Source organism: Mesorhizobium sp. M0960, assembly GCF_040319055.1.
Lineage (GTDB): Bacteria > Pseudomonadota > Alphaproteobacteria > Rhizobiales > Rhizobiaceae > Mesorhizobium.
The window spans coordinates 111652-156641 of sequence record NZ_JAMYNN010000015.1; the positions used below are offsets into that span (position 1 = coordinate 111652).

The following is a 44990-nucleotide window of genomic DNA, read 5'->3' on the forward strand; positions in this document are numbered from 1 at the left end:
TTTCGCGCGCCTCGGCCTCGGTCGGCCTCTCTTACGGCGCCCATTCCAACCTGTGCGTCAATCAGATCAACCGCTGGGCGACGCAGGCACAGAAAGAAAAATATCTGCCTTCGCTCTGCAGCGGCGAAAAGGTCGGGGCACTGGCGATGTCGGAATCGGGTGCCGGCTCAGATGTCGTGTCGCTGCGCCTGCGCGCCGAAAAGCGCAATGATCGCTACGTGCTCAACGGCACCAAAATGTGGATCACCAACGGGCCGGATGCCGAGACGCTGGTCGTCTACGCCAAGACCGATCCGGAACTCCATTCGCGCGGCATCACCGCTTTCATCGTCGAAAAGGCTTTTGCCGGTTTTTCCGTTGCGCAAAAGCTCGACAAGCTCGGCATGCGCGGCTCGAACACCGGCGAGCTGGTGTTCGAGGATGTCGAAGTGCCGTTCGACAATGTGCTGCACGAGGAAGGGCGCGGCGTCGAGGTGCTGATGTCGGGCCTCGACTACGAACGCGCCGTGCTGGCCGGCGGCCCGATCGGGCTGATGGCTGCGTGCCTCGACGTGGCGATACCTTACGTGCACGAACGCAAGCAGTTCGGCCAGCCGATCGGCGAATTCCAGCTGGTGCAAGGCAAGCTCGCCGACATGTATGCGACGATGAATGCGGCGCGTGCTTACGTCTATGCCGTAGCCGCCGCCTGCGATCGCGGTGAGACGACGCGCAAGGACGCCGCCGGGTGCGTGCTGTTCGCCGCCGAAAAGGCGACGCTGATGGCGCTCGACGCCATCCAGCTTTTGGGCGGCAACGGCTACATCAACGATTACCCTACCGGCCGGCTGCTGCGCGACGCCAAGCTCTACGAGATCGGCGCCGGCACCAGCGAAATCCGTCGCTGGCTGATCGGGCGGGAAATCATGGCGGAGGGCGCCTAATGGCATTCTTTTGAGATTTGCCAGAAGCCGCACGATATGGCATACTTCTGGACATATGCCATAAATACAAGCGAGACGGACCATGGCGGGCAGAACGGGAAAGTCCGGATTTGATGAAGATCCGCAAGCACAGTTCGATGCTGGCGCTCGCAAAACGCGGCTTCGGGTTCCGGCGAAACGCGAGCGCGTCAAGCTTGGCGAGGGCGGGCGCTTCGTCATCCCTGCTGCGATGCGCGAGGAGATGGGCGTGAAGCCTGGCGAGGACATGATCCTTCATGTCGAAAACGGCGAGTTGCGGGTAAGATCGTGGCTGCAGAATCTGCGACGCGTTCAGGCCGAATTGTCGGCGCTGAAACAGCCCGGTGAAAGCGTCGTCGACGAATTTCTGAAGGAGCGGCGGGAAGAGCAGCGTCGAAGCGACAAGCGTCTCGACCGGCTTCACGCCGAAGGGACGACAGGAAAGCGGGTGAAATGAAGCCCTACGTCATGGACAGTTCGGCGGCGCTCGCAATCCTGCTCAACGAGCAAGGCACCGAGAATGCTTTGGGGTTCGCGCCGGATGCACAATGCAGTTCAGTCAATGCGGCCGAGATCATTGCCAAGCTGATCGACAAGGGACGCAGCTTGGAACAGGCTGCCGACGACCTCGGAAGTCTCGGCATGCCGATCGCCGTTTTCGACCAAGCGATGGGCATCGCCGCCGGCCAGCTTCGCCAACTGACGCGGCATCGCGGCTTGTCGCTGGGCGATCGGGCCTGCCTGGCGCTGGCGATTCGCGAGAACGCCATTGCCGTCACCGCCGATCGCGACTGGGGCGACCTGGATGTCGGCTGCAAGATCGAGCTGATCCGGTAGCGCCATGGCCCCCCTCACCTCGCAGATCTCGCCCGTCTCCGATATTTTCCGCGCCAATGCCGAGCGCATGCGGGCGCTGGTCGCCGATATTGCGGAAAAGGCTGCTACGGTCGAACACGGCGGCTCGGAGGAAGCGCGTGAGCGGCATGTTTCGCGCGGCAAGCTCCTGCCGCGGCAACGTCTTGCCCAATTGCTCGATACCGGCTCGCCCTTCCTCGAGATCGGCCAGTTCGCGGCGTGGTCGATGTATGGCGAGGACATCTCCTCGGCCGGCCTCATCGCCGGCGTCGGCCGCGTCGAAGGCACCGAAGTCATGGTCGTCGTCAATGACGCCACGGTGAAGGGCGGCACCTATTATCCACTGACGGTGAAGAAGCATCTGCGTGCACAGGAGATCGCATTGCAGAACAATCTGCCTTGCGTCTATCTGGTCGACAGCGGCGGCGCCAATCTGCCCAATCAGGACGAGGTGTTTCCCGACCGCGATCATTTCGGCCGCATCTTCTACAACCAGGCCAACATGTCGGCCGCCGGCATTCCGCAGATCGCCTGCGTCATGGGTTCATGCACGGCCGGCGGCGCCTATGTGCCTGCGATGTCGGACGAGACAATCATGGTGCGCAACCAGGCGACCATCTTTCTCGGCGGGCCGCCGCTGGTGAAAGCGGCCACCGGCGAGGACGTCACCGCCGAGGACCTCGGTGGTGCCGACGTGCACACAAGGCTTTCCGGCGTTGCCGATCACTATGCGCTCGACGACGAGCATGCGCTGGCAATATGCCGGCGTATCGTCAAAAACCTGAATCGGAACAAGACTGTAAGCCTGGCCCTGAAGAAATCGATCCCACCGCTTCACGATCCACATGAACTCTACGGCATCGTACCGACGGATCTGCGCCAGCCTTACGACGTGCGCGAGGTGATCGCCCGCATCGTCGACGGCTCCGAGTTCGATGAGTTCAAGCAGAATTACGGCACCACGCTGGTCACCGGTTTTGCCCATCTCAACGGCATGCCGGTCGGCATCGTCGCCAACAATGGCGTGCTGTTTTCGGAAAGCGCGCTGAAGGGCGCGCACTTCATCGAACTGTGCTGCCAGCGCAAGATCCCGCTGGTCTTCCTGCAAAACATCACCGGTTTCATGGTCGGGCGAAAATACGAGGCCGGCGGCATCGCCAAGGATGGCGCCAAGCTGGTCATGGCGGTCGCAACGGCCAAGGTGCCGAAGGTGACCGTGATCATCGGCGGCTCGTTCGGCGCCGGCAATTACGGTATGTGCGGACGCGCCTATTCGCCACGCTTCCTGTGGATGTGGCCGAATGCCCGCATCTCGGTGATGGGCGGCGAACAGGCAGCAACGGTGCTGGCCGTGGTCAAGCGCGAAGGCATCGAGCGCAAGGGTGGCGAGTGGAGCGCCGAAGAGGAAGCAAAATTCAAGAAGCCGATCCTGATGAAGTACGAGCATGAAGGTCACCCGCTCTATTCGTCGGCAAGGCTCTGGGACGACGGCATCATCGATCCGGCGAAGACCCGCGAGGTGCTGGCGCTAAGCCTGTCGGCCGCGCTGAACGCCGGGATCGAGGAGACCCGGTTCGGCGTGTTCAGGATGTGAGATGAGCGAAATCGACCAGAGGATTCGCGTTCACACCGGCGACATCACGAAGCTGGCGGTCGATGCAATCGTCAACGCCGCCAACACCTCGCTTCTCGGCGGCGGCGGCGTGGACGGCGCCATCCACCGGGCGGCCGGCCCCGAGCTTGAGTTCGAATGCCGGATGCTGAATGGCTGCAAGGTTGGCGAGGCAAAACTCACCAAGGGCTACAGGCTGCCGGCACACTACATCATCCACACGGTCGGACCGGTCTGGCAAGGCGGCAGCAAAGGAGAGGCCGAGCTGCTCGCCTCCTGCTATCGCCGGTCACTCGAAATCGCCGCCGCAAAGGACTGCCGGACGGTGGCGTTTCCAGCGATCTCGACCGGTGTCTACCGCTATCCTAAGGATCAGGCGACGCAAATTGCTGTCGGTGCCGTGAGTGCCTTCATCGGCCAGAACATCGTTCCGGAAACCGTCATTTTCTGCTGCTTCGACGAGCCGACGGCCGAACTGTATCAGCGGGTCGTTGCTGCACTCGGCAGGGTGTGACCCTGCGCGGGCGACGAACCCGTCCACACCTCCAGACCATTTTTTTGCTTCTTCATCTGGCCAGCCGAAAGAATTACGGCTATTGGTCATCGCAATACCAATGGGGATTGGGCGAAGATGAAACGGCGGCTTTTCAAGGAAACAACTGCGTCTATACTTGCGGGGTTGCTTATATTAGCGACGCCTGGCGTCAGTGCAGCGGCGTCGCTGGCTGGGAAAGTCGGCGACAAGCGTTCCTTCGTGTATCTCCCTCAGCAAGGCTCGGAAGGCAATTGCAGGCAGGCCTACAACGCCTATGTGGCTGCGGCCGGTCATTCCGCCTACGCATCGACCATCACCGGAGCAAGGGTCCTGTATTTCGTCTGCGGCGTGCACATTAACGCACCGTCCCAGAAGGCTGCCGAAGCGCTCGCGCTTAAGTCATGCGAATCCGGTCGCAAGAAGTTCAAAGTGGACATGGTCGGCGGCTGCGGCGTAGTCGCTTCCAAGTAGCTTTCGGCATCAAAGCGCCAGATAGCAATGGGGGATAGGGCGAAGATGAGACTTCAGCTTTTTCAGAAAACAACTGTATCCATATTTGCAGGGTTGCTCGTGTTGGGGGCGCCCGGTATCGGAGCAGCGGAGTCGCTGGCGGGAAGCAAGGGCGACAGCCGCTATCCCGTCTATTTCGCACCTGGCTCGACGGGAGGCTGTCAGAAGGCATACAGGGCCTATGTGGCGACCGGCAGCCATTCCGCTTATGCGTCGACTCCATTCAATTGGGCGACCGAGTTCATGATTTGCGCGCGTGCAAATGCAACGTCGCAAAAGGCTGCAGAGGCGCAGGCGCTGAAATCCTGCCAGTCAGCCAAGAGGAGCTACAAGGTCACAACCGCGGGAGCTTGCAGCATCGCTGCCTCCAAGTAGGAGATGCTGTTGGCGTTCGCTCTTCCAGGGGGAAAAATGACACCGAGACACGTCAAAAGTACAATCGCTTCGATACTTGCCGGCTTTCTTGTATTCACGGCACCTGGCATAGGAACGGCGGAATCGCTGGCGGGAAGCAAGGGCGAGACCCGTTTCTACCCCTATTTGCCGAAGAATCCGAAGGATCTATGCACCATGGCTTACAAGGCCTATGTAGCGGCCGGTGGCCATTCGGCCTATGCAAGCACTCCGTATTCCCGGGTGCGTTCGCTGTACATCATATGCGGCTCGCGCTTGAATGCACCATCACAGCAAGCTGCCGAAGAGTTGGCGTTAAAATCCTGTCAGGCCACCCGCAACAGTTATAAGGTTACGACAGGCGGAGGCTGCGAAATAGCCGCCTCCAAATAGCTGAATATCTACCAGTCTTGGGTTTTTCAAATGGGTTGGGCAATGAAATCTTTATCCATCAGGCGAGCAACCATATTGGTACTTGCACTGTTCGTGGCCTCTGCACCGAATATTGGCGCCGCCGAGTCGCTAGCTGGAAGCAAGGGCGACGTCCGTTTCTACCCGTATTTGCCGGCAACCGCGGATCGGCCGTGTACCAAGGCATATAAGGCGTATGTGGCGGCCAGCGGCCATTCAGCGTATGCGACCACTCCGTATTCCAGAGTGCGTTCGTTGTACATCATGTGCGGCTCGCGCTTGAATGCGCCCTCGCAAAAGGCTGCCGAGGATATGGCTATGAAATCCTGCCAGGCCACCCGCAGCCATTACAAGGTCACGACCGGTGGAGCTTGCGAAATCGCGGCCTCCAAGTAGGCAGGCCTCGCTTGCCTATCCTTTGACGGCCAGATTACAAAGCGGGGTATTGCCGCAGCTCGCGTGAAGAGAATTCGCGCCGTTGGCGGCGAGCTCTGCCTGTGGAGGCCCGATGTTCGCCAAGATCCTGATCGCCAACCGTGGCGAGATCGCCTGCCGGGTGATCCGCACGGCACGCAGGATGGGTGTGCGCAGCGTCGCCGTCTATTCTGACGCCGACGCTCGCGCCTTGCATGTCGAGACGGCGGACGAGGCGGTGCATATCGGTCCCTCGCCTGCCGGCGAAAGCTATCTGCGGGGTAACAAGATCATCGCGGCGGCCTTGGCCACGGGTGCCGAGGCCATTCATCCGGGCTACGGCTTTCTCTCGGAAAATCCCGACTTCGTCGACCAGGTGGTCGCGGCGGGGCTGATCTTCATCGGGCCGTCGGCGGCCTCGATCCGCGCCATGGGATTGAAGGACGCGGCTAAGCGGCTGATGGAAAAGGCCGGCGTGCCGGTGGTGCCGGGCTATCATGGCGAGGCGCAGGAGATCGTGTTGCTCGCCTCCAAGGCGCGCGAGATCGGCTACCCCGTATTGATCAAGGCGCGCGCCGGTGGCGGCGGCAAGGGCATGCGGCGCGTCGAGCATCCCGATGATTTTTCGGAAGCACTGTCTGGCGCGCGGCGCGAGGCGAAGGCCGCCTTCGGTGACGACCGCGTTTTGGTGGAAAAATATGTCGACAAGCCGCGCCACATCGAAGTGCAGATATTCGGCGACAGTTTCGGCAATGTCGTGCACCTCTACGAGCGCGACTGCTCGGCGCAACGCCGCCACCAGAAGGTGATCGAGGAGGCGCCTGCCCCCGGCATGACGCCGGCGTTGCGCAAGGCGATGACCGAGGCGGCGGTGAAGGCCGCCAAGGCAATCCACTATTCCGGCGCCGGCACCATCGAGTTCATCGTCGATGCCTCGCAAGGTCTGAAGGCCGACCGTTTCTGGTTCATGGAAATGAACACCCGCCTGCAGGTCGAGCACCCGGTCACCGAAATGGTCACCGGCATCGACCTGGTCGAGTGGCAGTTGCGGGTGGCCTCCGGCGAAAAACTGCCGAAGACGCAGAGCGAGGTCGCGCTCTCCGGCCACGCCTTCGAGGCGCGCATCTATGCCGAGGACGCAGCAAGAGGGTTTTTGCCGGCGACCGGCACCTTGCACCATTTAAAATTTCCGCAACCGGCGCCCGAAGGTGCGAGCATGCGCATCGAAACCGGTGTGCGCGCCGGCGATGCGATCTCGCCGTTTTACGATCCGATGATCGCCAAGCTGGTCATCCATGGCAAGGACAGGCGGACGGCGCTCACGGCACTCGGCGCGGCGCTGTCGCAGACCGAAATCGCCGGCTCGACGGTCAACACCGCCTTTCTTGCCGCGCTGGCCGCTGATGCGGATTTTGCGGCGGGCGATGTCGATACCGACCTGATCGCCAGGCATCAGCAGGCGCTGACGGCGGTTCCGCCGCCGAGCGGTGAGACGATTGCCGCTGCGGCACTTGCCGCGTCTGGTGCGGGCGACTTGCCGTCCTCCGACGATCCCTGGTCGTCACTGGCCGGCTATGCGCATTTCCACGCGGTGGCGCGGCGCACGCTGCTGAGATTTGGCGAGCAGGGGATCGTCGCGCGCGTATCGGTGCGGCCGGACGGGCGGTTCGAGGTGGCGCTGGATGCCCCCTATGACAGCGCCAATTCGCATGATCTCCGCGCCGCGCCTCGCCTCGCCCGCTGGCCGGGCCACGTCACGGTCTTCGAAGGCGCCATCGGCTACGGTTTTGCCGTGCCGGATCCGCTGGCGCGGGCCGACGAAGCCGCAGCCGCTTCCGGCAGCCTACGCGCGCCAATGCCGGGACTGGTCAAATTGGTTCGTGCTGGCAAAGGCGAGGCTGTGATCAAGGGGCAGCCGCTGCTGATCCTGGAGGCGATGAAGATGGAGCACACCATTGCCGCCCCCCATGACGGGGTAATCGCCGAGATCGCTGCCGAAGGCGCGCAGGTCACCGACGGAACCGTGCTGGTTCGCTTTGCCGAGGAACCACAGCTGACTGCTGTTTCCCTATCCACGAAGTGATCTCGAACGCGTCACAAAGGCATCGCCAAGAACAACATGGCCGGGTTTGACCCCGGCCATGTTCGATTACACCAGCGCAGCTTGCGGCGCCGCGGCCATTACGGCTGGATCGGGGCGTATTTGCCGTCGTGCCACTGGTTGATGTCGTAGCTGGCGTTCTTGAGGTCGCCTTTCTCGTCGAAGGTGACCGGACCGACAACCGTGCTGATCGGCTGGCCGTTCTTCAACGCTTCAGCGACCTTGGCCGGGTCGTCGCTGCCGGCGCGCTTGATGCCTTCGGCGAAGGCCTGGATCACCGCATAGGAAAACAGCGTGAAGCCCTCCGGCACGAAGCCGCCGGCCTTGATCTTGGCGATGGCTTCCTTGGCTTCGGGCTTCGCCTGCGGATCCGATGGGAAGACGAACATGGTGCCTTCACCGGCCGGACCGGCAACCTGCCAGAATTCCGGCGAAGCGATCGAGTCCGGCATGATCAGCTGGAACTTGAGGTTCTGCTCCGCCGACTGGCGCAGGATGAGGCCCGCTTCGGGATGATAGCCGCCGAAATAGACGACATCAGTTTTCAGCTCCTTGAGCTTGGTAACAAGCGCGGAGTAGTCCTTCTCGCCGGCGTTGATGCCCTCGTAGAGGATCTCCTTGAGACCGTTCTGGTTCATCGTTGCCTTGACGGCATCGGCCACACCCTGCCCATAGGCGCTCTTGTCGTGCATGATGACGACGTTCTTGCCGGCATATTTCTTGGCGATCCATGGACCGATGAAAGCGCCCTGCGCATCGTCGCGCGTATAGAGGCGCATGATCGTCGGCCAGCCGGCCTTCGCCGCTGCGTCGGTCAGCACCGGGTTCGAGGAAGCCGGACTCATCATCAGCGCACCGGCTTCGGCGTAGACAGCGGAGGCCGGGATGCTGGAGCCCGAGCAGGCATGGCCATCGATGAACTTGACACCATTGGCGATGATGCGGTTCGCGACCGAAACTGCCTGCTTCGGATCGCACTGGTCATCCTCGATGTCGAGCTTGATCTGGCGGCCGTCGACGCCGCCCGCCGCGTTGATCGCGTCGGTGGCGGCTTGCGCGCCCTGCTTGAACTGGTCGCCGATGGTGGCAAGCTGACCGGTCATCGGTCCGACCACCGAAAAGGTGATGTCGTCGGCGAAGGCGACCGGCGCGGTCATCATCAGGCCAAATATGGCGGCGCTCAAAATACTGAATTTCTTCATGGTGACACAACTCCTCCACTCTCGCGCGACCGTCCCGGCCGCGCCTCTTCCAGAGTGGCGGGAGAATTTCATCCTTCACCGGAGCTGTCTAGGCGCATCGTCGGCACTCGATTGGGCCTGCAACACGCGGTCCCAAAGACAAAGCCGCGCCAGCCTTGTTCCGGCCGGTCGCGGCTTTTGCCATCGAGCTTCCCAACGCATCGGCGCCAGGAACCGCTCGCCTTCCCTGTCTATTGCACAGCTCGCTGCCGTGTTCTTGATCTTGTTAGCCCAGCCGTCTTGCGCGGCCTTGATTTTTCGGGCCTAACCGTCTGCGCGGCTTTGACCCGAAGCGTCCCTGTCGTGAACTCAGTACCCCGTGAAGTCGACGTTGACGAATTCAGTGCATCGTCATCCATTCGCGGGCTTCGCGGAGCGCCTTGGCGATCTCGACCTTCGACATGGCGGCCGACAATTCAGAGCGCAGTTCCGCGGCGCGGGCCGAACCCTTGATCGCGGCGATATTGAACCATTTGTGGGCGGCGACGACATCGGTCTCGCAATCGCGGCCGGTCGCATACATCATGCCCAACTCGAAAAGAATATCGGCCTGGGCAGTTGCCCCCATGGCGCCGAAGCCGGCTTCAAGCATTTCAAAACGTGCCATTTCAAATCCCCTGTTCTGGCTCCCGAGAGGTGTCTCCGTCTGTCCCTCGGTGTCCTTGACTACCTTCGGGGCGGCTCTCTTTCGATGCTTTCGAGAATGCCGCGGAGGCTTGAATCCGTCGTTAAATGGCGTGCTTAATTTGAGGAAAACAAAGCTAAAACAAGAGGTAAACGCGAAAATTCGTTAAGGATACAAAGCCAGCAATCGCGCCGGTTTGCACAAAATTTGAAGAAAACTTGCGAGGCGCGGATCAAGACTCCGCTAACCACGGAACACAAAGACGTGTGCGGCCCGTTTCATTTTTCGCCGGCGCGGCCGTTCGGGAGCGGGCAAAAACCCGCAACCCTTCCGTCGCGGCACCGCTTTTGTTTTTCCGAGAGCTGGACTAGCTTACGTTTGCGTAAGGGGCAGACGGCCGGGGCGGAGCCCGATTGACTTGCCTGAGGGAGGAGAGACATGTTTCGACAAGTGAGCCTGGCCCTCGCGGCCGCAATAATGATGACCGGCGCGGCATGGGCCGATCCGATCGAAGGCAATTGGAAAACGCAAGCCGGATCGACTGCCGCCATTTCGGGTGGCGGCGGGGCATTTTCGATTACGCTCAAATCCGGCAAATTTGCCGGCAAGAACATCGGTTCACTGAAGGTGGCCGGCGACAACAAATATGCCGGCACGATAACCGACCCGGAAACCGACAAGACCTATTCGGGCAAGGCGTCGCTTTCCGGCAGTTCGCTCAAGATGAGCGGCTGCGTGCTCGGCGGGCTGATCTGCAAGAGCCAGACCTGGCATAAGCTCTGATCGAGCCATTCCTGCCGGGATGAGCGGGGCCAGTTGGCCCCGTTTTCATGTTATCGGTCTCGCAGCCACGGCGTCGCCATCGGTCGCTGCTTTCAAGGCGGCCCGTCCAGAGATCATCAACCATTTTGAACCCCAGATGAACGCCGGCATCAGAGCTGGTTCAGCCGGGGCAAGGCATTGTCATGCGTGTTGAAGGAGACACCGCGCAATGCTTGCCCGCCGCTTCACCATCGTCTGCCTGCTGATGAGCCTGTTCGGCATGTTGTTCGCTGTCCTTGTCGCCGAAGCCGGCCGTCCGGCCCGCGCCTGGGACGTCGCCATTTCCTGCCGGCTCGGTTGCCCGAACCAGCTTCGCCACTGAACCCGACAGCGAGAATCTAGAAAACCACGCCATGACCCACCTCACCGCCAACGTCCTCAAGACCCTTCGGCTTCTGCCGCGGACGGCGCTCATCCTAATGCTTCTGGCGGCCCCGATTCTGGCCGTACCGACGATGCGCGCCGATGCCGGTTCGACCATCGAGGCGCCTGCGCTGAGGAAGTCCGGTCTCGGCTTTGTGCTGCTGGTCAGCCTGCGGCGCGGTTGAATCGCAGGAAAGAAAACGCCCAACAGCGTTCTGAGACCGCCTTACCCCCTCCCAACCGCGCGCCCAACTCTCTATATTGGGTCATGGAAAAGCGAATCTATCCCCAAGCCATTGAATCGGTCGTCACGCCGGAGCCGTTTGGCCGACAGAGCTTCAACGACGCCAAGAAGGCGGTCGCCGCCCTGCAGGTGCTTTACGACCGCAATACCAAGTTCCTGCGCGATTCATTTGCCGCGCTCGCCGCGGGCGGCGACAACAACAAACGCTACCGGGCCTTCTATCCGGAGATCGGCGTCACCACGAGTTCGTTCACCCAGATCGACTCGCGGCAGGCCTATGGCCACATGCCGACGCCGGGGCATTTCTCGACCACCGTCACCCAGCCTGCCCTTTTCGAAAGCTATCTCACCGAACAGCTTCGGCTGATCATGCGCAACCACGGCGTTCCGGTCACGGTTTCGGAATCGACCACTCCCATCCCGCTGCATTTCGCCTTTCTCGAAGGCACGCATGTCGACGGCACTGCTGCCGAGCGCATTAAACGGCCGATCCGTGACCTGTTCGACGTGCCGGATCTCGACGGCACCGACGACCAGATCGCCAACGGCACGTTCGAAGTGGCATTGGGCGAGGCACGGCCGCTGGCACCGTTCACCGCGCAACGGATCGACTATTCGCTGCATCGGATGTCGCATTACACCGCGACCAGTCCCCAGCATTTCCAGAACTTCGTGCTGTTCACCAATTACCAGTTCTATATCGACGAATTCGTCGCCCGTGCACGCGATTTGATGGCCAATGGCGGTGACGGATACGTCGAGTTCGTCGAGCCGGGCAATATTGTGACCAAAGTCGGGGACAGCGCGCCCGGTGAGGGTGCCGCGCCGCCTCGCCTGCCGCAGATGCCGGCCTATCATCTGAAGAAGCCGAACCATGGCGGCATCACCATGGTCAATATTGGCGTTGGCCCTTCCAACGCCAAGACGATCACCGACCATATCGCGGTGCTCCGGCCGCATGCCTGGGTGATGCTCGGCCATTGCGCCGGTCTGCGCAACACGCAGGCGCTGGGGGATTATGTGCTGGCGCATGCGTATGTACGGGAAGACCATGTCCTCGACGACGACCTTCCGGTCTGGGTGCCGATTCCGCCGTTGGCTGAAATCCAGGTGGCGCTGCAGGAAGCGGTCGCCGAGGTCACCGGGCTTTCCGGCTACGACCTCAAGCGCATCATGCGCACCGGCACCGTCGCCACCATCGACAACCGCAATTGGGAGTTGCGCGACCAGCGCGGGCCGGTGCAGCGGCTGTCGCAGTCGCGGGCGATCGCGCTCGATATGGAATCGGCGACGATCGCCGCCAACGGCTTTCGCTTCCGGGTGCCCTATGGCACGCTGCTTTGCGTCTCCGACAAGCCCCTGCATGGCGAATTGAAGCTGCCTGGCATGGCGACCGAATTCTACAAGCGGCAAGTGGCGCAGCATTTGACCATCGGCATCAGGGCGATGGAGAAGCTGGCCGACATGCCGATGGAGCGGCTGCATTCGCGCAAGCTCAGGAGCTTTTCGGAAACTGCCTTCCAGTAGCTGCCGATCGCGTGTGTCGGTCCACGGCAGGACGTTTCGTCATCTTGATTGAACCGCATTTCTGCCGATAGACAAAGCGATGGCACGTGTTCGAGACATGACGGTTGCGCTGGCGTTCGTCGCAATGCTTGCACTCTCGGTCGCGCTGGTGGCCGGGTTCTTCGGATCGCTGCATCCGGCCTTCGATTCTTTTGCTCATTTCCGCGTTCATTTTGCCGTCTTGATGGCGCTTTGCGCGCTGCCGCTGCTCGCCACCTCGTTTCGCCTGCAGGCCGCCGCCGGATTGCTGTTTGCGGTGGCCGCCTTTGCCACCACGTCGAATGCCTTGCCGCTTTCGCGGCTATGGCAGGTGCAGGCCGCCTACGACGCTAGGCCCGGCGGCGAGGCGGTCTACCGCCTGCTGCAGATGAACCTCAGGTTCAACAATCCAACGCCTGAGAAGGTGCTGTCGCTGATCGGCCGGACCCAGCCTGATGTGATCACCCTCGATGAGGTGTCCGAAATGTGGAAGGCAAAGCTTGGGCTGCTGTCCGGCGCTTATCCCTACCGGATCCTCTGCCCGTATCCCAATGGCGTGTTCGGCGTTGCGCTGCTGTCCAGACGACCGTTTGCCGCGGGCACAGAGCCGCACTGCGACAGCCGCGGCGCGATGGCAATCGCTACGGTCGATTTCGGCGGAACCGACGTCGATGTCGCCGCCATCCACCTCACCTGGCCATGGCCGCACAACCAATCACGGCAGATTGACGGACTGTCGAACGAAATCGTCTCGCTTGGCGAGACGTCGATCCTGGCGGGCGACTGCAACGCAGCGCCATGGAGCGCCGCTGTCCGGCGCGTCGCATCGCTTGGCAAGCTGACTGTAATGCCATCGGTCGGGCCGACCTGGCTCTACAGAAAGCTGCCGGATTTCCTGCGCTTCGCCGGACTGCCGATCGACCAGGTTTTCAGCAAGGGCGCTATCGCCATCCGTTCGGCGTCGACCCTTGGGGACACCGGCTCAGACCATCTGCCGGTGCTGGTGGAATTTTCGCTGCGCTCGGGTGGACAAGAGCCGCTCGACGAGCACCAGACGGCGACCGCATTTGCGGCGCTGCCTGGCGGGGCCCGAAGCTGAAAATCCGCAGTCCAATCTCTACCCTGGCTTATTATTGGCCCACAAAAGCGCGGATGAGGTGCTCGACGGGGCCGCCGTCGCGATGCTCGCGCGCATCGAAGGCCTTCTGCTTTGCTTCATATTCGGCATAGATGGCATTGATCCGGCGCTTTGCCTCGCGACGTGCCTCGAAACAGTGCGGGTCATCACCGACTGTCAACCCTCGAACCGACTTTTCGGTGGCCCGCATCATCTGTCTGGCGATGCGGCCATGGGTCTCTTCATGGGCGCGGACGCCAGCGAAGAACCGCTTCCACCGCTTCTGCAGTGCCGGCGACGTGGCTGAGGCTAGTTTGGGATAGGTATAGAAGAGATTGAGCGTCCCGTTGGCCTGGCGCAGGCGGCAGACGCCGTTTTCCGTATAGGCGTCGAAGGTCCAATCATCGACGCTGTAGCCGGTCTGCGCGATGGCGTGGGTCATGAAGCCGTGCTTCGGCCCACTGCGATCCATGGCCTCGATCAGGGCCGCGCCGGTGGTTCCGGCAATGTTATAAGTTCGTGTCTTGACCAATACTTTAGTGTCGGCCAAGGCTAAAGGGGTGCACAACGCCCCGATCGCCACAGCGCTCGTCAGAACTGCCAGACGCATTTTCCTTCCTCCCTGTCGTCACAGAAAGGAAACACAGGCAGGCGGTCTATTCAACAATCCTATGGTTGCGCTGCTCCTCATCTTGTTTGGTCCGGAGCAAACCTTGTGACTTACATGTTCTGGTAGACCGGGCCCTCGCCGCCCTGTGGCGGCACCCAATTTATGTTCTGGTTCGGGTCCTTGATATCGCAAGTCTTGCAGTGCACACAGTTCTGCGCGTTGATGACGAAGCGCACATCCTTGGCCGCAGGATCGGCGGCGGCATTGCCGTCCTTGTCGACCCATTCGTAGACGCTAGCCGGGCAGTAACGCGTCGAGGGCCCGGCATAGACGTCATGTTCGGAGCGCTTCTGCAGGTCCATGTCGGCGACGAGCAGATGGACCGGCTCGTTTTCCTCGTGGTTGGTGTTGGACAGGAACACCGACGACAGCCGGTCGAAGGTCAGCACCCCGTCCGGCTTCGGGTAGGCGATCTTCTGGTGCGCGGCGGCCGGTTCCAGCGTGGCGTAGTCAGCCTTGCCGTGCTTCATCGTGCCGAAGGGCGAGAAGCCGAACAGCGTGTTCAGCCACATGTCGAGCCCGCCAAGGCCGACGCCGACAATGGTGCCGAAGCGCGACCATAGCGGCTTGACGTTGCGCACTTTCTTCAGATCCTTGCCGATGTCGGTGGCGCGCCAGGCGGCCTCGTAGGAGGCCAGCTCGTCATTGGCCCGGCCGGCGGCTATCGCATCGCAGACATGCTCGGCCGCCAGCACTCCTGAAAGCACGGCGTTGTGCGAGCCCTTGATGCGCGGCACGTTGACGAAGCCGGCCGCGCAGCCGATCAGCGCACCACCGGGGAAGGACAGTTTCGGCACCGACTGCCAGCCGCCTTCGGTGATGGCGCGGGCACCATAGCCCAGCCGCTTGGCACCCTCGAAGGTGCCGCGGATCGCCGGATGGGTCTTGAAGCGCTGGAACTCGTCAAAGGGCGACAGATAGGGGTTCTTGTAGTTCAGGTGAACGACGAAGCCGACTGCCACCTGGTTGTCCTCGAGATGGTAGAGAAAGGAGCCGCCGCCGGTCTTCATGTCGAGCGGCCAGCCGAAGGAATGCTGGACAAGGCCCGGCCGGTGGTTTTCCGGTTTGACCTGCCAGAGTTCCTTGAGGCCGATGCCGTATTTTCCGGGCTCGCGGCCATTGGAAAGATGGTATTTGGCGATCAGCTGCTTGGCTAGCGAGCCGCGCGCGCCCTCGCCGATCAAGACATATTTGCCCATCAGCGCCATGCCCGGCGCAAAGCCCGGGCCGTGCGTGCCGTCCTTCTCGACGCCCATGTCGCCGGTGACGACGCCGGTGACCGCACCGGCCTCGTTGTAGAGCAGGCCGACCGCGGCAAAGCCCGGATAGATCTCGACGCCCAGCGCCTCGGCCTTTGTCGCCAGCCAGCGGCAGACATTGCCGAGCGAGACGACATAGTTGCCGTGATTGTTCATCAGCGGCGGCATCAGGATATTGGGCAGACGGAACGAACCGGCGGGGCCGAGAACCAAGAAATGGTCGTCGGTGACCGGTGTCCTGAAGGGATGACCCTCCTCTTCGCGCCAACCCGGCAACAGCCGGTCGATGCCGATCGGATCGACGACGGCGCCGGACAGGATGTGCGCGCCGACTTCGCCGCCCTTTTCCAGCACGACGACGGAAAGCTCGGGATTGACCTGCTTGAGACGGATCGCGGCGGCGAGGCCGGCCGGGCCGGCGCCGACGATGACCACGTCGAATTCCATGCTTTCGCGTTCGATATCGCTCATCGACCCCTCACTGGCTCGCTATTCCCGGCATCTTGCTGGCTCACGCGCTGCATAGCGCATCAAATAGCGACGGGAAACCGGCGCGGACGTGACAATACCGATTTCGTCAAAAAGTCGCGTCCTGCCGCACAGATTCGCGGTGGCGAGCACCAATCTTCAATCCTATTCCGTTTGTAGAGATATGTCGCACTGATGTTTTTAATTGTTCGACGGCTTGCTTATCGGCCATACTTCCCGCCATGCGCATATTCGGGCCGGCTGGCTTTTCATCGACGCGCTTTTTTTTCACGCCCGGCCGGATTTGCCGTGCGGCGTTCTTGGCGCTTCTGCCGCTGGCGGCCGTCGATGCCCGCGCCGACCCACGACTGGTCTGGGCGACCGGCGCCTACTCCTTTTCCGACGAGCGCGGCGGCTTCCGCATCACCGGGGCTTCGGGCGTCGGCACGAAGGAGGATCCGCTCGTCATCACCGAAGAGCTGAATTCAGCGACGCCGGTAACGCTGGCCATTCGCACGACGAAGCCGATCCAGCCGTTCGGCAAGGCTGGAGACTTCGCCAATGGGCTGATGTACATGCGCATCGACGTGCTCAACAATAGCGGCCAGGCCTGGGTCGAGTTCCAGTTCGAACTCCAGGAGATCCTCGACCAGCCGAGCGTGTTCGGCGACGGCCTGTCGTTCGACCAGCGCAACAAAACGCCCGAAAATATCTGGTCGAGCAGCTACGCCGATTTCGACCGCAATTTCGAACCGTATGACCGCCTGCTGTTCAAGAACGGCAAGATCGACCCGCTGAAGACCGCCAGCTTCTATTTCCTGATCACCGACTACACGCCGCGCTGGACGTTCTATCTGGTGCAGGATCCGCGCATACCGTCGAGCTGAACTTGCAAATTCAAGCTCCGCGGCCGAATGTGAAACCATGACTGCCGCCCCCCACAATAACCGAGCCGATCTCGCCGAGCTGCTGGCCTTCTACGCCAGCGCTGGCGTCGATGAGGCACTTGAAGAACAGCCGGTAAACAGGTTTGCAGAAGCCAGGCCGCCGGAGCGGGTACCCGCGGCGGCCGCTCTGCCGGCCGGTGAAAATGCGGCGCCGCAACGCTCGACGAGCGTGTCGCGCGCCGAAATGGGCGAGAGACCGAATACGGCACCGGTAGTGCGAACGCCTCCGGCCACCGCAACGGTGCCCGACGAGGCGCAGGCGGCGTTGGCGCGCCAACTGGCGAGGTCGGCGGCAAACCTCGACGAGCTTCGCCAGCACATGGCGGCATTCGACGGCTGCAATCTCAAATTCACGGCCAAGAACCTGGTGTTCGCCGACGGCAATCCGACTGCCGAGGTGATGCTGGTCGGCGAAGCGCCGGGCCGCGACGAGGACATAGAGGGCCTGCCGTTCGTCGGCCGCTCTGGCCGGCTGCTCGACCACATCCTGGCCGCGATCGGTCTTGATCGAAATTCAGTCTACATCGCCAATGTCATTCCCTGGCGGCCACCGGGCAATCGCACGCCGACGCCGCACGAGACCGAGATATGCCGGCCGTTCATCGAACGGCAGATCGAGTTGGTTGCTCCGAAAGTGCTGGTCAATCTCGGCGGCCCGTCGGCAAAGACCCTGCTCGACACCTCCGAAGGCATATTGCGGCTGCGCGGCAACTGGCGCGTCCACACGACCCCATCCGGCGTCGCAATTCCCGCCATGCCGACCCTGCATCCGGCCTATCTCCTGAGGACGCCGGCGCACAAGAAGCTGGCGTGGCGGGATTTCCTCGAAGTGAAGGCGAAGTTGCGGGCGCTGAGTTGAGGTTCGCGCGCCTCTTCCTTCTCTCTGTGGTGGAGAAGGGAAAGACAGTGCCGATGACTTCCCAGGTAATTGAAATCCCTCTCCCACCGGCCTAGTCATCTCGTCATGACAGCAGTCCAGATTTCCGCCGGCAGTCTCATTCGCGAATGGCGTACACGCCGGCGCATGAGCCAGCTCGACCTCGCCATGGAGGCCGAGATCTCGCAGCGGCATCTGAGCTTCGTCGAAAGCGGCCGCGCCGCACCCTCGCGCGATATGGTGCTGCATCTGGCCGAGCAGCTTTCGATCCCGCTCAGGCAGCGCAACCAGCTGCTGCTGGCCGCCGGCTTTGCCCCGAGCTTCAGTGAGCGGCCGCTTGACGATGCCTCGATGGCGCCGGCGATGGCGGCGGTCGAGACCGTGCTCAAGGCGCACGAGCCGTTCCCGGCGCTTGCCGTCGACCGGCACTGGAACCTGGTGTCGGCGAACGCCGCCATAGGCCCGTTCCTCGCCAATGTCGCCGATGCCTCATTGCTGACGCCGCCGGTCAACGTGCTGCGCCTCAGCCTGCATCCCGGCGGCATCGCGCCGCGCATCGTCAACCTTGCGGAATGGCGGACGCATCTTCTGGAGCGGCTGAAGCAGCAGAACGATGCTACCGCCGATCCGGTGCTGGTCGAGCTCGAGCGCGAGCTTCGGGCCTATCCGTCCGGCCTCAAAGGCAGCCGGCCGGCGCCGGTCGAACCGAATGCGATTGTCCATCCGCTCAAGCTTGCCCATGGCGACGCGATGCTGTCGTTCATCAGCACCATCACCGTATTCGGCACGCCGCTCGACGTGACGTTGTCGGAGCTGGCGATCGAATCCTTTTTCCCGGCCGACGAGCAGACGCGGGCGGTGCTGGTGCGGCTGGCGAAAGGGCGGGCCGACGCGGCGAAAGGCTGATCACCCCTGTGGCGCGATCGCCTTGCGCGTGCGGGTGCGTTCGAGGCCGAGCTGGCGCTCACGCCAGATAATGAAAATGCCCGCTGCGACGACGATAATGCCGCCGACCAGCATGTTGATCGTGGCGACGTCGCCAAAGACCAGATAGCCGACCACGACGCCGAGGATCATCGAGGTGTATTCGAACGGTGCCACGACCGAAGCTTCGGCATGGCGATAGGCCGAGGTCATCAGGATCTGGCCGAGCCCGCCGCAAAAACCCGCGGCAATCAGAAGCCCCGCCTGCACTGGCGTCAGCGCCTGCCAGCCGAATGGCAGCGAAAGCAGCGCCATGACGCTCGCCGTCACAGAGAACCACAGCACGATGGTCGCCGTCCGCCCGCTCTGGACGAGGTTGCGCACCAGGAGCATGGCGATGGCCGAGATCGCCGCGGCCATGAGGGCGGCGATGACGCCGAGCACCTCCTGGTCGCCAAGGGCAGCGCCCGAGCCCAGCAGCGTCAGTTCCGGCCACGAGATGATCAGCACCCCGACCAGGCCGACGGCAACCGCGCTCCAGCGATAGATGCGGATGGCTTCGCCGAGGAAGATCGAACTGAACACCACGACCAGCAGCGGCTGCGCGTAGTTCAGCGTAATCGCCTCGGGCAGCGGCAGCCGCGTCAGCGCGAAGAAGCCGAGCCCCATGGCGCAAACCCCGACAACACCGCGCGCAATGTGGTTGAGCGGGCGCTTTGTCGAAAAGGCGGTGCCGAGTTTCCCCTGGAAGGCGAGGAAGGCGATGATCGGAAAGATGGCAAAGAAGGAGCGGAAAAAGACGATCTGGCCCGCCGGCACCGTGCCTGCCGCCTTGATGCAGGACGACATGCCGACGAAGACCGCCACCGATACGATCTTGAGCACGATCCCGGTTAGCGTGCTGTGTTCGCCGGCGTGGTCGCCGGCAGCAAGCACTGGCAAGTCCCGTTCGGCTGTCACGCCCCTTTTGCTTCCTGGATCGCCGCCAAGATGCGCGCCGGCGTTGCGGGCATGTCGATATGTCTGATGCCGTAGGCGCTATAGAGAGCGTCGGTCACCTCATTGAGCGCGGCACGCGTCGACCCGATCGTACTCGCCTCCCCGGCGCCCTTGAAGGCCTCGCGACGCAGCACCGAGGCGCCCATCCCGAATTTCGGCGTGACGACGGTCATGGAAGCCTCGCGATGATGCTTGGGAAATGATCGCCTGAAATAGACGTCGCTGCAGTTTTGTCGAGGGAGTGTTTCGTGTAAAGAGCGCAGACTTCAATTTATTTGGACCAGCGGACCCGCCCGCCACTCCCGGATCGACAGGAAAAATCAAGGAATGCGCACCGATACCGGCCAGGTCTTCAAGCTCGAAGACTATCGCCCCAGCGATTATCTCATTCCGGAAACCAGCCTGACTTTCCGCCTTTCACCTGAAGCAACGCATGTCACCGCCGTGCTGGCGGTCGAACGCCGCGACGGGATTGCGGCATCAGTGCCGCTGGTGCTCGATGGCGACGGGCTGACGCTCAGCAGCATCGCCATCGACGGCCAGGAAACGAGCCCTGCGGATTTTCTCGCCACGCCCGATCAACTGACAATCGTCAGCCCCCCTGCGGCAAGGCGCTTCCAACTGAGAATCGAAACCGTGCTGGCGCCGGCGCGGAACGAAGCGCTTATGGGCCTCTATCGCTCCAGCGACGTCTATTGCACGCAGTGCGAGGCCGAAGGCTTTCGCCGCATCACTTATTTCCTCGACCGCCCCGACATCCTGTCGGTCTATACGGTGCGCATCGAAGCTCAGCGCCGTGAGGCGCCGCTGCTTTTGTCCAACGGCAACCCGGCCGGCAGCGGCGAACTTGCCGGCGGCAGGCACTATGCGGTCTGGCACGACCCGTTCCCCAAGCCGTCCTATTTGTTTGCGCTGGTGGCGGGCGACCTCGGCAAGATCTCGGACAGTTTCGTTACCCTGTCTGGCCGCAACGTCGAGCTCGGAATCTATGTCGAACCGGGCAAGGAGAGGCTCGCCGGCTACGCCATGGATGCCTTGAAACGCTCGATGAAATGGGACGAGGAGGCGTTCGGCCGCGAATACGACCTCGATGTCTTCAACATCGTCGCCGTATCCGACTTCAATATGGGCGCGATGGAGAACAAGGGTCTCAACATCTTCAACGACAAGTATGTGCTGGCCGACCAGGAAACCGCGACGGACGCCGATTTCGCCAACATCGAAGCCATCATTGCCCATGAGTATTTCCACAATTGGACAGGTAACAGAATCACTTGCCGCGACTGGTTCCAGCTTTGCCTGAAGGAAGGCCTGACCGTTTTCCGCGACCACGAATTCTCCGCCGATCAGCGCTCGCGCGCCGTCAAGCGCATCGCCGAGGTGCGTACGCTGCGCGCCCATCAGTTTCCCGAGGACCAGGGGCCGCTGGCGCATCCCGTGCGGCCGCGCCGCTACCGCGAGATCAACAATTTCTACACGGCGACGGTCTACGAAAAGGGCTCGGAAGTCGTGCGCATGATCCATACCATCCTCGGCGCCGAGACGTTCCGCGCCGGCATGGACCTGTACTTCGAACGTCACGACGGCCAGGCGGCGACGATCGAAGACTTCATCAAGGTGTTCGAAGACGTCTCCGGTCGCGACCTGTCGCAGTTTTCGCTGTGGTACCATCAGGCCGGTACGCCGAACCTGACCGTCAGTTCAGCATATAATCCGGCGGCGCGAGAATTCACGCTCGAAATCGAGCAGTCGGTGCCGCCAACACCGGCGGAAAGCCGCAAGCGGCTGATGCACATTCCGCTTGCCTTCGGCCTGGTTGGCGCCGGTGGCGAGGCGATAGCGCATAGCGGCGTCGAAGGGGCGAACGTCGAGGACAGTGTCATCCATATCCGCAAACGTCGCCATGTCGTCAGGTTTTCCGGGATTGCCGAGCGTCCGGCCATGTCGCTCAACCGTGGCTTTTCGGCGCCGGTGACGCTTTCGGTCGAGCAACGGCCCGACGACCAGTTTTTTCTGGCTGGCCATGACAGCGACGCCTTCTCGCGCTGGCAGGCGTTCAACACGCTTTTGACCGATGCCCTGATTGCAGCCTTCCGTCAGATCCTGGACCACAGGCAACCCGAGTTCAGCGCCCGGCTGACCGAGCTTGCGGGCAAGATAGCCGGCGACGAAGCACTCGAACCCGCCTATCGGGCATTGGCGCTGGCGCTGCCCGGCGAGGCCGATATCGCCCGCGACATTGGCAAGAACATCGACCCCGACGCCATTTTCGCGGCGCGCGAGGCGCTAGTGGTTGCGATCGCCGAGACCAACAGCGAGATATTCTCCAAACTTTACGATCGGCTCGCCGACAATGGTCCGTTCAGCCCGGATGCGACCAGTGCCGGGCGGCGTGCACTGCGCAATGTCCTGCTGGATTATCTCTGCTTGCTGCCGGGAGGCGCGGAACTCGCTGCCCGGCACTTCCAGTCGGCGACCAACATGACCGACCGGGCCGCGGCGTTGACCGTGCTTGCGCACCGTCACCACGGCTCACCGGAGGCGACCAAGGCGCTGGCCGATTTCGAGGCGAGATATGCAACCGATGCGCTGGTCATGGACAAATGGTTCCAGATCCAGGCCAGTGTGCCCGGCCCGCAAACCGTCGATGCGGTGCGCGCTTTGACCGGCCACCCGACGTTCTCGATGGCCAACCCGAACCGGGTGCGCTCACTCATCGGTACGTTTTCCAGCGCCAACCAGACCGGCTTCCATAGCGCCGACGGCGAGGGCTACCGGCTTTTCGTCGAAACGGTGCTGCAGGTGGAAAAGCGCAACCCGCAGGTGGCCGCCAGGCTGGCGACGGCGCTCAGGTCTTGGCGGTCGCTCGAACCGGTGCGGCAGGCCAAGGCAAGGGAGGCGCTGCTTTCGATCGCCAATGCCGAGAAGCTGTCGGCCGATTTGCGAGACATCGTCGAGCGCACGCTGGCCTGACAACGCGCCGGCTCACCACCACAATGGCGTCTCGCCCGAAAACCGCATTATTTTAGTCGATTTTTAATCTTTTTTCGCCGCGCCTCTGGACAAGGCGAATCACCTTTGATTCTTTACAGACGATTCGGAAGTGCGGCGTTGCCGGATCGTCAAGCAGATTGAAAATCGGGGAGTGCCATTTATGGCGAAGGCGGACGCGTGGGGCGCGCCCGGTGGGACGGCTTTTGAACGACGCGAGGCGCGAAGCGACGGTCTCGCCGGCAATACGCGGCTCATCGCCGAACCTGCCTACCGACGGCTGCTGGCAGCCGAGCCGCTGTTGCGGCGATCGATACCGGCCCTCATCATCATCTTTCTGTTGATCATTGCAGTATTGCGCTTTCTGTCGCTGATGAACGAGCGCGACGAGATCGAGCGCGACGCCAAGGCGATCCTTGCGCTGGCCGCGGGCCAACTGGCCAGTTCGATCGCTGCCGACGCGACCATGGTTTCGACGCCCGGCGCGATCCAGGACCTGCTGGAGGGAACCGGCCGTCAGGGCGCGATGGGCCGAAGCCACGTACTGGCGATCACCGACAGCGCCTTCAAGATCATTGCCGTATCGCCGCAGTCGACGCACTGGGAGGGGCGATCGCTCGATGGCGTCGTGCAGGGCGGGCAGCCGCTGTTCATGTTCGGCGACCGCGCCGGGGTGATGGAGGTCAGCATCGGCGGACAGGACTGGTACGCGGCGGTGAGCCTGGCGAATGGCCGAAGGGGTGCCGCGGCAGCCTTTGTGCCGCAGGAGGCAGTTTTTGACACCTGGCGCAAGACGGTCTCGCTCAACGTCACGCTGTTTGTGCTGACGGCCGGCGTGCTGATCATCATCCTCTACGCCTATTTCGGCCAGGCGGCGCGCGCCCAGGCCGCCGACCGCATCTATCTCGAAGCCCACCAGCGCATCGACATGGCGCTGGTGCGCGGCCGCTGCGGCCTGTGGGACTGGGACATGGTGCGCGGCAAGATGTACTGGTCGCGCTCGATGTACGACATGCTGGGCTACGAGCCTTGCGACACGATGCTGTCGTTCGGCGAAGTCGACGAAATCATCCATCCCGAGGACGGCGATTTGTTTGAACTCGCCAACAGGATCGTCGGGCGCGAGATCGACCACATCGACCAGGTGTTCCGGATGCGTCATGCTGACGGGCAATGGGTCTGGATGCGGGCAAGAGCACAGGTTATCGACCCGGAAGCCCCGGAGATCCAGCTGATCGGCATCGCCGTCGACGTCACCGAGCAGCGGCACCTGGCGCTGCGCTCCGAAGCCGCGGACCTGCGCCTGAGGACAGCCATCGAAAACATCAACGAATCCTTCGTGCTGTGGGATTCGTCCGAGCGCCTGATCATGTGCAATTCCAAATACCAGCAGGATAACGGCCTGTCGGATCGCGACGTGATGCCGGGCGCCCCGCGCGCCGTGCTGGATGAACGCATGTTGGCGTTCGCCTCGGAGCGGCGGCTTGCCAATACCAACGGACCGCAGGGGGGCGTGACCTTCGAGCGCCAGCTTGCCGACGGCCGCTGGCTTCAGGTGAACGAATTGCGGACAAGGGACGGCGGCACCGTCTCGGTCGGCTCCGACATCACCCAGATCAAGCTGCACCAGGAGAAGCTGGTCGACAGCGAGCGCCGTTTGATGGCAACGATTCACGACCTCAGCCTTGCCCGTCGGGCGGAAGAAGAACGGGCCCGCGAACTCGTCGAGCTCAATCGCAAATACATGAAGGAAACCGAGCGGGCGGAAGCGGCGAACCGGGCCAAATCTGAATTCCTGGCCAATATGTCGCACGAGTTGCGCACGCCGCTCAACGCGATCATCGGCTTTTCGGAACTGATGGAACGGGGCCTGTTCGGGCCGCTGGGTTCGCCGCGCTACGAAGAGTATGCCACCGACATCAACGGCAGCGGCAAATATCTTCTCGGCGTCATCAACGATATCCTCGACATGTCGAAGATCGAGGCCGGCCAGTTCGCGCTGGATCAGGAACAAATCGATCTCTGCCCGCTGATCAGGGAAACGGTTCGCGTCGTTTCGCTGCAGGCGGCGGAAAAATCGATCACCGTCGAAACCCGCATCGCCGATTCGCTGACGCTGTTCGCCGACCGCAGGGCGATCAAGCAGATCCTCATCAATTTGTTATCGAATGCCGTGAAGTTCACCGGGCAAGGCGGCCACATCTCGGTCAGGGCCCGCAGCATTTCCAGCGCGCTGATCCTGACGATCGAGGACAATGGCTGCGGCATCCCGAAGGCGGCGCTGAGCAAGCTCGGGCGGCCGTTCGAACAGGTGCAAAACCAGTTCTCCAAGAGCCATGCCGGCTCCGGCCTCGGCCTCGCCATCTCGCGCTCGCTGGCCGAGCTTCAGGGTGGCGCGTTGAAGATCCGCTCGACCGAAAGCGTCGGCACGATCGTCTCGGTACGCATCCCGATCAAGAAAGCCACGCAGGCGGTCAAGGCCGCTGCCTGAAACGACAAAATAAGTCTCCGGCGGCTCGCGCCGCCGGAGAGGTTATTAATTCTCACTGCATGCCGTCATTGCCGTCGCCGCCCCATTGGTGGTGACGGCCGGGACCCTTCGGCAGTTCGTTCTTCTCGATCTTGCCGTCATTGTCGCGGTCGAGCATGGCGAACACCTTCTTCTGGCGGCTGGTGATGTCGTCGGCGGTCAGCGTGCCGTCGCCCTTGGTGTCGTAGCGGGCGATGATGCGCCTGGCCATCTGCTCGAAGCGTGCCTTCTCCAGCGCGTCGGCGAGCTGTGCCACGGTCAGCTTGCCGCCATTGTCGGCGACCATCTTCTTCAGCCGCGCGTTCATGGCGTCGGAGAACTGGTCGAAGGTGATGGTGCCGTCATTGTCCTTCATGACCTTACCGAGGCGCATCATCATGCCCTCGCGCGGCCCGGCGCCGGAGTGCTCGTCTGCATAGGCAGCGGTGCCGACGGCGCCGGCCAGGGCTGCGAAAACGAGTGCAAGTCTGGTCGTCTTTCTCATGGTCTTCTCCTGTTGCATCGTCACCCCCGATGCTAGAGCGGCAGATCTTCAATCCCCGCTCTATCTCCTTGTTTGAGCATCGGAAGCTCCCAAAGCAGGTCGCCACTTTTGGCTCCGATGCTCTCGCCCGTTCGGCCGATTGCCGTCACGGTTGTTTCGCACGAAGCAAAAGGTCAAAATCCTTTCTGACCTTCTGCGACGTCTCCTTGAGGTGCGCTTCAAGCACACCGAAATCCGGCAGGTCGGTGACCGCCAGAAGCAGATCCGAAAGCCCTGGCGGAACGTCGTCGCGTTCGAACGCGCCGGTAAGGCAAAGCCGTATTATCTGGGTCAGCGCCAGATAGAGCGAATAGGCATCCACCAGTTCCTGCCTGACCTGGGCGCTGGCGAAATCCGGCGCCAGGCGCGACAGGATGTCAGCCGTGCCGGTGGCCCTGCGGCCTGCCTCGATCTTTCCGGTAATCACCGCAAACTGGGCGATGAATTCGAGATCGATGAGGCCGCCCGGGATCAGCTTGATGTCCCAGGTATCGCGCGGCGGCTTCTCCTTGTCGACCATGGCGCGCATCTCGGATGCCTCGGCCATCACCTTGACTGGATCGCGCGGCAGAGCGAGCACTGCGGCAACTTCCCCTTCGACCTCGCGGCAGAGCTCGGCATCGCCGCCGATCGCGCGGGCTCGCGCCAGCGCCATGTGCTCCCATGTCCAGGCGTCCTGGCGCTGATACTTCTTGAAGGCGTCGACATGCGTGGCCACCGGCCCCTTGTTGCCGGACGGCCGAAGGCGAAGGTCGAGCTCGTAGAGCACGCCCTCGGCGGTCGGCGCGGAAACGGCGGCGATCAGCCGCTGCGTCAGCCGGCTGTAGTAATGCGACGGGGCAAGCGGCTTGTCGCCGTCGGACTCCTCGGCATCGGCGTCGTGATCGTAGAGCAGGATGAGGTCGACGTCGGAACCTGCCGTCAGTTCGCGGCTGCCGAGCTTGCCCATGCCGAGCAGTGCGACCCTGCCGCCGGCAATATAGCCATGACGCAGCGCGAATTCGGTCATCACCGCCTGCAATGCCGCTTCGATAGTCAGATCGGCGAGATCGGAAAAAGCGCGGCCGGCGCGCGGCGGATCGATCGACCCGGCAAGCAGCCTGACGCCGATCAGGAACTTTTGCTCCGAAGCAAAGATGCGCAGTCGGTCGAGCACGTCCTCATAGGCCCTGTCGCCTTCGAGGAAGGCGGCAAGACGCGCCGACAGATAGGCACGGTTGGGCAGTTCACTGAGCAGCGCCGGATCGAGCAGGCCGTCGAAGACATGTGGCCGGCGCGTGATGATGGCGGCCAGCCGCGGTGCCGCGCCCATGATCGTCGCCATCAGCTTCAGCAAAGCCGGGTTCGACTGCAGCAGGGAAAACAGCTGGATGCCGGCAGGCAGGCCGGCAAGGAATTCGTCGAAGCGGATCACTGCCTCGTCCGCCCGCCGCGTCTGGCCGAAGGCTTGCAGCAGCGCCGGCGTCAGTTCGGTCAGCCGCTCGCGCGCTTCCGCCGACCGGGTGACGCGATACCGGCCGAAGTGCCAGCCGCGGATAACCCGGCAGATGTCGCTCGGCCGCTGGAAGCCGAGCCGCTTCAGGGTCTGCAAGGTGTCGGGATCGTCGACGTCGCCGGTAAAGACCAGATTGCCGATGCCTGCCGAAAGCTCCGGCGCGGTTTCGAACAGCGCTGCATAGTGGCGCTCGACCTGGTGCAGGGCCGCGCGAAACGCTTCGGCAAAGCCTGCCGCATCGGCAAAGCCCAGCATGCGGGCGACGCGCTCCAGCCCCTCTTCGTCCTCCGGCAGGATGTGCGTCTGCTGGTCGGCAACCATCTGGATGGCGTGCTCGACGCGGCGCAGGAACCAGTATTGCCTGGTGAGCGCATCGCGCGCATCGGCAGTGATCCAGCCACGCGCGGAGAGTTCGCCAAGCATCGGCACGGTCTCGCGGCCGCGCAGTTCGGGAAAGCGACCGCCGGCGATGAGCTGCTGGGTCTGGACGAAGAACTCGATCTCGCGGATGCCGCCGCGGCCGAGCTTGACGTTGTGGCCCTTGACCGCGACCTCGCCATGGCCCTTGTGGGCGTGGATCTGGCGCTTGATCGAATGGACGTCGGCGATCGCCGCATAGTCCATGTATTTGCGCCAGATATAGGGCTGCAGTTCCTTCAGGAACGCGGCGCCGGCGGCAAGATCGCCAGCCACCGGGCGCGCCTTGATCATGGCGGCGCGCTCCCAGTTCTGGCCGCGCGCCTCATAGTAGCGCAGCGCCGCCTCGACCGGGATCGCCAGCGGCGTCGAGCCGGGGTCGGGACGAAGCCTGAGATCGGTGCGGAAGACGTAACCGTGCTCGGTGCGGTCCTGGAGAATGCGGACCAGCCGGCGGGTCAGGCGCGAAAACAGCTCGGTGGCATCGAGCGGATCGACGACGGCAGGCGCATCGGGGTCGAAGAAGACGACGAGGTCGATGTCGGAGGAGAAGTTCAGCTCATGCGCACCGAGCTTGCCCATGCCGAGCAGGATCCAGCCCGAGCGTTGCGCCGGATTTTTCGGATCCGGCAAACTGAGCTTGCCTTGCTCATGCGCGTCGCGGAGCAGGAAATCGACGGCTGCACGCGTGCAGGCGTCGGCAAGGTCGCTCAGTCGCCGCACCGTCAGCGAAGTCTCGGCCTCGCCGGCGAGATCGGCCAAGGCGATCAGGAAATGCGCCTCCGCCTTGCATCGGCGCAGCTCCATCATCAGGCTGCCTTCGGAGACGGCCTCTGCGCGCGCTGCCTTGTCGACCGCGGCGCCGATCGATGACAGCCGCGCCTCGATGGTCTCGTCAAAAAGCGCATCGAGGATTCGCGGCCGGCGGCGCGCGGTATCGCGCAGGAACGGCGACAGGTCGAAAACGGCGGCGAGGAAATCCTGGACGACCCCCTTGCCGGCGAGAAATTTCGCCAGTCGCGGCAGTTCTTCCTGCCGCGCGGCGTCGGCGATCTCCGCCAATTCCTGCCTGGCGCGGCTTGCATCCAGCGGAACGAGCTTTACCGCCGGCTTCAAAAGCCAGTCCGTCTCGCGGCGTCGCGCTACCATCCTCGCCACCATCAGCGATCCTCCCGCCCGGGAAAACTCATGACGACGGACAATCCGGGATTGCCGGGCAGAAGCTCAAGCCGTCCATTGTGGAACGTCATGATCGCCTTGGCGAGGCTCAAGCCAAGGCCGGAACCCGGCTGCGAGCGGCTCTTTTCCAGCCGCACGAAACGCTCGGTCACTCTGGCGCGGTCGACATCGTCGGGAATGCCCTGGCCGTTGTCGGAAACAGCAAGCCTGATCTCGCCATCGATACGCTCCAGCGTCACGCGAACCGTAGGCCTGGAGGTCGAGTCGGTCGAATATTTGATCGCGTTGTCGACGATATTGGACAGCGCCTGGCCGATCAGCTCGCGATTGCCGTTGACGGCGAAGGCACCCTGTACCGAGGTTTCGAGCGTCACACCCGCCTCTTCCGCCACAGGCTCGTAGAGTTCGACGACGTCGTGCACGGCAGCGGCTAGGTCGACCCTGGTGGTGCTTTCGGAGGAATAGCCGGCCTCCAGCCGTGAGATCATCAGGATGGCGTTGAAGGTCTTTATCAGCTGATCGGATTCGGCGATCGTTCCTTCCAGCGCCTGTCGGTAGTCGCTGGTGTTGTGCTTGCCGGAAAGCGTCGCTTCGGCGCGATTGCGCAGCCTGGTCAGCGGCGTTTTCAGGTCGTGGGCGATGTTGTCGGAGACCTGCTTCAGCCCCTCGTTCAACGTGGCGATCCTGGCCAGCATGGAATTGAGGTTTTCCGACAGCCGGTCGAACTCGTCGCCGGCGCCGGTGACCGGCAGCCGGCCGGAAAGATCGCCGCCCATGATGCGGCGGCTCGCCTCCGACACGCTGTCGATGCGCTTCAGCGCCGCGCGCCCGACGAAGAACCAGATCAGCAGCCCGCCGACGCCCATCATGCCGAGCGCCAGCATCAAGGCGCGGCGAATGACGGCGCGGAAGCGCTCCGGCTCGCCGAGGTCGCGGCCAACCAGCATGATCATCTGGTTGGGCAGGCGCAGCACCAGGGCGATGGCATTATGGCCCTTCTCGCCTTCGGCCTGTACTTCGCTCTGGGCGGGCTCGTTCGGGTCGGAGACCGGGTTGCGCTGCCGCTCGAGCTCGCCCTCGCCGAAGCGGCGGTAGGAGAACGGTTCGGTGGTCCAGCCCTCGGCCTCGATCACGCCCGGCTCCAGGCTCTGCACGTTGCCGGTCAGGATCTGGCCGTTGGCATCGGCGATCAGATAGAGATTGGCGCCGGGCTGGCGGGAGCGCTGCTCGACGACGCGGACCAGCACCGGCAGGCCGCCGCGCTGATAGGCGCGGGCAAGGCCGAGTACCTCGTCGTTGATCGTCTCCTGCGTCTGGGCAGTCAGCATGCGCGCCGAGAGCGAGGTCATGTACAAGACCAGCAGCACAGCGCACAGCGCAAAAAGCAGAAGATAAAGCGCTGAAAGCCGCGCTGCCGTCGTCCTCATGATGGCCGGCACGGAAAGGGCCATGGGGTTCTAGCCGCTTTTCAGCATATAGCCGGCGCCGCGAACCGTGTGCAGGATCGGCTTGTCGAAGCCCTTCTCAATCTTGCCGCGCAGCCGCGAGATATGAACGTCGATGACGTTGGTCTGCGGATCGAAATGGTAGTCCCAGACGTTCTCGAGCAGCATGGTGCGCGTCACTACCTGGCCGGCATGGCGCATCAAATATTCGAGCAGGCGGAACTCGCGCGGCTGTAGCGTTATCTCGCGCCCGGCGCGCCGCACCGAATGCGACAGCCGGTCGAGTTCGAGATCACCGACCCGGTAGACGGTTTCTGCCTCCCTGGCGCTGGCGCGGCGGTTCAGCACCTCGACGCGGGCGAGCAGTTCGGAAAAGGCGTAGGGCTTGGTCAGATAGTCGTCGCCGCCGGCACGCAGACCGGTGACCCGGTCGTCGACTTCGCCGAGCGCCGACAGGATCAGCACGGGCGTCGTATTGCCTCTGGACCTGAGCCCGGCAATGACGGACAGGCCGTCGCGGCGCGGCATCATGCGGTCGACGACCATGACGTCATAGTCGCCGGAATCAGCGAGTGCGAAGCCGGTTTCGCCGTCTCCGGCGACATGGGCGGTATGGCCGGCCTCGGCGAACGCCTTCTGCAGGTAGTCGGCCGCCTCGCGATCGTCTTCTATGACGAGAATCTTCATAGAACCGTTATACGCGATTTCGCTGGAAGATTGAGTGGCCGGCATATGCATCGTGGCCGTCTCCATGGCGTATCGCGAACAAGGTGATTCAGGGATACGCGGTAAGTCTTTGTTTTAGCATGCCGTAGCCTAAACCGCTTCACGCTTTGAGCGGCATGTTCGAGCGGCAGCGGGCGATCGGAAGCCCGCTGCCGCTGGGGCGGAACACGATGACTGACTAACGTATTCAGGCCCCGTGCTTTCCCGTGCGGCGGCTCGGGGGTGTGAAAACCGCCGCACCGGAAAAGTCGAGCCGGTCGTCAGCCCTTGGCGACAGGCAGCGCGACGAAGCGGTTGCTGTCGTCGCGGGTGATCTGCATCAGCACCGCCTTGCGTCCGGACTTCACCGCGTCGGCCATCGCCTTGTCGATGTCGCCGGTGCCGGTCACTTCCGTCGAATTGACGGAGGTGATGACGTCACCGGGCTGGATGCCGCGATCGGCGGCATCGCTGTCGGGGTCGACATCGGTCACCACAAGACCCTTGCCATTGTCGGACTTGGTGACGGTCAGGCCGAGATCGGCCAGCGTGTCGGTCTTCGGCGCGGGTGCAGGCTGCTGGTCGGCCGAGGCCTGCTTGTCGCTCGACGGCAGCTTGCCGAGATCGACCTTGACCGCCTCGCTCTTACCGTTGCGCCACACCGTGACATCGACCGATTTGCCGGGCGGGTAAGCGCCGATCAGACGGGCGAGTTCCTTCGGCGAAGCAACGTCCTTGCCGTCCACCTGAGTGATCACGTCACCGGCAGTGATGCCGGCCTTCTTGCCGGGACTGTTGTCCTGCGCGCTGGCAACGAGCGCGCCCTTGCCGGACCCAAGGCCAAGCGACTCGGCGATTTCGGGCGTGACCGGCTGGATTTCGACGCCGAGCCAGCCGCGCTGGACTGTGCCGTTCTTCATCAGATCCTGCACGACCTGCTTGGCGGTCGAAGCGGGAATATCGAAGGCAATGCCGACGCTGCCGCCTGACGGCGAGAAAATCGCGGTGTTGATGCCGACGACCTGGCCGTTGAGATTGAAGGTCGGGCCGCCCGAATTGCCGCGGTTCACCGAGGCGTCGATCTGGATGAAGTCGTCATAGGGACCGGCGCCGATATCGCGGCCGCGGGCCGAAACTATGCCTGCGGTAACCGTGCCGCCGAGGCCGAACGGATTGCCTACCGCCACCACCCAGTCGCCGACGCGAACCTTGGAATCATCGGCGAAGTCGACATAGGTGAACTTGCTGCCATCATTGACCTTGAGCACGGCAAGGTCGGTGCGCGGATCGGTGCCGATCAGCTTGGCGTCGAGTTCCTTGCCGTCATTGGTCACCACGGTGAAGGCGGTGCCTTCCTCGACGACATGGTTGTTGGTGACGAGATAGCCGTCATCGGAGATGAAGAAGCCCGACCCTTGCGCCACCGGCCGCGGCTGGTCGTTGTTGCGGTCACGGTGCCCAAAACGGCGCATTCCGTTCGGACCCTGGTCGCCGCCTTGGTCGCCAAAGCCGCGGAATTCGCGGAAGAACCGGCGCAGCTGCGGATTGTCGGGAAGATTGCCTAGGCCGTCCTCGTCGTCCATCTGGCCGGAACCGTCATCGGCCGTCGACTGGATCTTGGCCTTGACGCGCACGCTGACGACCGCCGGCGAAACGCGCTCGACCACATCGGCGAAGCTCGGGACCTGCGGTGCCTCGACACGCACGGCATCGGCCAGAACCGGGGCTGTCCCGGTGGCAACAGCACCAAAGCCGATCGCGCCGGCAATGGCTAGGGATGCGGCTGCGGCCAGCAGGCGTTTGCGGGTGCGAAGATATGAATTGGGGGCAACATTCATGGTTCTCGTATCCTCTTTTCAAGGGACGCCCCTTGATTGGCATCCTCGACAAAGGAAATAGAGAGCCGCACATTACGGCGCCATTTCCGGTACATGAAACTTTCGTAATGTTAGGATCAATCGCGGCGGAGTATCGCGTCCAACGCCGCCTTCTCGTCCGAGGTCAGGGCAGCGGTCGCTGTCGAGCGGCGCGAGCGAGCGGCCAGCAGGATGAACGTCCCGCCAACGAGCAGCAGAAGAACTGGCGTGCCCCAGAGCAAGGCATTGCGCAGATTGAAGCGCGGCTTCAGCAGCACAAATTCGCCGTAGCGCGAAACGACATAGTCCATCACCTGCTGATCGGTATCGCCGGCGACCAGGCGCTGGCGCACAAGGATGCGCAGGTCACGGGCAAGGTCGGCATCGGACTCGTCGATCGACTGATTCTGGCAGACCATGCAGCGCAAGCCTTCCGACAAAACGCGCGCCCTCGCCTCGAGCGCCGGGTCGGCGAGCACCTCGTCGGGCTTGACCGCCTGCGCGGCGCCGGCGAACAACAGCGCCAGCAAGAGGACCAGCGAGGCCAGCGTGACCCTTTGGCTCATGGCGGGCTCGCCGATGGCACGGCGCCCGCCGGCTTGCGGGACGACGGCGCGCCGACACGCAGGCGGCGGTCGAGCAGCGACATCGCCGCACCCGCCATCATCACCAGGCCGCCACCCCAGATCAGCGTCACCAGCGGCTTCCACCACAGACGAACGACTACAGAGCCGTCGCTGGCCTCGTCGCCAAGCGAGAGATAGAGCTGGCTGAAGGCGATCGTGCTGATGCCGGATTCGGTCGTTGTCATCTGGCGCACCGGGTATGAGCGCTTGGCTGAGGTGATCTCGCCAGCGATGCTGCCGTCAGCGCCAAGCAGGGCGAAGCGGCCGCGATCCTCGCTGTAGTTAGGCCCCTGGGCCGGGTAGAGCCCCTCGAAGCGCAGGGTGTGGCCGGACAGTTCGACTGTATCGCCGGCATGCATCGACAGGATTTTTTCGGTGCCGAAGCAAAGCGTGCCGACAATGCCGAGCGTCGTCAGGCCGAGGCCGAGATGCGCAAGCGCTGTGCCGAAGACCGAGCGCGGCAGGCCGGCGAAGCGCCTGAGCACGGTGGCGGGCGCGACGGTGCCGAAGCCGGATTTGACGGCGAGATCGGTGAACGCGCCGCAGATCAGCCAGAAGGCAAGGCCGACACCGAGTGCCGCCAACACCGAAGCGCCATCGATGAACAGGGCGGTCACCAGCACGGCGAGCAGCGCCGCCGCGAAAGCCGCCATCAGGCGTTGGGCGACCGCGAAAATGTCGCCGCGCTTCCAGGCGAGCAGTGGCCCGAACGGCACGACGACCAGCAGCGGCACCATCAGCGGGCCGAATGTCAGGTTGAAGAACGGCGCGCCGACAGAAATCTTGTCGGCCGAAAGCGCTTCGACTACGAGCGGGTAGAGAGTGCCGACCAGCACGGTGGCGGTGGCGGTGGTCAGGAACAGATTGTTGAGGACCAGCGCGCCTTCGCGCGAGATCGGGTGAAACAGGCCGCCGGCCGTCAGCCGGGAGGCGCGCAAGGCAAACAGCGCCAGCGAGCCGCCAATGAACAGCGTCAGGATGCAGAGGATGAAAACGCCGCGCGTCGGATCGGTGGCGAAGGCGTGGACTGAGGTCAGCACGCCGGAGCGCACCAGGAAGGTGCCGAGCAGCGACAGCGAGAAGGTCAGGATCGCCAGCAGCAGCGTCCAGATCTTCAGCGCCGAGCGCTTTTCCATGACAATCGCCGAATGCAGCAGCGCCGTGCCCGCCAGCCACGGCATGAAGGACGCGTTCTCGACCGGATCCCAGAACCAGAAGCCGCCCCAGCCGAGCTCGTAGTAGGCCCAGTAGGAGCCCATGGCGATGCCGCCGGTGAGGAACATCCAGGCGACCAGCGTCCACGGCCGCACCCAGCGCGCCCACGATGCGTCGATGCGGCCCTCGATGAGGGCGGCGACCGAGAAGGAAAAGCATATCGAAAAGCCGACATAGCCGAGATAGAGCAGCGGCGGATGGATGGCGAGGCCGAGATCCTGCAGGATCGGATTGAGATCGCGGCCCTCGATGGGCGCCGGATTGAGCCTGACGAACGGGTTCGACGTCGTCAGGATGAACAGCAAGAAAGTAGCGCCGATCGCTCCCTGCACCGCAAGCACATTGGCCCGGAGCGTCGCCGGAAGATTGCCGCCGAAGACGGCGACAAGCGCGCCGAAGAAGGTCAGGATCAGCACCCAGAGCAGCATCGAACCTTCGTGATTGCCCCAAGTGCCGGTGATCTTGTAGATCAGCGGCTGCAGCGAATGCGAGTTCTCCCAGACGCTCTCCACCGAAAAGTCGGAGCCTGCATACGCGGTCGCCAGCGCCACGAAGGACAGCGCTGTCAAGGCAAAGCCGGTCAGCGCGGCGGGTGCGCCGACGGCCATCATCTTGTGGTTGCCGGTGCGCGCACCGAACAGCGGCACCACCGTCTGCACCAGGGCCAGCGCAAACGCCAGGACCAGGGCGAAATGTCCGGTTTCAACCATTATCGCCGCGCTCGCCAGGTTTTGCCGCAGGTTCTTGCCGCAAAACCGTGGAACACTTTTGCGGAACCTCTCTAGTCACTCTTGCTCTCCTGCCAGACGCCCTTGGCCTTGAGGCCGTCGGCCACTTCCTTGGGCATATAGGTCTCATCATGCTTGGCGAGCACGCTGTCGGCGACAAAGATTCCGTCAGGGCCGAACGAGCCTTCGGTGATCACGCCCTGCCCTTCCCGGAAAAGGTCGGGAAGAATGCCGGTATAGGTAACCTTGACGTCCTTCTGGTTGTCGGTCACCGAAAAGGCGACGGTGGCGCCCTGGCTACGCTCTACTGTGCCTTTTTCGACGAGGCCGCCGAGCCTGATACGCTGGCCCGGCTGAAGGCTGGCGGTGGCCAGATCGGCCGGCATGTAGAAGTAGGAGGCCTTCTGGCCGAGCGCATAGAAGGTCAGCCCGGTGGCAACCCCGAGGAAGGCCAGCCCCGCAGCGATCACCGACAGTCGTTTCTGCTTGCGCGTCATCGTCTACTCCGTCGCCGTCACGCCGAGCGAGGCGGCAAAGGCGGTGAATTTCCTGGCCTGGTCGCTGTCCGCGCCAAAGACGGCGATACCGCGATTGAGTGCGTCACGCGCCTGATCTGTCTTGCCCAGCACGGCATAGGAACGAACGAGCTGCATCCACCCTTCCTCGTCGCGCGGATTTTGCCGAAGCTTTTCGTCGAGGCCGGCAACCATGGTGCTGATCATGGCTTGCCGGTCCTGCGGCGACATCGAGGAGGCAGCATCGATATCGTCGGCGCTCGGCCCTTTCGCGGGCGCCTCCGAAGCGACGTTGCGGGCGGCGGATTCAGCGAGCGCCTGCTCGACGGCACCGCGCCACGGCGAGCCCTGCGGCAAGGCGGCAAGCATCTTTTGCCAAGCCGCCGTCGCTTCAGCTGTGCGGCCTTCCTGCGCCAAGCCCATGGCGAGATAGAACGAGGCCTTCGGGTTTGCCGGATCGAGCTTCAGCGCCGCCTCGAAAGCAGCCTGGGCGTCGGCTGAAACGATGCCGCCGGCCGCATTGGCGATCGCCTCGCCGAGGCCGGCTTGACGGGCGGCACTGTCGCCGTCAAGGCGAATGGCATTGCGGTAGGCGGTTACCGCATCGGCGTATCGCTGCATGCGCAGATAGACCGGCGCCAGCACGTCCCAGCCGCGGCCATCGGACGGGTTGGCCGCAAGGTGCGCTTCGGCGCGTGCCACCAGCTCGTCCACCGAGCTGTCGGCGGGGTTCTTGGCCAGGCGTTCGCTGAGCGGCTGCGACGGCAGGTCGGGTGAGCCGAGCTGGCCGTAAAGGCCCCAGCTGACCAGCGGAACCACCAGCACGGCAGCGGTCGCCACCAGCCTTGTCGACCGCTGTGTCGCCGTCGTGCCGGCCGGGCCGGCATTGCTCAGGCGAAGGATGCGGCGGGCGATCTCGGCGCGCGCCTCTTCGGCCTCCATTGGCCGGATCAGGCCACGCGCCACGTCGCGGTCAAGCTCGGCCAATTGGTCGCGATAGACTTCAAGGTCGTGATCGCCGGCAGCGGACGTGTTCTTTGTTTCGCCCGCCAACGGCAGCAGCACCGCCAGGCTTGCGCCCAGCGTCAGGATTGCGGCTATGACCCAGAACAGCATGGCTCTTCCAATAGAACGAGACCCTTGCCCTGCCAACACAAGCGTGCTGCGACGCTTTGGCGGGACCGCTCCGATCGATAGTGCCGGACCGGGATCGGTGTATCAACGGCCGGCGAGCTACGTCAGCGGGGTCCAGCTGCCGTCGGCATTGCGACAGGCGGTTCCGCGCGCGGTGGCGCCGGCAGCGCCGGTAAACACCGTATGGGTGTATTGCCGGCAGTCCTGCGAGCCGACGCGATAGGGCTGGGCGGCGACAACTTCGCCGCGATGGGCCGAACTGTCGCTCTTCCACGCCACCTTCTGGCCGCTCGCCGTATATTCAAGCGCCTTGTATTCCGCCTCGAGCGCGCTGCGCTTCTCGGTCTCGCTCAAGCCGGTGCCGATCGAGCCACCGACGAGGCCGCCGCCCATGGCGGCGATGATCGTCGTCGCGACCTTGGCGCCACTGGGAGGCGTGGCGGCCGGTGTCACCGTAACGGCTGGGCCCTTGCCGAGCGTCGTACAGCCGGAGACGGCGAGCAGGGCGGAAACGAGCGCGACGCGAATCTTCATGCCAATACCGGCTTTCTTGAGCTGGACCGCCGCGCTGTCAGCAGGCTGGCGCGGCCATAATGTCGATGTTTATCGGAAATTTGGCCGCAGCCAGCCGCCCGGAAAAGCATTACTGAAGGCTCCGCAATCGAACCACCGCCTTCAATCCACCCATGACGGATCGTTCCAGCGCCAGAACGCCTCCATACTCGTTGATAAGGTCGGCGACAATGGCAAGTCCGAGCCCGCTGCCGGGTTTTGTCTCGTCGAGACGCCGTCCGCGCTGCAATGCCTCGCGCGCCTTGTCTTCGGGAATGCCGGGGCCGTCATCCTCGATGGCTATCTCGAACAGATTGGCCGCCCCTTCCCTGCCGGCGATGGGCTTGACGGAAACGGCGACCGCGCTCCTTGCCCATTTCATCGCATTGTCGAGCAGATTGCCGAGCAGCTCCTCAAGGTCCTCACGTTCGCCGGCAAAGACGATGTCGGTGGCCGGCAGCGAGAGCGAGAGCGCGGTCCGCGGGTTGAGCTTCTGCAGCACGCGCACCATGCGCTGGACCAGCGGCGCCACCGGCGTGCGGTAAACGACGCTGTCGCGCTGCGCGGCAACGCGGGCACGTTGCAGATAGTGGTCGACCTGCTTCTGCATGGAAGCGGCCTGCTCGGCGATGAGCTGGCCCTTGGCGCCACCCAGCGCCCGCCCCTCGTTGAGCAGCACGGCCAGCGGCGTCTTCAGCGAGTGCGCGAGGTTGCCGACCTGCGTGCGCGACCGCTCGACGATACGCCTGTTGTTCTCGATCAGCGCATTCGTCTCGTTGGCGAGCGGCTCGATCTCGGCCGGGAAGCGGCCGTCGAGGCGTTGCGCAGTTCCTTCGCGCACCATGGCAAGGGCATTCCTGACCCGGCGCAGCGGCTGCAGGCCGAGCAGGATGGCGATTGCATTGATGGCGATCATGCCGACGCCGAACAGCGACAGATAGGTCAAAAGGCGCCGCTGGAAGGTGGCGATTTCCTGCTCGAGCTCGGTCTGGTTGCCCATGACACGGAAGCGCGCGGCGCGGTTTTTCGCATCGAGGACGAACTCGCTCTCGAACACCTCCAGTTGCTCGCCTTCGATGCCGTCCGCCGAATAACTGCGCTGGAAGCTGGCATTGAATGGCACCTCGGCAACGCTTGGCGACGGGATCGCCTTGGTCATCGACGACGAATGGAGATCGCCGTGCACGCCTTCCGAGGCGGGCTCGACCGACCAGTACCAGCCGGAATTCGGCTCCGAGAACCTCAAATCGCCAAGGTCGGGAGCGCCGGTCAATTGGCCGCTTTCGGAAACGCCGACCGAGCCGATCAGGTTGAACAGATGCGCCGAGAGCAGGCTGTCGAAACCGCGCTCGCTGGCCTGGCGATAGAGCGTGGTGATCAAGGTGAAGATGACGACCAGAGTGAGGATCGCCCAGACCGTGGAAAAGGCGATGACGCGAAACGCCAGCGAACGCGGCCATGACCGCAGCGACGGCGTGTTCGAGACGGCGGGTTTTGTAGGCAGCGGTTCCGCGTTACGCCTCCGGCTTACGCATGCGGTAGCCCATGCCGCGAACGGTTTCGATGATGTCGATGCCCATCTTCTTGCGAAGCCGTCCGACAAAGACCTCGATCGTGTTTGAATCGCGGTCGAAATCCTGGTCGTAGAGATGCTCGACCAGTTCGGTCCGGGACACGACCTCGCCCATATGGTGCATCAAATAGGCAAGCAGGCGGAATTCATGCGATGTCAGCTTCAGCGGTACACCATCGACGTCGGCCTTGGAGGCCTTGGTGTCGAGGCGCAGCGGTCCGCAGGTCAGCTCCGACGAGGCATGCCCGGCGGCACGCCGGATCAAGGCCCGCACCCTGGCCAGGATTTCCTCGATGTGGAAAGGTTTGGTGACGTAGTCGTCGGCGCCTGCGTCGATACCGGCAACCTTGTCGCTCCAGCGGTCGCGTGCCGTCAGGATCAGCACCGGCATCTTGCGGCCGCCACGGCGCCAGCGCTCGACCACGCTGATGCCGTCCATCTGCGGCAGGCCGATGTCGAGCACGACGGCATCGTAGGGCTCGGTGTCGCCGAGAAAGTGCCCTTCCTCGCCGTCGAAAGCGCGATCGACGACATAGCCGGCATCGATCAGCGCGTCGCCGATCTGCCGGTTGAGATCCTTGTCATCTTCGACGACGAGTACGCGCATGCGGGAGGCCTGTTGAAGCTGTTCAGATATAGGCCGATTCCGGCAGACTGGGAAACGGCACGGTTCAGTTCAGCGGAACGACGATCTCCGAGCGACGCGGACGCTGCCCTTCTTTGCCCGGAACCAGCACGACGATGACGCAGACCGGCTGGCCGCCGCGTGTCGACTGCGAGGCCTTGGCCAGGGTGCCGCCATTCTGCTCGGCCACCTGCTGGCCGATCGCATAGCAGTCCGAGGCGGCGAGGACGACCGGTTGGGGCTGCTCGGGCACGACAACGGGGATCGCCATCGCCTGCGACGCAAGCAGACCGGCGGCTGAGAGCGCCAGTGCCGCGGTCCGGAAGTGGGAGCAAAGGATGTTCATGGTCAGCGTTCTAACGCGCTGGTGCTGAACGTGATATGAACGGTGAACGCTCGAATGCATGCCCGCCACACCCCTGAAGCGCGAGATTACCGGATTGCCATCTCGCCGCCCGTCTCGCGAAATCGCCAAAGTTTAACCTAGCCCTCCGATCCTTCGCCGACAACCGGCATCATTTGGCGGAGAAGGCAATCGCTTCAGGTGTGCGCCGACTTCGACAATCGATCCGGGACAATCGATCCGGCAACCGAAGGCAGGTTCAGGCGAACCGACCTGAAACAAAAAAACCCGCTCGGCGGCGGGTCGTTGGCGCCAATCAGCACCATAGTGAAATTAGTAGCATAGCTGCCGGCACAAAGCAAGAACAAAATTGCCCGATTCTTACGGAAAGTGCCCGGCGGTCAGCCCTCATCCTCGATCATGGCGCGGAAACGCAGCAGCCCGTGATGGGCCGAAAGGTCCTCGTCGTAGCGGGCTTCGGCGAATTCGAGCTTGAGATAGGCGCGGCGATGTTCGCCAAGCGAGAGTGCCGCATCTCGCAAGCGGGCGCTGACCAGGTCCATGATGTCGAGCGTTTCCTTGCTGGCCTCGGACTTCGACCAGACATGCAGCGTCAGCAACTGCTCGGCGTTGTTCTCCGTGCCCGTAGCCCAGTCGTAAACGCTGGTGCGGCCGAAGGTCATGTGGGGAAACGCAACATTTTCCGGCGCACGGTCGAACAATCTTGCGTCGCCCAGTGCCGCCGATAAATCGGGATCGCCATTCACTGCCTCGAATATGGCCTTCTGCAATTCGACGGGTGGCGCGGTCATTGTCTTTCCCCTCGCCCGTCGCGTCGACCTCCCTGCTGCGTAGCTGCGTTGCATGGCGGCATCCCGGCAAAGCGCGAATCAGCGCGTCTCATACGGATTATGAACCTTCATGATCTCGGGAATAAGCCCTGCTACTGGAACCCGCGACGCCGCGGCCTTTCGCGTCACGGACGCCCTTGAGGGTGACGCGAATTCATTTGGCGTGCAGAGCGTTCGAAGAACGATGCTATGAAGATGTCTGGTTTCCAAACATTCGAGGTCGTTTTCGTGCGCGAGCCATCGCTGCTGCCTGTTTTCGGAAAGCTTGGGGTCAGGGCGCGGCCGGTCGCGATTGCGGCGCCGACCATGTCGATGACCATCAAGAATTTGGTCAATCGCACTCGGGAGCTGCTCTCGGCGCATGGTAGCCTGGCCCTGAAGCTGTTCGTCGTTTTGTGGACGGTGCTTGTCGTGGCGGCAATATTCTTCGTCGCCCAAGCCTGACCGAGCGACATTCATCGATCGGGCGGAAACTAAAGGATGCCAAGATGGCAAACCGCTACGCGCTGCGTATGGAACGTCCTCACAGCTGGACCGTCTTCGACGTCTTCACCGGCCAGCCTGTCGAGCTCAAGCAGCAATCCATGGTCGGCATGAACACGTGCGATGCGGACGCGATGGTCGATCGGCTGAACAGTCGTGACATCGCGGCGGATGCAGGCGGACCGGAAGCCCCGAGAAAGCGTCTTGTGGACGGATCGCGACGGATCTAGCGAAAATCGGCCGCAGTCAGCACATATATGCTCCTGCGGGTGCGGGCATAGGCATTCCTGGCGACATCGTGGATCGAGCTGGAAGCCGTGTCGAAGGCCGCCAGATAGGTAGCTTCCGAGGCCGCCGTTCCCGGCTGCACTTTGGAGATGGCATCGGTTGCGACAGAGAAGGAAATCTGGAACATGCCGTCATGGCCGACGAAGCGGATGCGTTTGCTTGCCTCGTCGTAGCTGCGGCTGGGATTGGGAAATGTCAGGCTCATGATTTGGCCTCCGTCGATGCGGATACGGCCTGCTTGACTGTCCGCGCCGCCCGCTTCTTCTTTGGGGCGACCGGATTCAGAGCTGCCGCCGCGCGATCCGCCTCTTCCTTGGCCAGTCGCAATTCCCTCAGTCTTGCCGTTTTGATCGCCCTGGCCTTGGCCTCCGAGAGATATTCGGCAGTTGCCTTGTTCCGCTCCGCCGTTTTCTTTTGATTTTCCATGAAGCGAGCCTGAGCTTTTTCCATGATGTTCTGATTGCCTTCGGCCATCGGTAAAATCTCCCTTGCAGCGAAAGTCGTGAGTGTGAACTTCACCGTAAAATAGGTGTTCAAAGACAGAAATTCAATTTCATTAATATTCGGCAATGCCCGAACACCAAGGGATAGCCAGGCAAAATAATTCATTCAATATTTGACATACCCCATGAATATTTTTTGGCACTCCTATCAATCGAGTGCCAAGGCGCCTATAGAGAGGGGCGGCCGCCTAAGCCGGCCCCAGAAAGAGTCCCCATGAAATTCCGGCCACTCCACGATCGCGTCGTCATTCGGCGCGCCGAAAGCGACACCAAATCCAAGGGCGGCATCATCATCCCCGACAATGCCAAGGAAAAACCGCAGGAAGGCGAAGTGATCGCCGTCGGGCCGGGCGCGCGGGACGAAAGCGGCGCGCTGATGGCGCTCGACGTCAAGGCCGGCGACCTCATCCTGTTCGGCAAATGGTCCGGCACCGAGGTCAAGATAGACGGCGAGGACCTTGTGATCATGAAGGAGGCCGACATCATGGGCATCATCGAGAAGAGCGAGATGGGCATCATCGACAAAACCGTGGCTGCCAAGAAGGCCGCCTGACTGGAATGCCGCGCGCCCTGCCGGGCGCGCAAAGGATGCTCCAAGCTTTGATTCAGGCGCGCTGCAAGCGTCTTGCCACAACCAACCGAACTGGAAAAAATCATGTCTGCCAAAGAAATCAAATTTTCCACCGACGCGCGTGACCGCATGCTGCGCGGTGTCGAAATCCTCAACAACGCCGTCAAGGTGACGCTCGGCCCTAAGGGCCGCAACGTCATCATCGACAAGGCCTATGGCGCGCCGCGCATCACCAAGGACGGGGTGACTGTGGCCAAGGAAATCGAACTTTCCGACAAGTTCGAGAACATGGGCGCACAGATGGTGCGCGAAGTGGCCTCGAAGACCAACGACCTCGCCGGCGACGGCACCACCACCGCCACGGTGCTTGCCGCTTCCATCCTGCGCGAGGGCGCCAAATTCGTTGCCGCCGGCATGAACCCGATGGACCTCAAGCGCGGCATCGACCTTGCCGTCACCGCCGTCGTCAAGGAAATCCAGGCTCGAGCCAAGAAGGTCAAGTCCTCAGGCGAGATCGCGCAGGTCGGCACCATTGCCGCCAATGGCGACACCAGCGTCGGTGCCATGATCGCCAAGGCGATGGACAAGGTCGGCAATGACGGCGTCATCACCGTTGAGGAGGCCAAGACCGCCGAAACCGAACTCGACGTCGTCGAAGGCATGCAGTTCGATCGCGGCTATCTCTCGCCCTATTTCGTCACCAATGCCGAGAAGATGCGCGCCGAGCTGGAGGAGCCTTACGTGCTCATCCACGAAAAGAAGCTCGGCAATCTGCAGGCGCTGCTGCCCATCCTCGAAGCCGTGGTGCAAAGCGGCAGGCCGCTGTTGATCATCTCCGAGGACGTCGAGGGCGAAGCGCTGGCGACGCTGGTCGTCAACAAGCTGCGCGGCGGCCTCAAGGTCGCGGCCGTCAAGGCGCCTGGCTTCGGTGACCGCCGCAAGGCGATGCTGGAAGACATCGCCGTGCTCACCGCCGGACAGATGATTTCCGAGGATCTCGGCATCAAGCTGGAGAACATCACCATAGAGATGCTCGGCCGCGCCAAGCGCGTGCTGATCGAGAAGGACACCACCACGATCATCGACGGCGCCGGCGAGAAGGCCACCATCCAGGCGCGCGTCCAGCAGATCAAGGGGCAGATCGAGGAAACCACTTCCGACTACGACAAGGAGAAGCTGCAGGAACGTCTCGCCAAGCTGGCGGGCGGCGTTGCCGTCATCCGCGTCGGCGGCGCCACCGAATCCGAGGTCAAGGAAAAGAAGGACCGCATCGACGATGCGCTGAACGCCACCCGCGCGGCCGTCGAGGAAGGCATCGTTCCCGGCGGCGGCGTCGCGTTGCTGCGCGCCAAGGCTGTGCTGAACGGGCTGACCGGAGCCAATGCCGATGTAACGGCGGGCATTTCGATCGTGTCGAGAGCGCTCGAAGCGCCGATCCGGCAGATCGCCGAGAATTCCGGCGTCGAAGGTTCGATTGTCGTCGGCAAACTCGCCGACAGCAAGGACCACAATCAGGGCTTCGATGCCCAGAACGAGGTCTATGTCGACATGATCAAGGCCGGCATCGTCGACCCCGCGAAGGTGGTGCGGACGGCGCTGCAGGACGCGGGCTCGATTGCGGCGCTACTGATCACTGCTGAGGCCATGATCACAGACGTTTCAGCCAAGGAAGCCGCTGCTTCGCCCGGCGGCATGGGCTATTGACCAGCCGCTGCCGGAAACAAGCCTGAAAGACAGCCGCCGGGGGATATTCCCCGGCGCGCGCCATCGGCAAGGAGATCGATCCATGATCGCATTCGTCCCGAAGCCAAATGCAGCCACGAAGACCAAAGTGGCAGAGGAAAGCCGCTTCGATCGCATTCGCAGGCTTGCCGACAAGCACAGGACAGCCGCCGGGGGATATTCCCCGGCGCGCGCCATCGGCAAGGAGATCGATCCATGATCGCATTCGTCCCGAAGCCAAATGCAG

At 63.0% G+C, this 44990-nt stretch carries 47 protein-coding genes (1 of these 47 running past the window's edge); 24 read left to right on the top strand and 23 right to left on the bottom strand.

Annotated features, from left to right (window positions below):
* The 9 genes from NKH63_RS23635 to NKH63_RS23675 form a co-directional block, all read left to right on the top strand.
* Positions 1-923: the 3' portion of an isovaleryl-CoA dehydrogenase gene (locus tag NKH63_RS23635; RefSeq protein WP_352481872.1), read on the top strand. The gene continues 241 nt to the left of window position 1, outside the view; the window shows 923 of its 1164 coding nt (coding positions 242-1164); the start codon falls outside the window, past its left edge; its stop codon occupies positions 921-923.
* A gap of 82 nt (positions 924-1005) precedes the next feature.
* A complete protein-coding gene (locus NKH63_RS23640; RefSeq protein WP_023718356.1) occupies positions 1006-1398 on the top strand; it encodes an AbrB/MazE/SpoVT family DNA-binding domain-containing protein in 393 nt (130 codons plus the stop codon).
* Positions 1395-1778 (top strand): type II toxin-antitoxin system VapC family toxin, encoded by a 384-nt coding sequence (locus NKH63_RS23645; protein WP_023718357.1) that lies wholly within the window; start codon positions 1395-1397, stop codon positions 1776-1778. Before NKH63_RS23640 ends, NKH63_RS23645 begins: the two co-directional genes overlap by 4 nt.
* A gap of 4 nt (positions 1779-1782) precedes the next feature.
* Entirely contained in the window at positions 1783-3390 is a 1608-nt protein-coding gene (locus tag NKH63_RS23650; protein ID WP_352481873.1) for a carboxyl transferase domain-containing protein, read from the top strand.
* Between the two features lies 1 nt (position 3391).
* Positions 3392-3922 carry an O-acetyl-ADP-ribose deacetylase gene (locus NKH63_RS23655; RefSeq protein WP_023718359.1) on the top strand — a complete coding sequence of 177 codons (531 nt, stop codon included), beginning with the start codon at positions 3392-3394 and terminating at the stop codon, positions 3920-3922.
* A gap of 117 nt (positions 3923-4039) precedes the next feature.
* Positions 4040-4414: a hypothetical protein gene (locus NKH63_RS23660; RefSeq protein ID WP_023718360.1), complete on the top strand. Its 375-nt coding sequence runs from the start codon at positions 4040-4042 to the stop codon at positions 4412-4414.
* 45 nt (positions 4415-4459) lie between these two features.
* A complete protein-coding gene (locus NKH63_RS23665) occupies positions 4460-4828 on the top strand; it encodes a hypothetical protein (protein WP_023718361.1) in 369 nt (122 codons plus the stop codon).
* Between the two features lie 36 nt (positions 4829-4864).
* Positions 4865-5239, top strand: coding sequence for a hypothetical protein (locus tag NKH63_RS23670; protein WP_352481913.1), 375 nt, complete (start codon positions 4865-4867; stop codon positions 5237-5239).
* Between the two features lie 526 nt (positions 5240-5765).
* Positions 5766-7754 (top strand): acetyl/propionyl/methylcrotonyl-CoA carboxylase subunit alpha, encoded by a 1989-nt coding sequence (locus NKH63_RS23675; protein ID WP_352918895.1) that lies wholly within the window; start codon positions 5766-5768, stop codon positions 7752-7754.
* Positions 7755-7852: 98 nt separating this feature from the next.
* Here the strand turns inward: NKH63_RS23675 and NKH63_RS23680 are convergent, their stop codons facing one another.
* Both NKH63_RS23680 and NKH63_RS23685 read right to left on the bottom strand, forming a co-directional pair.
* Positions 7853-8974: a branched-chain amino acid ABC transporter substrate-binding protein gene (locus tag NKH63_RS23680; protein WP_352481876.1), complete on the bottom strand. Its 1122-nt coding sequence runs from the start codon at positions 8972-8974 to the stop codon at positions 7853-7855.
* Positions 8975-9353: 379 nt separating this feature from the next.
* Positions 9354-9620, bottom strand: a complete 267-nt coding sequence (locus NKH63_RS23685; protein WP_010915070.1) for an SEL1-like repeat protein — start codon at positions 9618-9620, stop codon at positions 9354-9356.
* Between the two features lie 456 nt (positions 9621-10076).
* Between NKH63_RS23685 and NKH63_RS23690 the strand changes: the two genes are divergently transcribed.
* From NKH63_RS23690 to NKH63_RS23710, 5 genes are all read left to right on the top strand, one after another.
* Positions 10077-10421, top strand: coding sequence for a DUF2147 domain-containing protein (locus NKH63_RS23690; RefSeq protein WP_023677801.1), 345 nt, complete (start codon positions 10077-10079; stop codon positions 10419-10421).
* Positions 10422-10629: 208 nt separating this feature from the next.
* Positions 10630-10782 carry a hypothetical protein gene (locus NKH63_RS23695; protein WP_023718367.1) on the top strand — a complete coding sequence of 51 codons (153 nt, stop codon included), beginning with the start codon at positions 10630-10632 and terminating at the stop codon, positions 10780-10782.
* A gap of 31 nt (positions 10783-10813) precedes the next feature.
* Complete coding sequence (locus tag NKH63_RS23700; protein ID WP_352481878.1) at positions 10814-11008, top strand: hypothetical protein; 195 nt, start codon at positions 10814-10816, stop codon at positions 11006-11008.
* Between the two features lie 83 nt (positions 11009-11091).
* Complete coding sequence (locus NKH63_RS23705; protein WP_352481879.1) at positions 11092-12594, top strand: AMP nucleosidase; 1503 nt, start codon at positions 11092-11094, stop codon at positions 12592-12594.
* A 79-nt stretch (positions 12595-12673) separates the two neighbouring features.
* Entirely contained in the window at positions 12674-13711 is a 1038-nt protein-coding gene (locus NKH63_RS23710) for an endonuclease/exonuclease/phosphatase family protein (RefSeq protein WP_352481880.1), read from the top strand.
* A 31-nt stretch (positions 13712-13742) separates the two neighbouring features.
* On the opposite strand, the gene NKH63_RS23715 is transcribed toward NKH63_RS23710, so the two are convergent.
* The 3 genes from NKH63_RS23715 to NKH63_RS23725 all read right to left on the bottom strand — a co-directional run bounded on the left by NKH63_RS23715 (position 13743) and on the right by NKH63_RS23725 (position 16418).
* Complete coding sequence (locus NKH63_RS23715) at positions 13743-14339, bottom strand: DUF922 domain-containing protein (RefSeq protein WP_352481881.1); 597 nt, start codon at positions 14337-14339, stop codon at positions 13743-13745.
* 110 nt (positions 14340-14449) lie between these two features.
* Entirely contained in the window at positions 14450-16129 is a 1680-nt protein-coding gene (locus tag NKH63_RS23720; RefSeq protein WP_352481882.1) for an electron transfer flavoprotein-ubiquinone oxidoreductase, read from the bottom strand.
* Between the two features lie 106 nt (positions 16130-16235).
* Entirely contained in the window at positions 16236-16418 is a 183-nt protein-coding gene (locus NKH63_RS23725; RefSeq protein WP_198030476.1) for a hypothetical protein, read from the bottom strand.
* Between NKH63_RS23725 and NKH63_RS23730 the strand changes: the two genes are divergently transcribed.
* From NKH63_RS23730 to NKH63_RS23740, 3 genes are all read left to right on the top strand, one after another.
* Positions 16369-17013 carry a hypothetical protein gene (locus NKH63_RS23730; protein ID WP_023718372.1) on the top strand — a complete coding sequence of 215 codons (645 nt, stop codon included), beginning with the start codon at positions 16369-16371 and terminating at the stop codon, positions 17011-17013. The two genes, NKH63_RS23725 and NKH63_RS23730, sit on opposite strands and share 50 nt — an antisense overlap.
* A gap of 37 nt (positions 17014-17050) precedes the next feature.
* Positions 17051-17932 carry a uracil-DNA glycosylase gene (locus tag NKH63_RS23735; RefSeq protein WP_352481884.1) on the top strand — a complete coding sequence of 294 codons (882 nt, stop codon included), beginning with the start codon at positions 17051-17053 and terminating at the stop codon, positions 17930-17932.
* Between the two features lie 105 nt (positions 17933-18037).
* Entirely contained in the window at positions 18038-18856 is an 819-nt protein-coding gene (locus NKH63_RS23740) for a helix-turn-helix domain-containing protein (protein WP_352481886.1), read from the top strand.
* On the opposite strand, the gene NKH63_RS23745 is transcribed toward NKH63_RS23740, so the two are convergent.
* A complete protein-coding gene (locus NKH63_RS23745; RefSeq protein WP_502896355.1) occupies positions 18857-19834 on the bottom strand; it encodes a DMT family transporter in 978 nt (325 codons plus the stop codon). It abuts the gene before it with no gap.
* Positions 19831-20046 (bottom strand): hypothetical protein, encoded by a 216-nt coding sequence (locus NKH63_RS23750; protein WP_023718376.1) that lies wholly within the window; start codon positions 20044-20046, stop codon positions 19831-19833. The genes NKH63_RS23745 and NKH63_RS23750 overlap by 4 nt, the downstream gene beginning before the upstream one ends.
* A gap of 154 nt (positions 20047-20200) precedes the next feature.
* Between NKH63_RS23750 and pepN the strand changes: the two genes are divergently transcribed.
* Together pepN and NKH63_RS23760 are read left to right on the top strand one after the other, a co-directional pair.
* Positions 20201-22846 carry an aminopeptidase N gene (gene pepN / locus NKH63_RS23755; protein WP_352481888.1) on the top strand — a complete coding sequence of 882 codons (2646 nt, stop codon included), beginning with the start codon at positions 20201-20203 and terminating at the stop codon, positions 22844-22846.
* A 181-nt stretch (positions 22847-23027) separates the two neighbouring features.
* Positions 23028-25355: a PAS domain-containing sensor histidine kinase gene (locus NKH63_RS23760; protein ID WP_023718378.1), complete on the top strand. Its 2328-nt coding sequence runs from the start codon at positions 23028-23030 to the stop codon at positions 25353-25355.
* A 52-nt stretch (positions 25356-25407) separates the two neighbouring features.
* Here the strand turns inward: NKH63_RS23760 and NKH63_RS23765 are convergent, their stop codons facing one another.
* From NKH63_RS23765 to NKH63_RS23830, 14 genes are all read right to left on the bottom strand, one after another.
* Positions 25408-25878 (bottom strand): EF-hand domain-containing protein, encoded by a 471-nt coding sequence (locus NKH63_RS23765; RefSeq protein ID WP_352481890.1) that lies wholly within the window; start codon positions 25876-25878, stop codon positions 25408-25410.
* A gap of 145 nt (positions 25879-26023) precedes the next feature.
* Positions 26024-28990: a bifunctional [glutamine synthetase] adenylyltransferase/[glutamine synthetase]-adenylyl-L-tyrosine phosphorylase gene (locus tag NKH63_RS23770; RefSeq protein WP_352918898.1), complete on the bottom strand. Its 2967-nt coding sequence runs from the start codon at positions 28988-28990 to the stop codon at positions 26024-26026.
* Complete coding sequence (locus NKH63_RS23775) at positions 28990-30459, bottom strand: sensor histidine kinase (protein WP_352481892.1); 1470 nt, start codon at positions 30457-30459, stop codon at positions 28990-28992. The genes NKH63_RS23770 and NKH63_RS23775 overlap by 1 nt, the downstream gene beginning before the upstream one ends.
* Before the next feature lie 6 nt (positions 30460-30465).
* Positions 30466-31140, bottom strand: a complete 675-nt coding sequence (locus NKH63_RS23780) for a response regulator transcription factor (protein WP_254819962.1) — start codon at positions 31138-31140, stop codon at positions 30466-30468.
* A gap of 299 nt (positions 31141-31439) precedes the next feature.
* Positions 31440-32996: a Do family serine endopeptidase gene (locus tag NKH63_RS23785; RefSeq protein WP_352481893.1), complete on the bottom strand. Its 1557-nt coding sequence runs from the start codon at positions 32994-32996 to the stop codon at positions 31440-31442.
* A 116-nt stretch (positions 32997-33112) separates the two neighbouring features.
* Complete coding sequence (locus tag NKH63_RS23790; protein WP_352481894.1) at positions 33113-33580, bottom strand: cytochrome c-type biogenesis protein; 468 nt, start codon at positions 33578-33580, stop codon at positions 33113-33115.
* Positions 33577-35565, bottom strand: a complete 1989-nt coding sequence (locus tag NKH63_RS23795) for a heme lyase CcmF/NrfE family subunit (RefSeq protein ID WP_352494823.1) — start codon at positions 35563-35565, stop codon at positions 33577-33579. The genes NKH63_RS23790 and NKH63_RS23795 overlap by 4 nt, the downstream gene beginning before the upstream one ends.
* Positions 35566-35636: 71 nt before the next feature.
* A complete protein-coding gene (gene ccmE, locus NKH63_RS23800; RefSeq protein ID WP_023718386.1) occupies positions 35637-36080 on the bottom strand; it encodes a cytochrome c maturation protein CcmE in 444 nt (147 codons plus the stop codon).
* A 3-nt stretch (positions 36081-36083) separates the two neighbouring features.
* Positions 36084-37214, bottom strand: a complete 1131-nt coding sequence (gene ccmI, locus NKH63_RS23805; RefSeq protein ID WP_023718387.1) for a c-type cytochrome biogenesis protein CcmI — start codon at positions 37212-37214, stop codon at positions 36084-36086.
* Positions 37215-37331: 117 nt separating this feature from the next.
* Complete coding sequence (locus NKH63_RS23810; protein ID WP_023718388.1) at positions 37332-37766, bottom strand: RT0821/Lpp0805 family surface protein; 435 nt, start codon at positions 37764-37766, stop codon at positions 37332-37334.
* Positions 37767-37875: 109 nt separating this feature from the next.
* Positions 37876-39288, bottom strand: a complete 1413-nt coding sequence (locus tag NKH63_RS23815) for an ATP-binding protein (RefSeq protein ID WP_051409642.1) — start codon at positions 39286-39288, stop codon at positions 37876-37878.
* A gap of 10 nt (positions 39289-39298) precedes the next feature.
* Positions 39299-39964: a response regulator transcription factor gene (locus NKH63_RS23820; protein WP_352481898.1), complete on the bottom strand. Its 666-nt coding sequence runs from the start codon at positions 39962-39964 to the stop codon at positions 39299-39301.
* Between the two features lie 64 nt (positions 39965-40028).
* Entirely contained in the window at positions 40029-40328 is a 300-nt protein-coding gene (locus tag NKH63_RS23825) for a hypothetical protein (RefSeq protein WP_023718391.1), read from the bottom strand.
* Between the two features lie 398 nt (positions 40329-40726).
* The gene (locus tag NKH63_RS23830) at positions 40727-41137 is read right to left on the bottom strand and encodes a DUF3168 domain-containing protein (RefSeq protein WP_023718393.1); all 411 of its coding nucleotides are present in this window, start codon (positions 41135-41137) and stop codon (positions 40727-40729) included.
* Positions 41138-41371: 234 nt separating this feature from the next.
* Here NKH63_RS23830 and NKH63_RS23835 point away from each other — a divergent pair, with 234 nt between their 5' ends.
* Positions 41372-41620 carry a hypothetical protein gene (locus NKH63_RS23835; RefSeq protein WP_352481900.1) on the top strand — a complete coding sequence of 83 codons (249 nt, stop codon included), beginning with the start codon at positions 41372-41374 and terminating at the stop codon, positions 41618-41620.
* A 44-nt stretch (positions 41621-41664) separates the two neighbouring features.
* Positions 41665-41889, top strand: a complete 225-nt coding sequence (locus NKH63_RS23840) for a hypothetical protein (protein ID WP_352481901.1) — start codon at positions 41665-41667, stop codon at positions 41887-41889.
* Here NKH63_RS23840 and NKH63_RS23845 read toward each other — a convergent pair.
* Complete coding sequence (locus NKH63_RS23845) at positions 41886-42152, bottom strand: DUF1488 family protein (RefSeq protein WP_023718394.1); 267 nt, start codon at positions 42150-42152, stop codon at positions 41886-41888. The two genes, NKH63_RS23840 and NKH63_RS23845, sit on opposite strands and share 4 nt — an antisense overlap.
* Positions 42149-42421: a hypothetical protein gene (locus tag NKH63_RS23850; protein ID WP_023718395.1), complete on the bottom strand. Its 273-nt coding sequence runs from the start codon at positions 42419-42421 to the stop codon at positions 42149-42151. The genes NKH63_RS23845 and NKH63_RS23850 overlap by 4 nt, the downstream gene beginning before the upstream one ends.
* 243 nt (positions 42422-42664) lie before the next feature.
* On the opposite strand from NKH63_RS23850, the gene NKH63_RS23855 reads away from it, so the two are divergent.
* From NKH63_RS23855 to NKH63_RS23865, 3 genes are all read left to right on the top strand, one after another.
* Positions 42665-43003: a co-chaperone GroES gene (locus tag NKH63_RS23855; protein WP_352481902.1), complete on the top strand. Its 339-nt coding sequence runs from the start codon at positions 42665-42667 to the stop codon at positions 43001-43003.
* Between the two features lie 102 nt (positions 43004-43105).
* Positions 43106-44725 carry a chaperonin GroEL gene (groL, locus tag NKH63_RS23860; protein ID WP_352481903.1) on the top strand — a complete coding sequence of 540 codons (1620 nt, stop codon included), beginning with the start codon at positions 43106-43108 and terminating at the stop codon, positions 44723-44725.
* An 82-nt stretch (positions 44726-44807) separates the two neighbouring features.
* Complete coding sequence (locus NKH63_RS23865) at positions 44808-44963, top strand: hypothetical protein (RefSeq protein ID WP_352481904.1); 156 nt, start codon at positions 44808-44810, stop codon at positions 44961-44963.
* Positions 44964-44990: the final 27 nt, after the last annotated feature.

Bases quoted from the DNA above. Each gene is read 5' to 3' on its own strand.
- NKH63_RS23640 (WP_023718356.1), top strand. From the start codon at position 1,006: ATGGCGGGCAGAACGGGAAAGTCCGGATTTGATGAAGATCCGCAAGCA.
- NKH63_RS23645 (WP_023718357.1), top strand. From the start codon at position 1,395: ATGAAGCCCTACGTCATGGACAGTTCGGCGGCGCTCGCAATCCTGCTC.
- NKH63_RS23650 (WP_352481873.1), top strand. From the start codon at position 1,783: ATGGCCCCCCTCACCTCGCAGATCTCGCCCGTCTCCGATATTTTCCGC.
- NKH63_RS23655 (WP_023718359.1), top strand. From the start codon at position 3,392: ATGAGCGAAATCGACCAGAGGATTCGCGTTCACACCGGCGACATCACG.
- NKH63_RS23660 (WP_023718360.1), top strand. From the start codon at position 4,040: ATGAAACGGCGGCTTTTCAAGGAAACAACTGCGTCTATACTTGCGGGG.
- NKH63_RS23665 (WP_023718361.1), top strand. From the start codon at position 4,460: ATGAGACTTCAGCTTTTTCAGAAAACAACTGTATCCATATTTGCAGGG.
- NKH63_RS23670 (WP_352481913.1), top strand. From the start codon at position 4,865: ATGACACCGAGACACGTCAAAAGTACAATCGCTTCGATACTTGCCGGC.
- NKH63_RS23675 (WP_352918895.1), top strand. From the start codon at position 5,766: ATGTTCGCCAAGATCCTGATCGCCAACCGTGGCGAGATCGCCTGCCGG.
- NKH63_RS23680 (WP_352481876.1), bottom strand. From the start codon at position 8,974: ATGAAGAAATTCAGTATTTTGAGCGCCGCCATATTTGGCCTGATGATG.
- NKH63_RS23685 (WP_010915070.1), bottom strand. From the start codon at position 9,620: ATGGCACGTTTTGAAATGCTTGAAGCCGGCTTCGGCGCCATGGGGGCA.
- NKH63_RS23690 (WP_023677801.1), top strand. From the start codon at position 10,077: ATGTTTCGACAAGTGAGCCTGGCCCTCGCGGCCGCAATAATGATGACC.
- NKH63_RS23695 (WP_023718367.1), top strand. From the start codon at position 10,630: ATGCTTGCCCGCCGCTTCACCATCGTCTGCCTGCTGATGAGCCTGTTC.
- NKH63_RS23700 (WP_352481878.1), top strand. From the start codon at position 10,814: ATGACCCACCTCACCGCCAACGTCCTCAAGACCCTTCGGCTTCTGCCG.
- NKH63_RS23705 (WP_352481879.1), top strand. From the start codon at position 11,092: ATGGAAAAGCGAATCTATCCCCAAGCCATTGAATCGGTCGTCACGCCG.
- NKH63_RS23710 (WP_352481880.1), top strand. From the start codon at position 12,674: ATGGCACGTGTTCGAGACATGACGGTTGCGCTGGCGTTCGTCGCAATG.
- NKH63_RS23715 (WP_352481881.1), bottom strand. From the start codon at position 14,339: ATGCGTCTGGCAGTTCTGACGAGCGCTGTGGCGATCGGGGCGTTGTGC.
- NKH63_RS23720 (WP_352481882.1), bottom strand. From the start codon at position 16,129: ATGAGCGATATCGAACGCGAAAGCATGGAATTCGACGTGGTCATCGTC.
- NKH63_RS23730 (WP_023718372.1), top strand. From the start codon at position 16,369: ATGCGCATATTCGGGCCGGCTGGCTTTTCATCGACGCGCTTTTTTTTC.
- NKH63_RS23735 (WP_352481884.1), top strand. From the start codon at position 17,051: ATGACTGCCGCCCCCCACAATAACCGAGCCGATCTCGCCGAGCTGCTG.
- NKH63_RS23740 (WP_352481886.1), top strand. From the start codon at position 18,038: ATGACAGCAGTCCAGATTTCCGCCGGCAGTCTCATTCGCGAATGGCGT.
- NKH63_RS23750 (WP_023718376.1), bottom strand. From the start codon at position 20,046: ATGACCGTCGTCACGCCGAAATTCGGGATGGGCGCCTCGGTGCTGCGT.
- pepN (WP_352481888.1), top strand. From the start codon at position 20,201: ATGCGCACCGATACCGGCCAGGTCTTCAAGCTCGAAGACTATCGCCCC.
- NKH63_RS23760 (WP_023718378.1), top strand. From the start codon at position 23,028: ATGGCGAAGGCGGACGCGTGGGGCGCGCCCGGTGGGACGGCTTTTGAA.
- NKH63_RS23765 (WP_352481890.1), bottom strand. From the start codon at position 25,878: ATGAGAAAGACGACCAGACTTGCACTCGTTTTCGCAGCCCTGGCCGGC.
- NKH63_RS23770 (WP_352918898.1), bottom strand. From the start codon at position 28,990: ATGGTGGCGAGGATGGTAGCGCGACGCCGCGAGACGGACTGGCTTTTG.
- NKH63_RS23775 (WP_352481892.1), bottom strand. From the start codon at position 30,459: ATGGCCCTTTCCGTGCCGGCCATCATGAGGACGACGGCAGCGCGGCTT.
- NKH63_RS23780 (WP_254819962.1), bottom strand. From the start codon at position 31,140: ATGAAGATTCTCGTCATAGAAGACGATCGCGAGGCGGCCGACTACCTG.
- NKH63_RS23785 (WP_352481893.1), bottom strand. From the start codon at position 32,996: ATGAATGTTGCCCCCAATTCATATCTTCGCACCCGCAAACGCCTGCTG.
- NKH63_RS23790 (WP_352481894.1), bottom strand. From the start codon at position 33,580: ATGAGCCAAAGGGTCACGCTGGCCTCGCTGGTCCTCTTGCTGGCGCTG.
- NKH63_RS23795 (WP_352494823.1), bottom strand. From the start codon at position 35,565: ATGGTTGAAACCGGACATTTCGCCCTGGTCCTGGCGTTTGCGCTGGCC.
- ccmE (WP_023718386.1), bottom strand. From the start codon at position 36,080: ATGACGCGCAAGCAGAAACGACTGTCGGTGATCGCTGCGGGGCTGGCC.
- ccmI (WP_023718387.1), bottom strand. From the start codon at position 37,214: ATGCTGTTCTGGGTCATAGCCGCAATCCTGACGCTGGGCGCAAGCCTG.
- NKH63_RS23810 (WP_023718388.1), bottom strand. From the start codon at position 37,766: ATGAAGATTCGCGTCGCGCTCGTTTCCGCCCTGCTCGCCGTCTCCGGC.
- NKH63_RS23820 (WP_352481898.1), bottom strand. From the start codon at position 39,964: ATGCGCGTACTCGTCGTCGAAGATGACAAGGATCTCAACCGGCAGATC.
- NKH63_RS23825 (WP_023718391.1), bottom strand. From the start codon at position 40,328: ATGAACATCCTTTGCTCCCACTTCCGGACCGCGGCACTGGCGCTCTCA.
- NKH63_RS23830 (WP_023718393.1), bottom strand. From the start codon at position 41,137: ATGACCGCGCCACCCGTCGAATTGCAGAAGGCCATATTCGAGGCAGTG.
- NKH63_RS23835 (WP_352481900.1), top strand. From the start codon at position 41,372: ATGTCTGGTTTCCAAACATTCGAGGTCGTTTTCGTGCGCGAGCCATCG.
- NKH63_RS23840 (WP_352481901.1), top strand. From the start codon at position 41,665: ATGGCAAACCGCTACGCGCTGCGTATGGAACGTCCTCACAGCTGGACC.
- NKH63_RS23845 (WP_023718394.1), bottom strand. From the start codon at position 42,152: ATGAGCCTGACATTTCCCAATCCCAGCCGCAGCTACGACGAGGCAAGC.
- NKH63_RS23850 (WP_023718395.1), bottom strand. From the start codon at position 42,421: ATGGCCGAAGGCAATCAGAACATCATGGAAAAAGCTCAGGCTCGCTTC.
- NKH63_RS23855 (WP_352481902.1), top strand. From the start codon at position 42,665: ATGAAATTCCGGCCACTCCACGATCGCGTCGTCATTCGGCGCGCCGAA.
- groL (WP_352481903.1), top strand. From the start codon at position 43,106: ATGTCTGCCAAAGAAATCAAATTTTCCACCGACGCGCGTGACCGCATG.
- NKH63_RS23865 (WP_352481904.1), top strand. From the start codon at position 44,808: ATGATCGCATTCGTCCCGAAGCCAAATGCAGCCACGAAGACCAAAGTG.